The sequence below is a fragment of the Streptomyces sp. NPDC088553 genome (genome assembly GCF_044752965.1).
Classification (GTDB): Bacteria; Actinomycetota; Actinomycetes; order Streptomycetales; family Streptomycetaceae; genus Streptomyces.
Genome location: NZ_JBIVMG010000015.1, coordinates 110300 through 166885, shown reverse-complemented (window position 1 = coordinate 166885; position 56586 = coordinate 110300). Strand labels below are relative to the sequence as shown.

At 71.9% G+C, this 56586-nt stretch carries 49 protein-coding genes and 1 tRNA gene (2 of these 50 only partly in view); 28 read left to right on the top strand and 22 right to left on the bottom strand.

Going from position 1 to position 56586, the window contains the following annotated elements; genetic code table 11:
• The 5 genes from ACIP8Z_RS35890 to mscL form a co-directional block, all read left to right on the top strand.
• On the top strand, positions 1 to 347 hold the end of the coding sequence (locus tag ACIP8Z_RS35890) for an MFS transporter (RefSeq protein WP_319319312.1). The gene continues 925 nt to the left of window position 1, outside the view; the window shows 347 of its 1272 coding nt (coding positions 926-1272); the start codon falls outside the window, past its left edge; the stop codon is at positions 345 to 347.
• 68 nt (positions 348 to 415) lie between these two features.
• Positions 416 to 757, top strand: a complete 342-nt coding sequence (locus tag ACIP8Z_RS35885) for an FmdB family zinc ribbon protein (RefSeq protein ID WP_383260273.1) — start codon at positions 416 to 418, stop codon at positions 755 to 757.
• 111 nt (positions 758 to 868) lie between these two features.
• A complete protein-coding gene (locus ACIP8Z_RS35880; protein WP_402090900.1) occupies positions 869 to 1714 on the top strand; it encodes an S-methyl-5'-thioadenosine phosphorylase in 846 nt (281 codons plus the stop codon).
• 124 nt (positions 1715 to 1838) lie between these two features.
• Positions 1839 to 2375 carry a hypothetical protein gene (locus tag ACIP8Z_RS35875; protein WP_402090898.1) on the top strand — a complete coding sequence of 179 codons (537 nt, stop codon included), beginning with the start codon at positions 1839 to 1841 and terminating at the stop codon, positions 2373 to 2375.
• A 114-nt stretch (positions 2376 to 2489) separates the two neighbouring features.
• Positions 2490 to 3014, top strand: coding sequence for a large conductance mechanosensitive channel protein MscL (mscL, locus tag ACIP8Z_RS35870; RefSeq protein ID WP_402090896.1), 525 nt, complete (start codon positions 2490 to 2492; stop codon positions 3012 to 3014).
• A gap of 19 nt (positions 3015 to 3033) precedes the next feature.
• On the opposite strand, the gene ACIP8Z_RS35865 is transcribed toward mscL, so the two are convergent.
• The 10 genes from ACIP8Z_RS35865 to ACIP8Z_RS35820 form a co-directional block, all read right to left on the bottom strand.
• Positions 3034 to 3255: a hypothetical protein gene (locus tag ACIP8Z_RS35865; RefSeq protein WP_383581436.1), complete on the bottom strand. Its 222-nt coding sequence runs from the start codon at positions 3253 to 3255 to the stop codon at positions 3034 to 3036.
• Positions 3256 to 3327: 72 nt separating this feature from the next.
• Entirely contained in the window at positions 3328 to 3714 is a 387-nt protein-coding gene (locus ACIP8Z_RS35860) for a hypothetical protein (RefSeq protein ID WP_402090894.1), read from the bottom strand.
• Complete coding sequence (locus ACIP8Z_RS35855; RefSeq protein WP_402090892.1) at positions 3711 to 4370, bottom strand: Rieske (2Fe-2S) protein; 660 nt, start codon at positions 4368 to 4370, stop codon at positions 3711 to 3713. The genes ACIP8Z_RS35860 and ACIP8Z_RS35855 overlap by 4 nt, the downstream gene beginning before the upstream one ends.
• Entirely contained in the window at positions 4367 to 4966 is a 600-nt protein-coding gene (locus ACIP8Z_RS35850) for a 4Fe-4S dicluster domain-containing protein (protein ID WP_383855966.1), read from the bottom strand. The genes ACIP8Z_RS35855 and ACIP8Z_RS35850 overlap by 4 nt, the downstream gene beginning before the upstream one ends.
• Positions 4967 to 4973: 7 nt before the next feature.
• Complete coding sequence (locus ACIP8Z_RS35845; RefSeq protein WP_402090890.1) at positions 4974 to 7286, bottom strand: molybdopterin oxidoreductase family protein; 2313 nt, start codon at positions 7284 to 7286, stop codon at positions 4974 to 4976.
• On the bottom strand, positions 7283 to 8302 hold the full coding sequence (locus ACIP8Z_RS35840; RefSeq protein WP_402090919.1) for an MFS transporter: 1020 nt from the start codon (positions 8300 to 8302) through the stop codon (positions 7283 to 7285). The genes ACIP8Z_RS35845 and ACIP8Z_RS35840 overlap by 4 nt, the downstream gene beginning before the upstream one ends.
• A gap of 211 nt (positions 8303 to 8513) precedes the next feature.
• A complete protein-coding gene (pflA, locus tag ACIP8Z_RS35835) occupies positions 8514 to 9311 on the bottom strand; it encodes a pyruvate formate-lyase-activating protein (RefSeq protein ID WP_402090889.1) in 798 nt (265 codons plus the stop codon).
• A gap of 94 nt (positions 9312 to 9405) precedes the next feature.
• Entirely contained in the window at positions 9406 to 11685 is a 2280-nt protein-coding gene (gene pflB / locus ACIP8Z_RS35830; protein ID WP_402090887.1) for a formate C-acetyltransferase, read from the bottom strand.
• Between the two features lie 157 nt (positions 11686 to 11842).
• Positions 11843 to 13264 (bottom strand): MFS transporter, encoded by a 1422-nt coding sequence (locus ACIP8Z_RS35825; protein WP_402090885.1) that lies wholly within the window; start codon positions 13262 to 13264, stop codon positions 11843 to 11845.
• Between the two features lie 130 nt (positions 13265 to 13394).
• Positions 13395 to 16247 (bottom strand): FAD-dependent oxidoreductase, encoded by a 2853-nt coding sequence (locus tag ACIP8Z_RS35820; RefSeq protein WP_402090883.1) that lies wholly within the window; start codon positions 16245 to 16247, stop codon positions 13395 to 13397.
• 337 nt (positions 16248 to 16584) lie between these two features.
• Between ACIP8Z_RS35820 and ACIP8Z_RS35815 the strand changes: the two genes are divergently transcribed.
• The 5 genes from ACIP8Z_RS35815 (at position 16585) to ACIP8Z_RS35795 (ending at position 21209) form a co-directional block, all read left to right on the top strand.
• Positions 16585 to 17313, top strand: a complete 729-nt coding sequence (locus ACIP8Z_RS35815) for a sirohydrochlorin chelatase (protein ID WP_402090882.1) — start codon at positions 16585 to 16587, stop codon at positions 17311 to 17313.
• 12 nt (positions 17314 to 17325) lie between these two features.
• On the top strand, positions 17326 to 18567 hold the full coding sequence (locus ACIP8Z_RS35810; protein WP_402090880.1) for a low temperature requirement protein A: 1242 nt from the start codon (positions 17326 to 17328) through the stop codon (positions 18565 to 18567).
• A gap of 28 nt (positions 18568 to 18595) precedes the next feature.
• On the top strand, positions 18596 to 19123 hold the full coding sequence (locus tag ACIP8Z_RS35805) for an SDR family oxidoreductase (protein ID WP_402090878.1): 528 nt from the start codon (positions 18596 to 18598) through the stop codon (positions 19121 to 19123).
• Positions 19124 to 19149: 26 nt separating this feature from the next.
• Positions 19150 to 20256 carry a P1 family peptidase gene (locus tag ACIP8Z_RS35800; RefSeq protein ID WP_402090876.1) on the top strand — a complete coding sequence of 369 codons (1107 nt, stop codon included), beginning with the start codon at positions 19150 to 19152 and terminating at the stop codon, positions 20254 to 20256.
• A 110-nt stretch (positions 20257 to 20366) separates the two neighbouring features.
• Positions 20367 to 21209 (top strand): DUF6227 family protein, encoded by an 843-nt coding sequence (locus ACIP8Z_RS35795; RefSeq protein ID WP_402090874.1) that lies wholly within the window; start codon positions 20367 to 20369, stop codon positions 21207 to 21209.
• Positions 21210 to 21313: 104 nt separating this feature from the next.
• Here ACIP8Z_RS35795 and ACIP8Z_RS35790 read toward each other — a convergent pair whose 3' ends face one another.
• On the bottom strand, positions 21314 to 22381 hold the full coding sequence (locus ACIP8Z_RS35790) for a glycosyltransferase (protein WP_402090872.1): 1068 nt from the start codon (positions 22379 to 22381) through the stop codon (positions 21314 to 21316).
• Between the two features lie 314 nt (positions 22382 to 22695).
• Between ACIP8Z_RS35790 and ACIP8Z_RS35785 the strand changes: the two genes are divergently transcribed.
• Positions 22696 to 23745 carry a hypothetical protein gene (locus tag ACIP8Z_RS35785; RefSeq protein ID WP_402090870.1) on the top strand — a complete coding sequence of 350 codons (1050 nt, stop codon included), beginning with the start codon at positions 22696 to 22698 and terminating at the stop codon, positions 23743 to 23745.
• Between the two features lie 144 nt (positions 23746 to 23889).
• Here ACIP8Z_RS35785 and ACIP8Z_RS35780 read toward each other — a convergent pair whose 3' ends face one another.
• A complete protein-coding gene (locus ACIP8Z_RS35780; RefSeq protein WP_402090868.1) occupies positions 23890 to 25422 on the bottom strand; it encodes an MFS transporter in 1533 nt (510 codons plus the stop codon).
• 61 nt (positions 25423 to 25483) lie between these two features.
• Here ACIP8Z_RS35780 and ACIP8Z_RS35775 point away from each other — a divergent pair, with 61 nt between their 5' ends.
• Positions 25484 to 26443 (top strand): helix-turn-helix transcriptional regulator, encoded by a 960-nt coding sequence (locus ACIP8Z_RS35775; RefSeq protein ID WP_402090866.1) that lies wholly within the window; start codon positions 25484 to 25486, stop codon positions 26441 to 26443.
• 165 nt (positions 26444 to 26608) lie between these two features.
• On the opposite strand, the gene ACIP8Z_RS35770 is transcribed toward ACIP8Z_RS35775, so the two are convergent.
• Positions 26609 to 27610, bottom strand: coding sequence for an RNA polymerase sigma factor RpoD/SigA (locus tag ACIP8Z_RS35770; protein WP_209495283.1), 1002 nt, complete (start codon positions 27608 to 27610; stop codon positions 26609 to 26611).
• A gap of 384 nt (positions 27611 to 27994) precedes the next feature.
• On the opposite strand from ACIP8Z_RS35770, the gene ACIP8Z_RS35765 reads away from it, so the two are divergent.
• Positions 27995 to 29041, top strand: a complete 1047-nt coding sequence (locus tag ACIP8Z_RS35765; protein ID WP_402090864.1) for a questin oxidase family protein — start codon at positions 27995 to 27997, stop codon at positions 29039 to 29041.
• A gap of 58 nt (positions 29042 to 29099) precedes the next feature.
• Here the strand turns inward: ACIP8Z_RS35765 and ACIP8Z_RS35760 are convergent, their stop codons facing one another.
• On the bottom strand, positions 29100 to 29906 hold the full coding sequence (locus ACIP8Z_RS35760) for a dioxygenase (protein ID WP_402090862.1): 807 nt from the start codon (positions 29904 to 29906) through the stop codon (positions 29100 to 29102).
• Between the two features lie 125 nt (positions 29907 to 30031).
• On the opposite strand from ACIP8Z_RS35760, the gene ACIP8Z_RS35755 reads away from it, so the two are divergent.
• Positions 30032 to 30520 (top strand): MarR family winged helix-turn-helix transcriptional regulator, encoded by a 489-nt coding sequence (locus tag ACIP8Z_RS35755; protein WP_402090860.1) that lies wholly within the window; start codon positions 30032 to 30034, stop codon positions 30518 to 30520.
• 102 nt (positions 30521 to 30622) lie between these two features.
• Here the strand turns inward: ACIP8Z_RS35755 and ACIP8Z_RS35750 are convergent, their stop codons facing one another.
• Positions 30623 to 32152: an MFS transporter gene (locus ACIP8Z_RS35750; RefSeq protein WP_402090858.1), complete on the bottom strand. Its 1530-nt coding sequence runs from the start codon at positions 32150 to 32152 to the stop codon at positions 30623 to 30625.
• Between the two features lie 103 nt (positions 32153 to 32255).
• Entirely contained in the window at positions 32256 to 32921 is a 666-nt protein-coding gene (locus tag ACIP8Z_RS35745; protein ID WP_402090856.1) for a TetR/AcrR family transcriptional regulator, read from the bottom strand.
• 415 nt (positions 32922 to 33336) lie between these two features.
• Here ACIP8Z_RS35745 and ACIP8Z_RS35740 point away from each other — a divergent pair, with 415 nt between their 5' ends.
• Positions 33337 to 34608, top strand: coding sequence for a M6 family metalloprotease domain-containing protein (locus ACIP8Z_RS35740; RefSeq protein WP_402090854.1), 1272 nt, complete (start codon positions 33337 to 33339; stop codon positions 34606 to 34608).
• Positions 34609 to 34614: 6 nt separating this feature from the next.
• Here ACIP8Z_RS35740 and ACIP8Z_RS35735 read toward each other — a convergent pair whose 3' ends face one another.
• Complete coding sequence (locus tag ACIP8Z_RS35735) at positions 34615 to 36369, bottom strand: class I adenylate-forming enzyme family protein (RefSeq protein ID WP_402090852.1); 1755 nt, start codon at positions 36367 to 36369, stop codon at positions 34615 to 34617.
• A 278-nt stretch (positions 36370 to 36647) separates the two neighbouring features.
• Here ACIP8Z_RS35735 and ACIP8Z_RS35730 point away from each other — a divergent pair, with 278 nt between their 5' ends.
• The 8 genes from ACIP8Z_RS35730 to ACIP8Z_RS35695 all read left to right on the top strand — a co-directional run bounded on the left by ACIP8Z_RS35730 (position 36648) and on the right by ACIP8Z_RS35695 (position 44219).
• Positions 36648 to 37187 (top strand): hypothetical protein, encoded by a 540-nt coding sequence (locus ACIP8Z_RS35730; protein WP_402090850.1) that lies wholly within the window; start codon positions 36648 to 36650, stop codon positions 37185 to 37187.
• Between the two features lie 110 nt (positions 37188 to 37297).
• Positions 37298 to 38134 carry a DUF4097 family beta strand repeat-containing protein gene (locus tag ACIP8Z_RS35725; RefSeq protein WP_402090848.1) on the top strand — a complete coding sequence of 279 codons (837 nt, stop codon included), beginning with the start codon at positions 37298 to 37300 and terminating at the stop codon, positions 38132 to 38134.
• A 208-nt stretch (positions 38135 to 38342) separates the two neighbouring features.
• Positions 38343 to 38801: a hypothetical protein gene (locus ACIP8Z_RS35720; RefSeq protein ID WP_402090917.1), complete on the top strand. Its 459-nt coding sequence runs from the start codon at positions 38343 to 38345 to the stop codon at positions 38799 to 38801.
• Positions 38802 to 38982: 181 nt separating this feature from the next.
• On the top strand, positions 38983 to 41265 hold the full coding sequence (locus tag ACIP8Z_RS35715) for an MMPL family transporter (protein ID WP_402090846.1): 2283 nt from the start codon (positions 38983 to 38985) through the stop codon (positions 41263 to 41265).
• Between the two features lie 365 nt (positions 41266 to 41630).
• Positions 41631 to 42677 carry an ATP-binding cassette domain-containing protein gene (locus ACIP8Z_RS35710; protein WP_402090844.1) on the top strand — a complete coding sequence of 349 codons (1047 nt, stop codon included), beginning with the start codon at positions 41631 to 41633 and terminating at the stop codon, positions 42675 to 42677.
• Complete coding sequence (locus ACIP8Z_RS35705) at positions 42674 to 43498, top strand: ABC transporter permease (RefSeq protein WP_319319374.1); 825 nt, start codon at positions 42674 to 42676, stop codon at positions 43496 to 43498. The genes ACIP8Z_RS35710 and ACIP8Z_RS35705 overlap by 4 nt, the downstream gene beginning before the upstream one ends.
• A gap of 117 nt (positions 43499 to 43615) precedes the next feature.
• Positions 43616 to 43688 (top strand) — tRNA-Arg (locus tag ACIP8Z_RS35700).
• A 93-nt stretch (positions 43689 to 43781) separates the two neighbouring features.
• Positions 43782 to 44219: a hypothetical protein gene (locus tag ACIP8Z_RS35695; protein ID WP_402090842.1), complete on the top strand. Its 438-nt coding sequence runs from the start codon at positions 43782 to 43784 to the stop codon at positions 44217 to 44219.
• Between the two features lie 60 nt (positions 44220 to 44279).
• Here ACIP8Z_RS35695 and ACIP8Z_RS35690 read toward each other — a convergent pair whose 3' ends face one another.
• Together ACIP8Z_RS35690 and ACIP8Z_RS35685 are read right to left on the bottom strand one after the other, a co-directional pair.
• Positions 44280 to 46190 carry an MFS transporter gene (locus ACIP8Z_RS35690; RefSeq protein ID WP_402090840.1) on the bottom strand — a complete coding sequence of 637 codons (1911 nt, stop codon included), beginning with the start codon at positions 46188 to 46190 and terminating at the stop codon, positions 44280 to 44282.
• A gap of 429 nt (positions 46191 to 46619) precedes the next feature.
• Positions 46620 to 48977 (bottom strand): D-alanyl-D-alanine carboxypeptidase family protein, encoded by a 2358-nt coding sequence (locus ACIP8Z_RS35685; protein WP_402090838.1) that lies wholly within the window; start codon positions 48975 to 48977, stop codon positions 46620 to 46622.
• Positions 48978 to 49172: 195 nt separating this feature from the next.
• On the opposite strand from ACIP8Z_RS35685, the gene ACIP8Z_RS35680 reads away from it, so the two are divergent.
• The 3 genes from ACIP8Z_RS35680 (at position 49173) to ACIP8Z_RS35670 (ending at position 51358) form a co-directional block, all read left to right on the top strand.
• Positions 49173 to 49871 carry a GPP34 family phosphoprotein gene (locus ACIP8Z_RS35680; protein ID WP_030315572.1) on the top strand — a complete coding sequence of 233 codons (699 nt, stop codon included), beginning with the start codon at positions 49173 to 49175 and terminating at the stop codon, positions 49869 to 49871.
• Positions 49872 to 50092: 221 nt separating this feature from the next.
• Positions 50093 to 50953, top strand: a complete 861-nt coding sequence (locus tag ACIP8Z_RS35675; RefSeq protein WP_229315753.1) for a helix-turn-helix transcriptional regulator — start codon at positions 50093 to 50095, stop codon at positions 50951 to 50953.
• 204 nt (positions 50954 to 51157) lie between these two features.
• Positions 51158 to 51358: a DUF397 domain-containing protein gene (locus ACIP8Z_RS35670; RefSeq protein ID WP_015034281.1), complete on the top strand. Its 201-nt coding sequence runs from the start codon at positions 51158 to 51160 to the stop codon at positions 51356 to 51358.
• A gap of 124 nt (positions 51359 to 51482) precedes the next feature.
• Here the strand turns inward: ACIP8Z_RS35670 and ACIP8Z_RS35665 are convergent, their stop codons facing one another.
• Positions 51483 to 52337 (bottom strand): hypothetical protein, encoded by an 855-nt coding sequence (locus tag ACIP8Z_RS35665; protein WP_402090836.1) that lies wholly within the window; start codon positions 52335 to 52337, stop codon positions 51483 to 51485.
• 82 nt (positions 52338 to 52419) lie between these two features.
• Between ACIP8Z_RS35665 and ACIP8Z_RS35660 the strand changes: the two genes are divergently transcribed.
• Positions 52420 to 53202 carry an SDR family oxidoreductase gene (locus tag ACIP8Z_RS35660; RefSeq protein WP_402090834.1) on the top strand — a complete coding sequence of 261 codons (783 nt, stop codon included), beginning with the start codon at positions 52420 to 52422 and terminating at the stop codon, positions 53200 to 53202.
• A gap of 185 nt (positions 53203 to 53387) precedes the next feature.
• Entirely contained in the window at positions 53388 to 54932 is a 1545-nt protein-coding gene (locus tag ACIP8Z_RS35655) for a sodium:solute symporter family protein (protein ID WP_402090832.1), read from the top strand.
• Between the two features lie 19 nt (positions 54933 to 54951).
• On the opposite strand, the gene ACIP8Z_RS35650 is transcribed toward ACIP8Z_RS35655, so the two are convergent.
• Positions 54952 to 56070: an ADP-ribosylglycohydrolase family protein gene (locus ACIP8Z_RS35650; RefSeq protein ID WP_402090830.1), complete on the bottom strand. Its 1119-nt coding sequence runs from the start codon at positions 56068 to 56070 to the stop codon at positions 54952 to 54954.
• 272 nt (positions 56071 to 56342) lie between these two features.
• Positions 56343 to 56586, bottom strand: partial view of a bifunctional FO biosynthesis protein CofGH gene (locus ACIP8Z_RS35645; RefSeq protein WP_402090828.1) — the final stretch only. The gene runs 2342 nt beyond the window's last position; only the last 244 of its 2586 coding nucleotides appear in the window; the start codon falls outside the window, past its right edge — the gene reads right to left on this strand; the stop codon is at positions 56343 to 56345.

Here is a 56586-nt window from a genome sequence, read left to right as displayed (position 1 = left end):
ACTCGGTGCTGCTCCTCGGCGCCCTCGGCCTGGTCGTGGGTCTGTGCATCGCCCCGGCCCTGATCACCGGCTACACCATCGTCGAGACCCTGATCCCGGCGTCCGCCCGTACCGAGGCCTTCACCTGGCTCACCGGCGCCGTCGCGCTCGGCCAGGCCGCGGCCGTCACGGTCGCCGGCCGCCTCGCCGACGCCCACGGCGCGAGCACCGGATTCCTGGTGCCGATGGTGGGCACGGCGCTCGCCCTGGCCACGCTCCTCGCCCTGCGGTCGCGCCTCACGCCGCGCGAGACGAGCCGCGTCGCGGCGCGTGGTATCGGTCACCGCGTGCCGGTGGCGGTGGACTGAACCCGCGGAATACGTCAGTATGGATTGTCGTTAGCACTCGATGAGTGTGAGTGCCAGGAGGAAGACAAGTGCCGACCTACCAGTACCAGTGCACCGAGTGCGGCGAAGGCCTCGAGGCGGTGCAGAAGTTCACCGATGACGCGCTGACCGAGTGCCCCCAGTGCAAGGGCCGCCTGAAGAAGGTGTTCTCGGCCGTCGGCATCGTCTTCAAGGGATCCGGCTTCTACCGGAACGACAGCCGCGGCTCGTCGTCCAGCAGCTCGCCGGCCGCTTCGAAGTCCTCGACCCCGTCGTCGTCCTCGTCCACGTCGTCCTCGACGTCGGACGCGAAGCCGGCCGCGTCGACCTCTTCGTCGTCCGCCTCCGCCTCCTCGACGTCCTCGTCGAGCACCGGAAGCTCGGCCGCCTGACCCCCGCACGCGCCTGATCCCAGGACGCGGTCCGTACGTTCCTCACCGAGGGCCCCGTCGTTCGCGACGGGGCCCTCGGCGTTCCTCCGCGCCCCGCATAGGGTGATCGCCATGGCGAACCAAGGCGCGTACGCGGACATCGGCGTGATCGGCGGCTCCGGCTTCTACTCCTTCCTGGAGGACGTCACGGAGGTGTCCGTCGACACCCCGTACGGCAGTCCCAGCGACTCCCTCTTCCTCGGCGAGATCGCCGGCCGGCAGGTCGCCTTCCTCCCCCGCCACGGCCGGAGCCACAGCGTCCCGCCGCACCGCATCAACTACCGCGCCAACCTCTGGGCCCTGCGCTCCGTGGGCGTCCGGCAGATCCTCGGGCCCTGCGCGGTCGGCGGACTGCGCGAGGAGTACGGGCCGGGCACCCTCGTCGTCCCGGACCAGCTCGTCGACCGTACGAAGGCCCGCGCGCAGACCTACTTCGACGGGGAGCGGCGGGCCGACGGGGCCGTGCCGCGCGTCGTCCATGTGACCTTCGCCGACCCGTACTGCCCGGACGGGCGGCGGGTCGCCGTCAAGGCCGCCCGGGGGCGGGGCTGGGACCCCGTCGACGGCGGCACGATGGTCGTGATCGAGGGGCCCCGCTTCTCCACCCGGGCCGAGTCCCGGTGGCACGCGGCGGCCGGCTGGTCGGTCGTCGGCATGACCGGCCACCCCGAGGCCGTCCTCGCCCGTGAGCTGGGCCTCTGCTACACCTCTCTGGCGCTCGTCACCGACCTGGACGCGGGCGCCGAGACCGGCGAGGGCGTCTCCCACACCGAGGTGCTGCGGGTGTTCGGCGAGAACGTGGGACGGCTGCGGGAGGTGCTGTTCGACGCGGTGGGCGCGCTGCCCGCGGCCTTGGACCGGGACTGCCTGTGCACCCACGCGCACGACGGCTGGGACCTGGGGATCGAGCTGCCGTGAACCCCCCGGGAGGGTGAGGGAGTTGTCCACAGGCGGCGGGTGATCCCCAGGCCGGAGCGGGGAATCGGCGCGGGCCGGAGAGTGGGAGCCGATCCCATTCCCGACCAGGACGGCGGCACCCACGATGACCCACCCCTTCCCCTCCCCTGTTCCGGCACCGTGCGTGGTGCCGCCCTTCGAGCCCCTGCGGGTACGGGGCGCCAGGCTCCGGCTCCGCCGGGCGCTGCGCCGGGGGCGCTGGGCCCCCGCCGTGCTCCTGACCCTCGTGGCGGCGGCCCTCGCCGTCGCGGGCGGCGGCCCGCCGCCGGGCGCCGCGGCGGCGCCCCCACCGGGCGACCGGATCGCCCCCACCGCGGCCCGCGCACGGCCGTCCGTCGCCGTCCGTCTGGTGTCCGCTCCGGTACGGATCGCCGACGCCGCGACCGTACGACTGCTGCGCCCCGGTGACCGGGTCGACGTGATCGCCGCGCCCCACTCGCCGCTCGGCGGGGAGGATGAGGCCCGGGTCGTCGCTACGGGCGCCCGAGTGGCCGAAGTTCCGCACCCGGGTGAGACTCGTTCGGACGGAGGGGCGCTCGTCGTCCTGTCCGTGCCGCGGTCGACGGCCGCCGCGCTGGCAGGAGCCGGTGTCACGTCCCAACTGGCGGTGATCCTGTGCTGATTCGCACTGACACCCAGTCAAGTCACCGGTCCGTGTGTACGGACTGGACGGCTCTGTTCCGTTCGCGGCCTAATGGCACCGCACACAGCAGCACAAGCGACGAAAGGCACCTTGGTGGCCGAGAACAAGGAAAGTTTGCTGGCGGGCTTCAAAGCCTTCCTGATGCGTGGCAACGTGATCGACCTGGCCGTGGCCGTCGTCATCGGTGCCGCGTTCACCAACATCGTGAACTCGGTGGTCAAGGGCCTCATCAACCCGGTCGTCGGCGCATTCGGCACGAAGAACCTGGAGAGCTACTCGTCCTGCATCAAGGACTCGTGCGTGGTCGTCGACGGCGAGGTGCAGGGCATCCAGCTCCAGTGGGGCCTGGTCCTCAGCGCGGTCCTCAGCTTCCTGATCACCGCGGCCGTCGTCTACTTCCTGATGGTCCTGCCGATGGCGAAGATCCTCGCGAAGCGCGCGGCGCACGACAAGGCCAAGGAGGGCGTCGCGGAGACCATGGAGATCAGCGAGCTGGAGGTCCTCAAGGAGATCCGCGACCACCTGGTCTCCCAGCGCGGCCCCTCCACGGGAACGGGAACGGGGACGGGCGCGGGTACGGGGTCCGGCGGCGGTTCGGGGACGCACCCCACCCCCTGACCGGCACCTCGTGCCGGTGTCAGAGGTGGTGCGGCGGCTTCTCGTCGAGGAAGCGCGCGAGGTCGGCGGCGCTGTCGCCGCCGGCCGGAGGCCGCTCGCCCCATCCACGGTCCGTGTCGTCCGCGGACTGCTGGTCCAGCGGATCGTCGAAGACGAGTGCCGGCTTCGGACTGTTCTCGGGGCTGGGACGTACGCCGGGCCGCTTCGCGTCTCGCGGTCCGTGGGCGGGGGCGGTGCTCATACCTCAAGGGTACGCCCGTCACCCCGCCCCGAACCTCTCTGATCTGCGTATCTCCGGTATCTCTGACGCCCCTCAGCGGTCCCTCGGGTCGAGCAGCCAGAGGCCGAGCACCACGAGGAACGACAGACAGAGGAAGCCCGCGCCCCACCAGGCGGTGCCGGTGTCGCCGGCCATCCACTCGTCGACGACGATCGTCAGCCCCCAGAGCTGGCCGATGACCACCGTGAGCGCCAGCGTGAGGCGGGCCGTCAGCTTCGAGGAGCGCTCCGGCTCCTGCTCCGTACCGGCCCCCGGCCCCGGCCCGGTGTGGGTGGTCCGCGGGTCGCCGTATCCGCTGGTGGGGCGGATCTGCGGATACCGCTCGTGCACGGGCCGGTTCAGCCGGGGCTGCGCGCTGCCCGGGGTGTACGCCGGAGGTCGGGGGGCCTCCGGGTCGCGGGGGAAGGCGTCCTCGGTCATGTGCGCTCACTCCTCTCCGGCGCCGCGCCCCGCGCGGACGCGCCGGGGCAGCCCAGACGGTCGGCGAGGTCGGGACGGTCGTCGCCGAGCTGGCGGCAGAGGCCCTCGCGGGCGCTCTCGCCCGAGCGGGCCGTGCCGATCGCCCAGACGCTGCCGTCGGCCTCCTCCACGAGCAGCACCTTCGGCAGTCCCCGGGGCGGCGGGCCGGCCGTGACCTCTCCCGTGCGGGCGTCGAAGATGCCTTCGTGGCAGGGGCAGTACAGCTCGCCCTCGCTGCCGCGTTCCTTGCGCCAGAGCACGGCGCAGGCGAGGTGGGTGCAGACGGCGGAGTAGCCGGCGAGGGTGCCGTCCTCCAGGCGGACGGCGACCGCGCGGTCCTCGGAGCCCGGGTAGCGGAAGGCGAGGGACTCGCCGGGCAGGATCACGTCCGCGATCTTCTTCACCTCGGGTGGCCCGTCGCTGTCCCCGTGCCGGTGCAGGATGCCGGAGGCGACGGCGACACCGCCGACGGCGAGGCCGCCGGAGACGGTGGCGACGATCCGCAGATAGTCGCGGCGGGTGGTGAGCGAGTCGGCGGCGATTCGGTCGTGGAGCGCTTCCTGGGCCGCGTCGGAGCGGGAGTCCGGTGTCGGCGGCTGGGGATCGGTGACGCTCAACGGACATCCTTTCCATTGATCTCGACGACGGGAAGGCCGCCGGGGACCGGCCACTGGACCTTGTCGGCGGGGACGACCATCGCCACGCCGGTGGAGACGGTCGTGGAGCCGAAGGTGAAGGAGTCGGCGACCTGGACGCCGGGGCGTTCGGCCTGGAGCTCTTCGAGCGTTCCGTAGAAGAGGGCGCCGGTGGGGCAGACGGTGGCGCACATCGGGGCGAGGCCGTAGGCGGTGCGGTCGTAGCAGAGGTTGCACTTCATCTGGAGCTTCGCCTGGAGGTCGATCTTGGGGACGCCGAACGGGCAGGCGTTGACGCAGTTGGCGCAGCCGATGCAGCGGGTGGTGTCGGCCTGCTGCACGACGCCGTCGGCGGTGACGAGGATCGCGTCGGCGGGGCAGACCTCGGCGCAGGGGGCGACGGGGTCCTCGCAGTGCATGCAGACGGTGGGGAGGGAGGCGACGGAGTGGCCCTCGTCGGGGTAGTCGAGGTGGATCATCGACTTGCCCCGGTGCGAGTCGCACTCGCGGCAGGCGGAGACGCAGGCCTGGCAGCCGATGCAGCGGCCCGGGTCGATGAAGATCGTGCGGCCCATCATGTGCGGGTCAGCTCCTCTCCGCGGTGCCGCGGCCCTGGGGGGAGGTGGGGGGCAGCGGGTCGGTGCGCGAGACCTGGGTCTCCGGGTAGGCCTGGTGGCCCGGTGCGGTGGGTGGGGCGGGGACTTCGTCGATCCGCTCGGCGGCCTCGATGCGGGCGGCGCAGACCTTGTACTCCGGGATCTTGGAGCGGGGGTCGAGGGCGTCGATGGTGAGGGCGTTGGCCGCGGTGGGGACCGGCCAGTGGTACGGGACGAAGACGGTGTCGGGGCGGATGGCCTCGGTGACCAGGGCGGGGAAGACCTCGCTGCCGCGACGGGTGACGACCCGGACGGGGTCGCCGTTGCGGAAGCCGTGGGAGGGGTGGACCTCGACCCAGGGGCGCGGGGTCTGTTCGACGAGGGCGCCCAGGCGGCGGGTCTGGTTGCCGGAGAGGAAGTGGGCGACGGTGCGGCCGGTGGTCAGCGAGAGGGGGAACTCCTCGCTGTACGGGTCCATGGGCGGGTGCCATTCGACGACCTGCATATGGATCTTGCCGTCGGGGTGGTAGGTGCGGCCGTTCTCGAAGAGGCGGGGGGTGCCGGGGTGGTCGGTGCTGGGGCACGGCCAGGCGATGCCGCCGGTCTCCTCCAGGCGCTCGTAGGTGATGCCGTAGTAGTCGTTGACGGTTCCGGCGGAGGCGACGCGGAGTTCCTCGAAGACGGAGCGGGAGTCGGGGAACGCGAACTTGTCGCCGGCGCCTAGCCGGCGGGCGAGTTCACAGATGACCCAGGTGTCGGTGCGGACGCCGGCCGGGGGCTCCTGGGCCTTGTTGTGCTTGACGACCCGGGCCTCGGCGTTGGCCATCACGCCCTCGTCCTCGGCCCACACGGTGACGGGGAAGACCACGTGCGCGTTGGCCGCGGTCTCGGAGAGGAAGAAGTCGAACTGGGCGTGGAACTCGAGGGTGTCGTAGCCGTCCTTGACGGTGGCGTAGTGGGGCAGCGAGACGAAGGGGTTGTTGCAGATGCCGACGAGTCCGCGGATCTCCTTGCGCTGCATCTGCCAGACCATCTCCATCATGGAGGTGCCGGCGGGCGGGAGTTCGGCCTCGTCGATGCCCCAGATCTCGCAGATCTGGCGGCGGTGCTCGGGGTTGGTGATGGAGCGGCCGCCGGGGAGGAGGTCGGACTTCTGGCCGTGCTCGCGGCCGCCCTGGCCGTTGCCCTGGCCGGTGATGGTGCCGTAGCCGGCACCGGGCCTGCCGATGTGTCCGGCGGCGACGCACAGGTTGATGATGCTGAGGCAGTTCTCGACGCCCTGGGAGTGGTGCTCGACGCCGCGGGCGTGCCAGGCCATGGCCCGGTCCGCGCCGGCGAACATGCGGGCGACCTGGACGATCTGCTCCTCGGGGACGCCGCAGATCTCGGCCGACCGGGCCGGCGGGTACGCGGCGACGGTCGCCTTGACCTCCTCCCAGCCGGTGGCGTGGGCGGCGAGGTAGGCCTCGTCGGCGAGGCCCTCGGCGACGACGACATGGAGGACGGCGTTGAAGAACGCGGAGTCGGTGCCCGGCTTGAGGGCGACGTGGAGGTCGGCGGTGCGGGCGATCGCGGTCTCGCGCGGGTCGACGACGATGAGGGTGGCGCCCCGGTCGCGGGCTCCCCACAGGTACTGGGTCATGACGGGGAAGCACTCGCCGACGTTGGACCCGGCGATGAGGAGGCAGTCGGTGAGGAGGATGTCGGAGAAGGGGTTGCCGGCCCGGTCGATGCCGAAGGCGAGCTTGTTGGCCCCGGCGGCGGAGACCATGCAGAGGCGTCCGTTGTAGTCGACGTGCCGTGACCTGAGCGCGACCCGGGCGAACTTGCCGACGAGGTAGGTCTTCTCGGAGTAGAGGCTGGCGCCGCCGAGGAGGCCGAACGCGTCGTTGCCGTACTCGCCCTGGATCCGGCGGATCTCGGCGACGGTGTGGTCGAGGGCCTCGTCCCAGCTGACCTCGCGGAACTCCTCGTCGCGGTTGCGGCGCATGAGGGGCGCGGTGAGCCGGTCGGGGTGGTTGACCTGCTGGTAGGCGTTGATGCCCTTGGGGCAGAGCCGCATCCGGTTGATGTCGTGGTTGCGGGGTTCGACGCCGAAGACCTTGCCGCCGCGGTCGACGCGGAGGTACATGCCGCACTGGACGCCGCAGAAGCAGCAGTGGGTGGGGACGAGGGTCTCGCCGTTCTGGTCGGCGTGCCAGCGGTCGGCGGGGATGCCTCCGGCGTCGCGGAAGTTGCGGGTGCCTGGCGGGGCGAGGGAGGGGTCGAGCGGCAGCGCCCCGTTCGGGTCGGTCGCGGTCACTTGAACCCCTTCTTCACGTGGTCGAGGTAGGCGTTGCCGCGCAGGACGCGCTTGCAGCGGGGGCAGTACTCGGCCCACTCTTCGAAGCCGAGGTCGAGGTCGCGCATGGTGCCCCTGAGGTTCTCCACGTACGGGGCGGTGTCGATGGGCTCGTGGCAGCGGCGGCAGGTGAGCACCTCTTCGTCCTTGCGGCGGGAGGTGTACTTGAAGAGCTGCATGCCGACGGCGGCGGGCCGCTGCACGATGTGGAAGAACTTCCCGAAGGGGATGTAGATGAGGGTGAAGACGACCGACACCATGTGGAGGATCGCGAGGAACTCGTAGCCGCCGCCGTGCAGGAAGATCGACGAGAAGGTGAGCAGCAGCCCGGTCACGGAGATGACGATGAGGGCGATCAGCGGCACCAGGTCGTAGGCGAAGCGCTGGCCGGTGATGGCCCCGCGGTCCTTCATGCGGCGCCAGAGGAAGTAGGCGGCGCCGGCGATGACGAGGACGGCGGCGATGTCGAGGCCGTGGAACATCAGCCAGCCGACGAAGCTGAGGGCGTCGAAGCCGATGATCTTGAGGCCCCAGATCCGCATCTCGTAGCCGGGACCCGAGCCGGTGGAGGAGGTGAAGGTGAACCAGCCCCAGGTGAGGGGGAAGGTGATCGCGGCGGCCAGCAGACAGCCCCAGAAGATGAGCTGGTGGGCGGCCCAGCGGGCGTGCGAGCGGGCGCCGAGGAACTTCTGGAAGCCGAGGTAGGTGGCGATCATCCTCGGCAGCGCGGTGGGCGCGGTGCGGAAGTTCGCGACGGAGAAGAAGGAGCCCCAGCCCTTGTGGAAGAGGCGGCGGGCGCCGGGGGCGGAGATCCAGACGGTGTAGCGGTAGGCGACGCCGAACGCGAGGAAGACCGTGGCGACGGCGTAGGGCAGCAGGGCCGAGTCGAAGTCGCGGAGCAGACGGCTGCCGAAGACGATCGCGAGGATCAGCAGGACGGAGACGACGGTGCCCGCGAGGGTGGCGCGGCGGCGCACGGCGGCCGGGGTCTGCGGAGGGAGGCCGGCGGCCGGATCTCCCGGGGCGGGGCCGTCCGGGGCGGGGCCGTCCGGGGCGGGGGCGCCCGGGGTGGGGTCGCCCGGCGGAGGTGTCGACTCGGCTGTCTGAGGTGGCTCGGTCACGCGGCCACGGTAAGGCCGTACGTGAATATTTGCCCTGTTTTGCGGGGCTGTGGGGTGAGGACGTCGCTCAGACGGCGTTCAGGCCGTGGGCGCGGAAGACCTCACGGACCTCGGCGACCTGACCGGGCGTCGGGGAGGGCGTGTCGTGCAGGGTGAACGGCATGGCGAGTGCCTGCCACTTCGCTTCGCCGAGCTTGTGGAAGGGAAGGATGTCCACGCGGGAGACGTTGCCGAGACCCCCGGCGAAGGCGGCGACTCCCTCCACATCGGCCGGGGCGTCGGTGAGGCCCGGGACGAGGACGTAGCGGACGTGGACCTCCTGGCCGAGGTCGGCGAGACGCCGTGCGAAGTCGAGGGTCGGCGCGAGCGGCCGACCGGTGACCTTCTTGTACGTGGCGGGGTCCCAGGACTTGATGTCGAGCAGGACCAGGTCGGTGTCGCGCAGCAGGGCGTCGGTGGCGCGGACGCCCAGGAAGCCCGAGGTGTCGAGGGCCGTGTGCAGGCCGAGCTCGTGCTTCATCCGGTGCAGCAGCTCGCCGGTGAAGACGGGCTGGAGGAGCGGCTCGCCGCCCGAGACGGTGGCGCCGCCCCCGGCGGCGGAGATGAAGCGGACGTACCTGGCAGCCTCGGCGATCACGTCGTCGGCGGAGGTCCTCCTGCCGTTGCGCATCTTCCAGGTGTCGGGGTTGTGGCAGTAGAGGCAGGTGAGGGGGCAGCCGGAGAGGAAGGTGACGAAGCGGGTGCCGGGGCCGTCGACTCCGATGGACAGGTCCCAGGAGTGGAGCGAGCCCTCGGACGGGCGCCGGGTCGCGGCGGCGGCCGGGGTGGCCGCCGGGGCCGCGGGTGCGAGGGCGAGGCGGGTCATGGCAGGGCCTCCTTCGGAGGGGCCTTCGGATGGTGTCGGTGCGACCCGGGGCCGGGGGTGAGGGCCACCGGCCCCGGGTGCGAGGAGGGGCTGCCTACAGCGAGCCGTGGAAGGTGCGGTTCAGGACGTCGAGCTGCTGCTCGCGGGTGAGCCGGACGAAGTTGACCGCGTATCCGGAGACCCGGATGGTCAGCTGCGGGTAGTTCTCCGGGTGCTCCATGGCGTCCATGAGCGTGTCGCGGTCGAGGACGTTCACGTTCATGTGGAAGCCGTCGACGGCCATGTAGCCGTCGAGGACGCCCGCGAGGTTCGTGATCCGCTCCTCGGGGGTGCGGCCCAGGCCGTCGGGGGTGACCGTGTTGGTCAGCGAGATGCCGTCCTCGGCGTCCTCGTACGGGAGCTTGGAGACCGACAGGGCCGAGGCCACGTAGCCGTGGGTGTCGCGGCCGTTCATCGGGTTGGCGCCCGGGGCGAAGGGCTCGCCGGCGCGGCGCCCGTCGGGGGTGTTGCCGGTCTTCTTGCCGTAGACGACGTTGGAGGTGATGGTCAGGACGGACTGGGTGTGTTCGGCGTTGCGGTAGGTGGGGTGCTTGCGCACCTTCCTCATGAACTCCTCGACCAGCCAGACCGCGATCTCGTCGGCCCGGTCGTCGTTGTTGCCGTAGGCCGGGTAGTCGCCCTCGACGGTGTAGTCGGTGGCCAGGCCGGACGCGTCGCGGTGCACGGTGACCTTCGCGTACTTGATGGCGGCCAGCGAGTCGACGGCCACCGAGAGACCGGCGATGCCGAAGGCCATGGTGCGGCGCACGTCGCGGTCGTGGAGCGCCATCTCGACGCGCTCGTAGGCGTACTTGTCGTGCATGAAGTGGATGACGTTCAGCGCGTGGACGTAGACGTTCGCGAGCCACTCCATCTGCGCGTCGAACCTGGCCATGACCTCGTCGTGGTCGAGGACGTCGGCGGTGATGGCGCCGGTGTCGGGGCCGACCTGGACGCCCGACTTCTCGTCGCGGCCGCCGTTGATCGCGTACAGGAGGGTCTTGGCGAGGTTCACGCGGGCGCCGAAGAACTGCATCTGCTTGCCGACGGGCATCGCGGAGACGCAGCAGGCGATGGCGGTGTCGTCGCCGAAGCGGGGGCGCATCAGCTCGTCCGACTCGTACTGGACGGAGGAGGTGTCGATGGAGACCTTCGCGCAGAACTCCTTGAAGCCCCGCGGGAGCCGCGGCGACCAGAAGACGGTCATGTTCGGCTCGGGGGCCGGGCCGAGGTTGTAGAGGGTCTGGAGGTAGCGGAAGGAGGTCCGGGTGACCAGCGGACGGCCGTCCTCGCCCATGCCGGCGATCGACTCGGTGACCCAGGTCGGGTCGCCGGAGAAGCCCTGGTCGTACTCCGGGGTGCGCAGGAAGCGGACGATGCGGAGCTTGATGATGAAGTCGTCGACGAGCTCCTGGGCCTGCTCCTCGGTGAGGACACCGGCCTCGATGTCCCGCTGGAGGTAGACGTCGAGGAAGGTGGAGGTGCGGCCGAGGGACATCGCGGCGCCGTTCTGCTCCTTCACGGCGGCGAGGTAGGCGAAGTACAGCCACTGGATGGCGTCGCGGCCGGTGACGGCGGGGCCGGAGATGTCGTGGCCGTAGGAGGCGGCCATCGCCTTGAGCTCGCCCAGGGCGCGGATCTGCTCGGCGAGTTCCTCGCGGAGCCGGATGGTCTCCTCGATCGAACGGTGCCCGGCGGGGAGCGAGTTGAGCTCCTCCTTCTCCTCCTGCTTCACCTCGACGAGGCGGTCGACGCCGTAGAGGGCGACACGGCGGTAGTCGCCGATGATCCGACCACGGCCGTAGGCGTCGGGGAGTCCGGTGACGACGCCGGCCCTGCGGGCGGCGCGGATCTCGGGGGTGTACGCGTCGAAGACGCCGGCGTTGTGGGTCTTGCGGTACTCGGTGAAGACCTTCTCGAGCTCCGGGGAGACGGGGTAGCCGTAGGTCTCCAGCGCGCCGGCGACCATGCGCCAGCCGCCGTACGGCATGATCGCGCGCTTCAGCGGGGCGTCGGTCTGGAGGCCGACGATCAGGTCCTTGTCGCGGTCGATGTAACCGGGGGCGTGGGCGGTGATGGTGGACGGCACGTCGTACGAGACGTCGTGGACGCCCTTGGCACGCTCCTCGGGGAACCGGTCCGTGATGGCCTTCCACACGGCGGTGGTCCGCTCGGTGGGTCCGGCCAGGAAGGAGCCGTCGCCCTCGTACGGCGTGTAGTTCTGCTGGATGAAATCGCGGACGTCGACGGCGTCGCGCCACAGTCCGCCCTTGAAGCCCTTCCAGGCCCGCTCGTTCACCGTTGCTTCAGCAGGGGTCGCAGTCACTGCCCGCACCGCCTTCTTCGATTCATTCGATCGCGTTTCTGCCTACCCCCATTGCACCCCTTTTGATCGATCATTCCGGTCGGCGATGGTCACCTCCGGGCGGCCTTAGGTCCCGTTCCGGGTACGCAAAAAGACCCCGCCGCGCGGGGTCTTTTTCCGGAGTCGCTCAGCTGGGGGCCTCGGCGCTCCTGCGGGCGTAGAACCACCAGGTCACGACCACGCAGCTGAGGTAGAAGGCGACGAATCCCCACATCGCGCTGGTCACGGCCACCGAGCCGAACAGGGCCGGGATGAAGAAGAAGCCGTAGGCCGCGATGGCCGAAGTGAATCCGGTGACGGCGCCGGACTCCATTTCCGCCTGCTTCAGCGCCCTGGTGTATTCCGGGGTGCCTTCCGTGAGTCCCTTGAGGTGGGTGCCGCGGAAGATGACCGGGATCTGGCGGAAGGTGGAGCCGTTGCCGATTCCGGAGAAGAAGAACGCGGCGAGGAAGCAGAAGAAGAAGCCGTAGAACGAGCCGCCGTCACTGCCCGAGGGCAGGAAGTTGATCACGCCGATGATCGAGACGGCCATGCCCACGAAGGACAGGATGGTGACCCGGGCGCCGCCCCACTTGTCGGCGATCCAGCCGCCGCCCCAGCGGGCGAGCGCGCCCACGGCGGGGCCCATCCAGGCGTAGGTGGCGATCGAGTAGTCCGGGAACGTGGTCTTGATCAGCATCGGCAGGGCGGCGGCGAAGCCGATGAAGGAGCCGAAGGTGCCGACGTACAGCCAGGTCATCAGCCAGTTGTGCTTGCGCTTGAAGATGATCTTCTGCTGCTTGAAGGGGGTCGAGGCGACCTTCAGGTCGTTCTGCCCGAACCAGGCGACGGCCGCCAGGACCAGGAGGACCGGGACCCAGAGGAACGCGGCGTTCTGCAGGTACACCGGGGTGCCGTCGGCCTTGTGCTGGGCCGAGCCGATGGCGATGGTCGACCAGGTGATCACGATCGGGGTCAGCAGCTGCACGACGGAGACGCCGAGGTTGCCGAGACCGCCGTTGATGCCGGTCGCACTGCCCTTCCTCGCCTTGGGGAAGAAGAAGCCGATGTTGGCGAGGGAGGAGGCGAAGTTCGCGCCGCCGATGCCGCAGAGCGCGGCGATGGCGACCATCACGGCGTACGGGGTCGTCGGGTCCTGGATGGCGATGCCGAGCCAGATCAGCGGCACGATCAGCACGACCGTCGACAGCGCGGTGAAGCGGCGCTGGCCGACCATCGGGCCGAGGAAGGTGTAGAAGATCCGGGCGGTACCGCCGGTCAGACCGGGGACGGCCGTCAGCCAGAACAGCTGGGAGGTCGAGAAGCCGAAGCCGACGTCCTTCAGGTTGGTCGCGGTGACCGACCACACCTGCCAGACGACGAACGCCACGAGCAGCGCCGGCACGGCGATCCACAGGTTGCGGGTGGCGACCTTCCGGCCGATCGACTTCCAGAAGAGCTCGTTCTCCGGCTCCCAGTCGGTGATCGGCCTGCCGGGGCGGTACTGCTCCGTGTCGTACGAGGCGGGGGGCCCGCCCGTCCTTCTGCTGTCCTGGACTACGGAACTCATGGCGCTTCCCTGACTTCCCTGTTCGGGGCTTGCCTTCGAGGCTTTCCTTGCTCTTCCAGGCTGCGCCGCGACACAGGGGGTTCGTGAGTGCCGATGGTCGCCGGACGGGCGGGCGTAGGTCCCCCGTCGGTCAGGCCGTAGGAACCGGCAGGACGGGGAGCGTCACGTCCGGGTCGTCGAGACAGGCACCGGTCCGCAGGTCGAACTCCTGCTTGTGCAGGGGCGACGCCACCACCGGAACCCCGTCCCGGCTGCCCATGATCCCGTTCGCGATGACGTCGGCGCCCGAGAACGGGTCCCGGTTGCCCACCGCGTACACCGCGCCGCCCCCGCCCCGGAACAGCGCCGCCTCGGTACCGTCCGCGAGGACCGCGGCCCGCCCCCGGCCCGGCTCAAGGAACTCCACCCCGGCCACGTGCGGTTCGAAGCGGGCCAGCGCCGCCGGGTCGTCGAGGACGGCCTGCCACTCGTCGCGGTACGCGGCCACGTGCCGCTCCATCTGCGCCTCCAGCTCCGCACAGATCCCCAGCGAGTCCTCGATCAGGACCTCCCTGAGGCGTTCGGTCCCGCCGCCGAGCCGCTCCAGCCACGCCGAGGTGCGTTCGAGACGCTCCCCGGTCCGTACGTAGTACATGAGGAACCGGTCGGTCAGCGCGAACAGCTCGGCGGCCGAGAGGTCGGAGGCGAGCAGATCGGCGTGGCGGGGGTTCGTGCCGCCGTTGCCGCAGACGTACAGGTTCCAACCGCCGGCGGTGGCGATGACGCCGATGTCCTTGCCCCGGGCCTCCGCGCACTCGCGCAGACAACCCGAGACCCCGCCCTTGATCTTGTGCGGGGCGCGCAGGCCCCGGTAGCGGAGCTCCAGATCGATGGCGAGCCGCACCGAGTCGCCCTGCCCGAAGCGGCAGAACCGCGACCCGACACAGGACTTGACCGTGCGCAGGGACTTTCCGTACGCCTGCCCCGACTCGAAACCGGCCGCGATCAGCCGGCGCCAGATGCCGGGGAGCTCCTCCTTCCGCGCTCCGAAGAGGTCGATCCGCTGGCCGCCGGTGATCTTGCTGTAGAGGCCGTGGTCGCGGGCCACCTCGCCGATGACGATGAGCTGCTCGGCGGTGATCTCGCCGCCCGGCACGCGCGGCACGACCGAATAGGTGCCGTCCTTCTGGAGGTTGGCGAGGAAGAGGTCGTTGGAGTCCTGCAGTGCGGCCTGCTCGCCGTCGAGGACGTGACGCAGACCGAGTTCGGGGGCGAGGGTGCCGAGGACGTTGGCGACGACGGGCTTGCAGACGGTACAGCCGACGTCGGCGCTCCCGCCCGCGCCCGCGTTCCCGTTTCCGCCCCCGACCACGCCCGCGTCCGCGCCCACGCCCTCGTCCGCACCCGCACCCGCGCCGCCGGAGCCGTATCGCTCCATCAGTTCGGTGTACGAGCGGATGTGCTCGGTGCGGATCAGTTCGTAGATCTCCGGGCGGGTGAGCTCGGGGAAGTGCTCGCACAGCCCGCGGGACTTCTCCACGCCCGCCGCGTCGAGGACCGCCTGGAGCGTGTGCACACAACCGCCGCAGCCCGTACCGGCCTTGGTGCGGCGCTTGACGCCGCCGATGTCGGCCAGGCCGTGCGCGGCGATCGCTCCGGCCACCGCGCCCTTGGTCACGTTGTGGCAGGAGCAGACGACGGCGTCGTCGGGGAGCGTGTCCGCGCCGGGCGGCTCCGCCCCGGCCGCGCCGGCCGGGAGGAGGAACGCCGCGGGCGGGCCGGGAAGCCGGCGGCCCGCGTGCGGCTTCAGGGAGCCGTACGCCTTGGCGTCGCCGACCAGGATGCCGCCGAGGAGCTGCCCCTCGGGGCCGAGCAGCAGCTTCTTGTAGACGCCCTCGCGCCCGTCCGAGAACACGATCTCGGTGGCCCGCGGCCCGCCGTCCCGCCCGTCCGCGAACGGGTCGCCGAAGGAGGCCACGTCCGCGCCGAGCAGCTTCAGTCTGGTGGACGTGTCGGCGCCCGTGAACACCGTCGCACCGGAGCCCGCGAGCTGGTCGGCGACCACCTCCGCCATCTGGTAGCCGGGCGCGACCAGGCCGTACACCCGCCCGTCGGAGGTCTGCGCGCACTCGCCGATCGCGTACACGTACGGGTCGGTCGTCCGGCAGTGCTCGTCCACCGCCACTCCCCCGCGGTCCCCGACCGCGAGCCCCGCCTCGCGGGCGAGCCGGTCGCGCGGCCGCACCCCGGCGGAGAAGACGACAACGTCGGCGGGGAGCCGCTCACCGTTCGACAGCCTCAGCAGACAGGCCTTCCCGTCGGCGTCCGTCTCGACCTCGGCGGCGCCGACCCCGGTGTGCACGGCCACGCCCATGGACTCGATCGTCGCGCGCAGGGCCGTCGCGCCGCCGTCGTCGACCTGGAGCGGCATGAGCCGGGGCGCGAACTCGACGACGTGCGTGGCGAGTCCGAGGGTACGGAGCGCCCCCGCGGCCTCCAGGCCGAGGAGTCCGCCGCCGATGACGACCCCCGTCCTGGCCCGCTCGGCGTACCGGGTGAGGGCGTCGACGTCGTACAGCGTGCGGTACGTGAAGCAGCCGGGCGCGTCGGCGCCGGGGATCGGCGGTACGAAGGGGTACGAGCCGGTTGCCAGGACCAGCGCGTCGTACGGGACGACCGCGCCGGAGGTGGTGGTGACCGTGCGGGCGGCCGGGTCGAGGTGCTCGGCCGGGTCGCCGAGCCGCAGGTCGATGCCGTGTGCGGAGAGGAACTCGGGTGTGGTGAGACCGAGTTGGTCGGGCTCGGCGCCGGTGAAGACGGAGGACAGGTGCACCCGGTCGTAGGCGGGCACGTCCTCCTCGGCGAGCACGGTGACCCGCCGGCCGGGGCCGCCGGGCACGGCCGGGTCGGCGAGCGCGCCGCGCTCGGCCAGCGCCTCCAGGAGCCGGTGGCCGACCATGCCGTGGCCGATGAGCACGAGGTTCTGCGTCCGCTGGGCGGCCATGACGGTCTCCGTGGGGTGGGGGTCGGGTGCGCGGGACTGGTTCGCGTACGGGTGGCCGGTTCAGGTACAGGCGTTCAGGTACGGGTGACCCCGCTCGCGTACGGATGGCTTCTCCTCCGACCGTAGGGGCGCCGGGCGGGCGTGGCGGGGCCGTGAAGGGCCCGAGGATCCGGGACTTGCGACCCCTCCGCCGGGGCCGAACGGCGCGGCCGCGGGGCGGCGGCGCGGGCTTAACGTGAGTCGGGTGGGGCCGCGACGACGCACGACACCGTCGCGCGGCCCCCGACGGGGCCGGGACACTCCCTGACCGCACGACCGGGGGCGGGTGGAGGTACGGATGACGACACGCGACCTGGTCCTCGCCGTGCACGGGAGCACCGTTCCCGAGGCCGGCGCGACGATCGCCCGCCTCGCCGGCTCCGTAGGTGGACTGACCGCCGCGCCTGTCGCCGTCGGACACCTCGACCACCAGACGCCCTCCCTGCCGTACGTCCTCGCGGACCGGCCCGGTGCGGTCGTCGTGCCGCTGCTCCTCGGCGACGGCTACCACCGCACCGTCGACATCCCGGCCGTCGCCCGCCCCTTCGACTGCGCGGTCACGCGCGGGCTGAGCGGCGAGCACGCGGTGGCCCTCGCCCTGTACGACCGGCTGCGGGCCGCCGAGCGGGCGGCCGGTGGTCCGGCGGACGCGGTCGTCGTCGCCGGCGCGGGCTCGTCCCGGCCCGGCGGCGACGGCGGCACCCTCGCGGCGGTCCGGCAGCTGGGCCTGCTCCTGCCGGTACCGGTGACGGCCGCGTACTGCTCGGCGAGCACCCCGGGCCCGGCCGAGGCGGTCGCGCTGCTGCGCGCCCGCGGCTTCCGCCGGGTCGCGGTGGCCGCCCACCTCCTCGCCCCGGGCCGCTTCACGCGCGCGCTGGCCTCGGTCCCGGACACCTGGGCGGTCGCGGACCCGATCGCCGACCACGCGCGCGTGGCGCGGCTCGTGGCGAGGAGGTACGCGTCGGCGGGGGCGGGGGCTGAGGTTCCGATGCGCGTGGCATGCCTGCGGGAGTGCCTTCCGCTCTGATGTGCTGGGGCCATGACACAACCGTTCCTCCCCCTCACCGCGCGCTCCCGCGAGGAGTCGCACCGGGCGGCCACGCCCCTTGAGTTGTTCTTCGACCTGTGTTTCGTCGTCGCCGTCGCGCAGGCGGGCGCGGAGTTCGTGCACGCGGTCGCCGAGGGCCACGCGGGCGAGGGGATCATCAACTACGCGATGATCTTCTTCGCGATCTGGTGGGCGTGGATGAACTTCACGTGGTTCGCCTCGGCCTACGACAACGACGACGTCCTGTACCGAGTCGTCACCCTGCTCCAGATCGCGGGCGTGCTCATCCTCGCGGCCGGGGTCTCGCGGGCCTTCGAGGACCACGACTTCCTCGTGGTCTACATCGGGTACGCCGTCATGCGGCTCGCGCTCGCCTCGCAGTGGCTGCGGGCCGCGCACCACGCCACCGATCCCGCCGAGCGGACGATGTGCCGACGGTACGCGGGCGGGGTCGCCGTCGTGCAGATCGGCTGGATCGCGCTGCTCCTGGTCCCGGAGTCGGCCCGCCCGTGGGTGTTCCTCGTCATGGCGCTGGCCGAGATGGCCGTACCCCTGTTCGCCGAGAGGGACGCGCCCAGCACGTGGCATCCGCACCACATCGCCGAGCGGTACGGCCTGTTCACCATCATCGTGCTCGGTGAGACCGTCGCCGCGGCGACGGTGGCCGTGAAGACCGGCATCGCCGAGAACGACGCCCTGGGCGAGGTGCTGCCGATCGCCGCGGGCGGGCTGCTGCTCGTCTTCGCCGCCTGGTGGATCTACTTCGTCGTGCCCGCGCACAACCGGCTGACCTCCAGCCGGGAGGCCTTCCGGTGGGGATACGGCCACTACGTGATCTTCGCGGCGGCGGCGGCCGTCGGCGCGGGCCTGGAGATCGCCGTGGAAGAGGCCGTGGGCAAGGCCCACATCTCCACGCTCGCCGCCTCGTCCGCGGTGACGATCCCGTCCGCCGTGTTCCTGCTGTCCGTGTGGCTCCTCCACGCCCGCTACTTCAAGGTCGGCATCGCGCAGCAACTCGTCCTGCCCGTCGCGTCGCTCGCGATCCTGATGTGCTCGTTCGCGGGCCGCTGGGCGGTCCTGGCCGCGGGCGTGGTCGCGGCGGTGACGGTCGCGGTCGGCGTGACCCTGACGGCGAGGAACCCGGCGACACGACCGGGCACGGGTACGGGCCCCGGTACCGGGGCCGGCACGGGCACAGGCACGGGCGCAGGCACAGGCACAGCGACCGGCTGACCGCCGTGCCGTGCGCGACAATCCGGCCATGATCTTCCGCGTCCTCGGTCCGTTCACCGTGCCCGGCGCCGCCGGCGAGCCGATACCCGTCGCCGGCGGCCCCAAGGTCCGCGCCCTGCTCGCCCTGCTCCTCCTCGACGCGGGCCGGACGGTGTCCGTGGACCGGCTCGTCGACGGGCTGTACGGCGAGGAGCCGCCGGCCGGGGCGGCGGGCGCCCTCCAGGCCCAGGTCTCCCGGTTGCGCCGGGTCCTGCCGCCGGGGGCGGCGGTGGAGATGGAGACCTTCACCCGCACGCTCGCCAACGTCGTCGGGGAGCGCCGGATCACCGTCAACACCGTCGCCCCCGGTCCGACGCAGACCGCCGAACTCACCGCCGCCATGGCGGCGATGCCCCAGCTGGAGGGGATGCTGATCGGCGGTCAGGCGCTGCCGTGGGTGGGGCAGCCCGAGGACATCGCCGACCCGGTCGCGTTCCTCGCCTCGGAGGACGGCCGCTGGATCACCGGGACCGTGATCGACGCCTCGGGCGGTACGTACCTCGGCCCCAAGCGCTGAACCGGTCCCCGTGGTAGGCAGGGGACATGACACAGCCCGAACAGCACGGGACGATGGACTCGATCACCGATGTGCGCGGTCTGCGCGTGGGGCACGCGCGCGTGGCGGGCGACGGGGCGCTGAGCGGGACGACCGTGGTGCTCGCGCCGGCCGGCGGGGCCGTCGCCGCCGTGGACGTACGGGGCGGCGGGCCGGGTACGCGGGAGACGGACGCGCTCGACCCGCGCAACGTCGTCCAGCGGATCGACGCCGTGGTCCTGACCGGCGGCAGCGCGTACGGCCTGGACTCCGCGGCCGGGGTGATGGCCTGGCTGGAGGAGCGGCACCGCGGGGTGCGGGTGGGGCCCGATCCCTCCCACGTCGTGCCGGTCGTGCCCGCCGCGTGCGTCTTCGACCTCGGCAGGGGCGGCGACTTCACGGCCAGGCCCGGCCCGGCGACGGGGCGGGCGGCGGTGGAGGCGGCCGAGGCGAGCGGGGACCACGCGCGCGTGGAGACGGGCGCGGTCGGCGCGGGCACGGGCGCCGTGGTCGGCGGCCTCCGGGGCGGGGTGGGCACGGCGAGCACCGTCCTGGAGTCCGGGATCACGGTCGGCGCGCTCGTGGTGGTGAACGCGGTGGGTTCGGCCGTCGACCCGGCCACGGGTGCCCTGTACGGGAGTTACGGGGACCAGGGGACGCCCGGCAGTCCCGGGGGCGCGTTCCCCGGCGGCCCGCCCTCCTTCCCCGATCCGGCGGTGCACCAGGCCGCACTGCGGCGTCTCGCCGAGGCGCGGGAAGCCTCCGCCCCGCCTCCGCTGAACACCACGCTCGCCGTCGTCGCGACGGACGCCGTGCTGACCCGCGCGCAGGCGCAGAAGGTCGCCGGAACGGCGCACGACGGCATCGCGCGCGCCCTGCGCCCGGTGCACCTCATGAACGACGGCGACACCGTCTTCACCCTCGCTACCGGGGCGCGCGAACTGCCCCAGGGACCCGGTCCGCTGGCCCTGAACGAGATCCTGGCGGCCGGCGCGGACCTGGTGACGCGGGCGATCGTCCGGGCGGTGCTCGCCGCCCCCGGCGGCCTGCGCGGACCGGGCGGGGACTTCCCCTCGTACAGTGAGCTCTACGGCGGCCCGCACGGGACGAACTGACCGCGAGCAGAGCCGTACTCCCGGTAACTGCAAGGGAGTTGGGCGGGAACAGCCCCGAGAGGGCGGGAACTTCCCTCCGGCGCCCTTCGTTTTCCGGAACCCCGGACGCGATGTCGGACCCAGGGACTACGTTAAGCAAGCACCAAGTGACATGCGGCGACGGCCTGGAGACCCTCTTGAACGATCCGCAGGATCCTCACGATCCGTACGAGACGACCGAGACGCACCTTGAGCGCCTCCTCGGCCGGGCGCTCAACTCCTTCGACCTGCCCGACTCGACCGTCGAGCGCCTCGGCACGGCGCTCGCGCACTCCAGCGCGCTGCACTCCTCGCACCACAGCGCGTCCCTGCACCGCGCCACCTACCGCCATACGTATCTGCTGAGCGACGGCTCGGCCCTCAGCCTCTGGGAGCTCACGCACAACGCCGGCCGGGACGGCGCCGAGCAGCACGAGCTGTACGCCGAGGAGTCGGAGGCCCGGCTCGCCGCCTCCCGCCTCCCCACCGGCCCCCTGCCGGGCTGGACCGCCGAGCACTCCGACGGCCGCGCCCTCGACGAGGACGACGACCTGGAGCTGCTGGGCGCGCTGCTCGCCCGCCCGATACCCGCCCAGCCCCGGATGTACGTGCCGGACAACTCCGCCGACCACGCGCGCCGCGTCCTGCGGCGCGCGGAGAACGCGGACCGGCCGGGCCCGGCGACGGCCCGCCGGCTCCGGCTGGCCTTCGCCCACCACATCACCCAGGCCTTCGGCCGCCACTGCCCGGTGGAGGGAGGCCGGGACGCCGGCTTCACCCTCTACGAGCACCAGTTCCTGCTGCTCGACGGCAGCGAGGCCAGTCTCTGGGAGGTCGAGCACACGGCGACACCGGACGGACGCCACATGTGCGAGGTGTACGAGGACGAGCGCACGGCCCGCGACGCAATGGAGTCCCGCTCCCGGGTCCGCTGACGTCCCGCGACCGCTGTCCCCGCGGCTGTCCCCGCGACCGCCCCGGCGTGGCCGTCCCCCGGCTGCCCCCGCGCCCGTCCTCGCCCCCGGACGACTCCGGGTGCTCAGACCAGCGCGGGGGCGTCCGCCGTCTCCGTCAGACGCCGGACGGCGAACGCCCGGTTGGCGCGTGTCTGTTCGCGGTACGCCTCCGGCAGGTCCGGCAGGCCGAGCAGCCGGTCGCAGGCGGCCAGGGAGGCGGCGTGGTCGCCGACCCAGTACGCGGTGATCGAGTACTCGAAGAGCAGCCCCCACCGGTACACCCAGGGCTGCGTGAACAACAGGTCGTCGGGCTGCTTCCGGTCCAGGACGGCGGAGACCAGGGCGTGGGCCGCCCGGTAGCGGCGCATCCTCCGCAGCCGCGCCACCAGCTCGTAGCAGGCTTCGAGGCGGTCCGGCCGGGACTCCCAGGCGCGGGAGAGCGCGTCCATCGCGGTCGGCCAGTCGCCGGACTCGGCGCGGAGGACGCCGGACTGGAGCAGGGAGTAGTAGACCTCCTCTCCCCAGCCGCCCATGGCCGCGCGCCGCTCGTAGAGGTCGGCGGCCTCCTCGGCGCGGCCGAGGTCGCGGAAGGTCTGCGCGAGATAGAAGACGGTGCGCGGATTCGACGGGTCGCGCTCCAGCTCGGCGCCCAGGAGGCGGGCGTCGCGCTCGAACTTGTCGTGGCGTGAGCCGCCGTCGGCGTGGTCCTCGATGACGAGCGCGTCGAGGTTCTCCTGGACGCGGTCGCCCTCGGCCGTCAGGTACTCATGGGTGACACCCTCGTACCGCCACGGCAGATCAGCCCTGACCAGGCGTTTGATGCGGTACTCCAGTGCTCCCTCGTGCCGGAGCATGTACCCGTCGGCGGTGAGCGCGGGCAGCGGGCCGTCCTGCCGGAGGACGTGGTCGGCGTCGAGGAGCAGGAGATAGTCGGCGCGGCCGCGGGCGTGCGCGATGTTCAGGCTGCGGTTGTGGCCGAAGTTCACCCACGGCTCCTCGCGCAGCTCGCCGGGGATGCCGGCGAGGGCGGTCCGGATCAGCTCCTGGGTCCCGTCCGTGGAGCCCGTGTCCGAGATGACCCAGGTGTCCACGAGACCGCGGACGGAGGCGAGGCAGCGCTCGATGACCGCGGCCTCGTTCTTGACGATCATGCACAAGCAGATGGACGGCGGCACGGCAACACCACTTCCGGTGGGAGCGGGGAGAGGGGTCGGCGGAGCGATCGGGGGGTGACCCTACGTACGCCGCCCGCGCGAGCCGCGGCGGCGCGCCGACGGGCCGTTCGAAGTTCGCCGTCGCGTACGCATCCATTCGACTGTCCGCGCTAGGCCATGGCGTTGAGAGTGGCGCGAGACCGTCAAGACTTCGCGGATGCGATCCGATAAACCGACTAACGGAAGTGATAGTTCCGCTTCCTCGGACCTCACTCGCACCGGCTCGGATCCGGTGGAGGAAGGAGCACTGCATGCGTCCTGATGCCAGGACCAGGTCCCCCCTCGGCCCGCTCCCCCGACGACGCCCCTGGCGCGCCGGCGGGGCCATCGCCTCGGTCGCACTCGTTCTCACCGGCCTCGCCTCACCGGCGATGGCCACCACATGGCCCGAATCCCCCGAACTCGGCGGCTCGGGCATGGCGATGACGAACGCGTCGATGAACGGCCACTGCGAGGATCGGCCCCCGCACCACGAGGACGGCCCGCCGCCGTGGGAGCACGACGGCCCGCGCCACGCCGAAGCGGCCGGCGGCTCTCCCTCGACCGGTTCCCTCCAGGCGTTCCTGGACGAGCAGATCCAGCCCCTGGTCGAGGGCGGGCCGGCCGCTGCTCTGCGCGCGGCCCCGATCGGTGGCGGCGACGACTGCAACGTGGGCCCGACAGGACCGACCGGACCGACCGGACCGCCCGGCCCGCAGGGGCCGAAGGGCGACACCGGCGCGACCGGAGCCACCGGAGCCACCGGAGCCACCGGACCCCAGGGACCGGCAGGCGCTGACGGAGCCGACGGCGCCACCGGACCCCAGGGACCCGCGGGCGCCGACGGAGCCGACGGCGCCACCGGACCCCAGGGACCCGAAGGACCGCAGGGGCCCGAAGGACCGCAGGGCCCCGTCGGGCCGTGCATCGACGTCGACGGCTACAACCCCGCCAACAGCCGCGAGGTCAAGGCCGTTCTCAGCGACGAGGTGACGTACGTCGGCATCCGGGACCTCATTCCCACGGTCACGCCGTTCATCTGGTACGACCTCACCGACCCCACGGACCACCCCGGCTACCCGGCCAACGCGTGCGCCGTCTCCGTCGCCTCCCAGTCGAGCAACGTCTCCGTCCAGGTCCTCACGGAGAACGGAGAGGTGTGGGAGACCCGCTGCGCGATCGTGGCCGGTACGCCGGACTCGCTCGACTGCGTCGGTACCCCCACGGACAACCTCGGCCCGTGGACCGAGCTGACGACGCCGACCCCCGGCGACCCGCCTCTCAACAGCAGCAACAGGTTCCTCAGCAGGTTCAAGAAGTGACCTGACCGGGTCGAGGGGCGGTGCGCTCGCCGACACCGCACCGCCCCTCGCGCCCGTGTCCGGACATGACGAAGGGCCCTGGTCCCGGGACGATTCCCGGGACCAGGGCCCTTCCGCAGCCGACTCAGCGTGTCGGCGGCCGGCTCAGTGCGTCAGCGCCGGCTCCTTCTCGATCACGGCGTCGCCGTCGTCGCCACCCTCCAGGTGCTGCTTCGGCTTCGCAGGAAGCGCGAACATCACCAGGAAGATCACGGCGAGAACGCCCGCCACCCAGCCCATCGCGTTCTGGAAGGCGTCGGCGAACGCCAGGCCCGCCTCCGTCGGGGACTTCGGCGCGGGCTTGCCGTCGATCACGCCGAAGAAGAGCACCGAGACCAGACCGAGCCCGAGCGCGTTGCCCATCTGCCCGGTCGTGTTGATGAGGCCCGAGGCCGAACCCGCGTGCTCCTTCGGCACCTCGGACAGGACCGCGTCGGTCAGCGGCGCCACGATCAGACCCATGCCCAGGCCCATGACCACCAGCGGCGGAATCATCTGCCAGGACTCGATCTCCGTCCCGTACCGGCCCGCCTCGAAGAGGTAGAGCAGCACGCCCGCGATCATCGTCAGCGCGCCCGCCTGGAGCACCTTCCGGCCGAAGCGCGGCACCAGCTTCTGCACCGAGAGACCGGCCGCGGTCGACACCGCGATGGAGAACGGCACACCGGTCAGGCCAGCCCGCAGCGGGCTCCAGCCGAGGCCGATCTGCATGTACAGCGTCCAGACCAGGAAGAAGATGCCCATCACGACACCGAAGGTCAGCTGCACCGCGATACCCGCCGCGAAGCTCTTCACCTTGAACAGCGACAGCTCGACGAGCGGCGAGCCGTCCTTCTTCGTCTTGTACTTCTCGTACGCCACGAGGGCGCCGAAGACGACCAGGCTGCCGGCCATCATCAGGTGGCCCCACAGCGGCCAGCCCAGCTCACGCCCGCGCGTCAGGGGGTAGATCAGCATCAGCAGCGCGGCCGTCACCAGGAGCACGCCGACCATGTCGAGGCGGAGGGCCTTCGGGGCCTTCGACTCGGTGATGAACCTGCGGCCCAGGAGCAGGCCCGCGATGCCGACCGGCAGGTTGATGAGGAAGATCGGGCGCCACTCCAGGCCCGCGATGTTCCACTGCGTGAGCAGCGCGCCGAGCAGCGGGCCGGAGACCGCGCCCAGACCGATGATCGCGCCGAACATGCCGAAGACCTTGCCGCGCTCGTGCGCCGGGAAGGTGACGTGGATGATCGACAGCACCTGCGGCACCATCATCGCGGCCGCCGCGCCCTGGAGCAGGCGCGAGCCGACCAGCATCTCCTGGTTGGCCGCGAAGCCGCAGAGGGCGGAGGCGAGCGTGAAGCCCGCCGTGCCGAGGAGGAAGAGCCGCTTGCGCCCGTAGATGTCACCGAGCCGGCCGCCCGTGATCAGACCGGCGGCGAACGCGAGCGCGTACCCCGCGGTGATCCACTGGATGGCCCCGAAGGAGGCACCGAGGTCCCGCTCGATGCTGGGGATCGCGATGTTGACGATGGTGGCGTCGACCAGGTCCATGAAGGCGGCCGTCATGACGATGGCCAGGGCTATCCAGCGTCGTTTGTCGGACGTGTCGGTGGGGGCCGCGTCCGTGACGGCGTCGGCTTCGTGTGCGCTCATACGGAGAAGATAAAGGCCATCTAGGTCAAATGATGTCCTAGATGGCCTCATCCTGAGACGTATGACGGACACCCCGGTACGACTCCTGAATCTGCTCTCGCTCCTTCAGACCCCGCGCGAGTGGCCCGGAAGCGAACTCGCCGAACGGCTCTCGGTCTCCCCGCGCACCATCCGCCGGGACATCGACCGGCTCCGTGACCTCGGCTATCCCGTCGAGGCGACGCTCGGCGCGGTCGGCGGCTACCGGCTCGTCGCCGGTACGGCCATGCCGCCGCTGCTCCTCGACGACGAGGAGGCCGTCGCCATCGCGGTCGGGCTGCGCGCGGGGGCGGGGCACGCGATCGAGGGCGTCGAGGAGGCGTCGGTACGGGCCCTGGCGAAGCTGGAGCAGGTCCTGCCGGCGCGGCTGCGGCACCGGGTCTCGACCCTCCAGAACGCGACGCTCCCGCTGACGCGGGGGGACGGCGCGACGGTCACCCCCGCCACGCTGACCGCGCTGGCGGGCGCGGTCACCGGCCGCGAGAAGCTCCGCTTCGGGTACCGGGCTGGCGACGGGGCCGAGTCGAAGCGCCTGGTCGAGCCCTACCGGCTGGTCTCCACCGGGCGCCGCTGGTACCTGGTGGCGTACGACCTGGGGCGGGAGGACTGGCGGACGTTCCGGGTGGACCGGGTGAGCGACCCGCTCGCCACGGGGGCCCGCTTCACACCGCGGGAGCTGCCGGCGGGCGACGCGGCACAGCTCCTGGTCCGCTCCATGTCGCGGGCGCAGCCGGAGCTCGACCTGGACGTCACCTTCGAGGCGCCGGCCGACTTCGTCACGGCGCGGCTCCCGTCCCACCTGGTCCCGACGGCGACGGGCCCGACGACCTGCCGCCTCCGCACCCGCTCGGCGGACTCGGTCGAATGGCTGGCCATCCGCCTGGCCCTGGTGGACGCCCCCTTCACGATCCAGAGCCCACCGTCACTGCTGACATACGTGGAGGACCTGGCGGCACGCCTGACGGCGTCGACGGCGGGGTGAGAGCGGGGGCGCGGGTGCGTGAACGGCCGCCTCCCGTGCTCGCTGACGCCGACGGCGGGCGGGCCCACAGGGAGGCCCGCAGCCGACGTCATGCACGTACGGGCCGAGGCCCGGGGGCTCGCCCCAGGTCTCCGGTCCGTACCGTGTGCCCGGGCCGCGGCCGCCCTAGGCCACCGCGTCGAAGCCCGTGTCGTGCGCCATCTTCTTCAGTTCGAGCAGCGCGTGCTTCTCGATCTGCCGGATCCGCTCGCGCGTCAGGCCGTGCTGTTTGCCGACCTCCGTCAGCGTCCGCTCGCGCCCGTCCTCGATCCCGTACCGCATGCGGATGATCGAGGCCGTCCGGTGGTCCAGCTTGTCGATGAGGTCGTCGAGCTCCTCGCTGCGCAGCAGCGTGAGCACCGACTGCTCGGGCGAGATCGCCGACGTGTCCTCCAGGAGGTCGCCGAACTGCGTCTCGCCCTCGTCGTCGACCGACATGTTCAGCGAGACCGGGTCACGCGCCCAGTCGAGCACGTCGACGACCCGCTCGGGCTTCGTGTCCAGCTCGGCCGCGATCTCCGCCGGCTCCGGCTCGCGGCCGTGCTCCCGGTTGAACTCGCGCTGCACGCGGCGGATCCGGCCGAGCTCCTCCACCAGGTGGACGGGGAGCCGGATCGTGCGGGACTGGTCGGCGATGGACCGGGTTATGGCCTGACGGATCCACCACGTGGCGTACGTGGAGAACTTGAAGCCCTTCGCGTAGTCGAACTTCTCGACCGCGCGCACCAGGCCCGCGTTCCCTTCCTGGATCAGGTCGAGCAGCGGCAGCCCGCTGCGCGGGTAGCGCCGGGCGACGGCCACCACGAGCCGCAGGTTGGACTTGATGAAGAGGTCCTTGGCACGCTCGCCCGCCTCGTAGAGCGCTTCGAGCTCCTCGCGGGACGCGCCGCCGGCCTCGGTCTCCACCTCGCCGTCGAGTATCTGCCGGGCGTAGACGCCCGCCTCGATCGTCTGGGAGAGCTCGACCTCCTTGGCGGCGTCGAGCAGGGGCGTACGCGCGATCTCGTCGAGGTACATGCCGACCAGGTCGCGGTCGGCGATCTCCCCGCCCACGGCGCGAACGCTGCTTGCCCGTGCGGCCCCGCTCTTGGCGGAGGTCTGACGACGGGCGACGGCACGGGTTGCCATGCGTGCTCCCTTGCTGAGTAGGTCGCGACACCTTTTCGGGTGCCCTGCATCCGACGGAAACAACGACTGGAATCAGGACAGAATTCCCACCCGGCACATGGATTTTCGCGATCATGCAGTATCCTGCGCGGCCGCCGCCCTTGCGGGCACGCTTCCGGCACCCACGGAGGTGCAGGTCAGACCGGGCACGGGGGGTGGTCCGACGTCGCTCACGGGGTCCCCGACCACGCCGTCGGTGAGACCGCGATCACATGCGGCGTCATCCCTCAAGACGCGTGGACGGGCCATCGGGTTGCGCGCCGGGAGTCGGAGCCCCGCTCGGCCTCCCGGACTAGGTCCCGAGCCCGTTACGGCCCGCCCCTCCCCCGCCCTAGCGTCGCCCCCATGAGCGACGCATCCGGCACCGACGCATCCGGCACCCTCGACGAAGCCCTCGAACGCCTCCACTCCACGGGCCCCGAGCGCAACGGCTGGCTCACCAACCACGCTCCCATGGCCGTCGAGGCCCTGGTCCGCAACGGCCAGGCCCCGACCGTGCACCGCTGGCTGGATCACTACGCGCACAAGCTGGAGGAGCTGCCGCCCCCGTCCCGGCCGGTGACGGCCGGAGGCTGGCGCGAGGCGCTCGGCGACCCGGTCCGGATCACCGACTGGACCCGTTTCTTCGGCCGCGAGCTCGACGCGCACCCCTGGCGGGAGGTCCTCGCCACGTGGTGGCCCCGGCTGCTGCCGGGGATCTCGGCCTCGGCGACGCATCCCGTGATCCGTACAGGTCACGCCGTACGGACCCTCCTGGAGTCCGAGGAGGCGTCCGGGGGCGGGGGAACGACCGCACCCCGCCTCGCCGAGCTCGCCCACGCCCTCGGCTACTGGGCGGCCCGCAACAAGCCGCTGCCCCCGCTCGCCGCGCTGGCCGTGGCGCCGACGGCGGCCGCCGCGCTCGACGCCGTACCGCCGGTTCCGGTGCAGGAGGGCGGGATCCGTGACCGGCTCCCGCAGCTGACGGCGTTCCCGGTCTGGGGCGCGGCCCCGGACCCCGACACCGCGAAGGCCCTGCTCACCGAGCTGGTGACGGCGGCCACGCACCGGTACGCGTCCCACGGCCACGGCGAGCCGATCATGCTGGTCCACACGGCGACCGCGCCCAACGCGGTCCTGCGCGCCCTGCCCGCGCTCCCCCGCGAGCTGTGGGCGCCGAGCCTGGCGGCGGCCTGGACGGCGGCGGCCGCGGTGACCGCCGCGTACACACCACCGGAGCCCGCCGCGTACACGCCCACCCGCCTCACCGCGGAGGAGGTCTTCGAGCGGGCGGCGGCGCACGGCGACGACCACACGATCAAGTTCACCGACACGGCGCTCGACGTCGGCGACCCGCTCGCCCTGGCCGCCGCGACCCGCTCCATCGAACTGAATCCACCGCTGCTCCAGTGAGCTCGCGCACGGTGGGATCCGGCCCGGACGACGGACCGGACGGCGGGGACCCCGCCGGCTACCCGAACTGCACCGACCGCTTGGCGAGTCCCATCCAGAAGCCGTCGATGACCGACCGCTCCGCGTCGAGGTCGCCCGCCGCGTCCGCCGCGCCCATCGTGACGAAGAGGGGAGCGAAGTGCTCCGTACGCGGGTGGGCGAGGCGCCCGGCCGGCGACTTGTGCTCGAAGTCGAGGAGCGCGTCGACGTCCTGCGCGGCGAGGGCCTCGTGCCCCCAGGCGTCGAACTCGGCCGACCAGCCCGGCACGCCGCCGCCGGTGTGGCGGAGGGCGGCCAGGTTGTGGGTGAAGAAGCCGCTGCCCACGATCAGGACGCCCTCGTCGCGGAGCGGCGCGAGCCTGCGCCCGATGTCCATGAGGCGGCGCGGGTCGAGGGTGGGCATGGAGATCTGGAGTACGGGGATGTCGGCGCCCGGGAACATCTCGACGAGCGGCACGTACGCGCCGTGGTCGAGGCCCCGGTCGGGGATGTCCTGCACGGGGTGGCCGGGCGCGCGGAGCAGCTTGCGGACGGCCTCGGCGAGCCGGGGCGCGCCGGGGGCCGCGTACTGGACGCGGTAGTAGTGCTCGGGGAAGCCCCAGAAGTCGTAGACGAGCGGGACGGTCTCGGTGGCGCCGAGGGCCAGCGGGGCCTCCTCCCAGTGGGCGGAGACCATGAGGATGGCCTTGGGGCGCGGAAGGTCCGCGGACCAGGCGGCGAGCTCGCCGGGCCAGACGGGGTCGTCGGCGAGGGGCGGGGCGCCGTGGGACAGGTACAGGGCGGGCATACGCGTGCGCGTGGCCTCTGTTTCCAGCGTGGCGTCCATGGCGACCACCTCCGGGTTTCTCGATCGCGACAGGTTCTTGAAACTTCAAGTGTCCTGCCGTACACCGTAGACCTATGTAGTTCAACTTTCAAGAATGAGTCGTACGATTGGGCACCATGGGAGACATGACCGAACCCCGCTGGCTCACCGACGAGGAGCAGCACGTCTGGCGCGCGTACCTGCACGCCACCACGCTCCTCGAGGACCACCTCGACCGCCAGCTGCAGCGTGACGCCGGGATGCCGCACATCTACTACGGGCTCCTCGTCCAGCTCTCCCAGGCCCCGCGCCGCCGGCTGCGGATGACCGAGCTGGCCAGGAGCGCCAAGATCACCCGCTCCCGCCTCTCCCACGCCATCGCCCGGCTGGAGAAGAACGGCTGGGTACGACGCGAGAACTGCCCCTCCGACAAGCGGGGCCAGTTCGCCCGGCTCACGGACGAGGGCATGGAGGTCCTCCGGCAGAACGCCCCCGGCCATGTGGCGGCGGTCCGCCAGGCCCTCTTCGATCGCCTCTCCCCCGATCAGGTGACACAGCTCGGCGCGATCATGCGCGTCATGGCCGAGGGCCTCGAACCCACGGACGCGGACGCGGACCTGCCCTGGCTCCGCTGACCAGCGGCGGAACCAGGGCAGGAATCACACGGCGTACGGGATCGGGCGGACCCGGCCCCGCACGGCGTACGGGATCGGGCGGACCCGGTCGGGATGACGGGATCAGTGCGCGATGACCGGCACCTTGATCTCGTCCTCCGCGCCCTCCCCGGAGCCGGCGACGACCCCGGTGTCCGGCTTCCCGGTGTTGATCAGGGTGAAGGCGATCACGGCCGAGGCGGCCAGGATGCCGACGGCCCACCAGATGGCCGCGGTGTAGCCCTCGACCATGCCCTGGAGCTGGAGCAGCTTCTGCGCGGCCGGAGTGGTCGCGCCCGCCGCGTTGTCCGTGAGGTACGCGGTGGTCGCCGAGGCGGCGATCGTGTTCAGCAGGGCCGTACCGATGGCGCCGCCGACCTGCTGCGAGGTGTTGACCATCGCGGAGGCCACACCGGCGTCCCGCGGGTCCACGCCGTGCGTGGCGAGCGACATGGCCGGCATGAACGCCGTGCCCATGCCGAGGCCGAGCAGCAGCTGCGCGGGCAGGATCAGGCCGGCGTACGAGGTGCCGATCTCCAGCTGGGTGAGCAGCAGCATGCCGACACCGGCGGTCAGGAAGCCCGGGGCCATGAGCAGCCGCGGCGGAACGCGGGTCATCAGCCGCGTACCGATCTGCGTCGAGCCGATGATCATGCCCGCGATCATCGGGAGGAACGCGAAGCCCGTCATGACCGGCGAGTAGCCCTTCACGACCTGCAGGTAGTAGGTCAGGAAGAGGAACAGGCCGAACATCGCGATGACCGCGAGACCCAGCGACAGGTAGACACCGCCGCGGTTGCGGTCGGTCAGGACGCGCAGCGGCAGCAGCGGGGACTTCACCTTCGCCTCGGTGAGCACGAAGGCGGCGAGCAGCACGGCGGAGCTGACGAACATGCCGATCGTGCCGGCGTCGCTCCAGCCCTCGGACTCGGCGCGGGTGAAGCCGTAGACGAGCGCGACCAGACCCAGGGTGGACAGGATCACGCCGGGGATGTCGAGCGTGGAGCGGTTGCGGCTGCCCGCGGGCTCCCGGATGACGAGGTACGCGCCGACGGCGGCGACGATCGCGAACGGGATGTTGACGAAGAAGGTCCAGCGCCAGTTCAGGTACTCGGTGAGGAAACCGCCGAGGATCAGGCCCACGGCGCCGCCACCACCGGCGATCGCGCCGTAGATGCCGAAGGCCTTCGCGCGCTCCTTGGCGTCGGTGAAGGTCACGGCGAGCAGCGAGAGCGCGGCGGGCGCGAGGAGCGCGCCGAAGGCGCCCTGGAGCGCGCGGGCACCGAGCATCATGGCCTCGCCGGTCGCGGCACCGCCGAGGGCGGAGGCGAGGGCGAAGCCGATCAGGCCGACGACGAAGGTGCGCTTACGGCCCCACAGGTCGGCGATGCGGCCGCCGAAGAGGAGCAGACCGCCGAAGGCGAGGGCATAGGCGGTGATGACCCATTGCCGGTTGCCGTCCGAGATTCCCAGGTCCTGCTGGGCGGAGGGCAGCGCGATGTTCACGATTGTCGCGTCGAGCACGACCATCAGCTGGGCGAGCGCGATGAAGACGAGTGCCTTCCACCGGCCCGGGTCGGGGTGGGTCACGGAGTTTTCGGGGACTTTCGGCATGGGGGTAGCCACCTCTTGGCGCGTACTGGTGAAAAAGGACGTAAAGGTAAGTCGGGTCACATGGGCCGGGGTCCCCGGAGGAGGACGCTCACGGCGAGGACGCTCACGACGAGCAGGTGTCGCGTCTCAGGTCCTCCAGGGTCGCGGCCTTCCCGGGCAGCTCGGAGCGCGCGGGCGCCTCCAGGCCGTCGAGGAACAGCAGCAGATGACGTCGGACGAACTGGTCGAAGGCCCCGCAGCCCGATCCGGGCAGCGGTCGGGTCAGCTGGGAGAGCGCCACCATCAGGTCCCCGACGCCCACGTCGGTGCGCAGCCGGCCGGCCCGCTGCGCCCGCTCCACGAGGCCCTGGACGGCTTCCTCCAGGCGGTCGCGCTCGGCGATCAGGTCGGGGTGGTCCTTGTCGAAGGCGCCGTCGAGCATCGGGCACAGGGCGCCGACGCGCTCGTCGGCGGCGCCGAGGGTGAACCGGCGGAGGGCGGCGAACGTGTCGCTCTCCTCCTCGGCGGCCCTTTCGGCGACCTCGGTGACGCGGGCCATGAGCGAGAGGACGACCTCGTGGACGAGGTCGGTGCGCTCGGGGAAGTTCCGGTAGAGCGTGGCGTTCCCGACGCCGGCCCGGCGCGCGATCTCGTCGTAGGGCACCTGGGAGCCGAACTCGACGAACATCTCGCGGGCCGCCGTCACGATCCGCTCGCGGTTGCGCAGGGCGTCCGCGCGGGCGCGGGGTGCGCGCCGGGCGGGCGCGGAGTCGGCGACGGTGCTGGTCACGCCACGACCTCCTCTGAGGGCTTCTCTGGAATGTCCGGGGATCCGGGGAGGGAGTCCCCACTTCGCTGAACACAGTCATAAACGGGGACCCAGTCCCCGGTTATTTCCCCGAAGGGATGTGACCTGAGTCACATCCCTCGTCGCGGGCCGGAACACCCGCGCCGGACCCGCGCCGGACTCCCGCCCACCCCCCGCTCGACCGTCGCCCGACCCCCGCTCGACCCCTGCTCGCCCCCCGGTCGATCACCACCGGACGCCAGGTCGGCGACGGCTCGGCCCCCGCCCCCGCGGTCCACCGATCGGGCCACCCGGCGCGCGCACCGGAACCACTCGTCACAGAGTGATCGCACGGCGCGGCCCCGCAGGTACCGGAAGGGGTCGTGCCGTGACCTGCCCCCACCGGAGAGGCGCCCGTATGCAGCACCCCCGACGACGGATACGCAGACCCGTCGCCATGGCCGCGACCACGGCGCTCTCCCTCACGCTGCTCGCCTCCGCGAGCACCACCCTCCCCGGGCCCGCCCCGGCCTCGGCGGGCCCCGTGGCAGCCGCGCCCGGCGGCGCCCAGCTGGGGCCCTGCCGTATCGCCACCGCACTGGGCGTGCAGATGTCGGAGGGGCTCCCCACGGCCCCCGGGTACGTGCGCTCCACGGGCCGGGTCAGGGCCCTGAACCTGATGATCGACTTTCCCGACGCCCCCGGCGACGGCACCGCGATGGGCCGCTTCCGCGAGTTCTTCCCGCAGACCGCCGAGTGGTTCCGCGTCAGCTCGTACGGGCGGCTGCACTACCAGGCCGAGGTCCCGATACCCGACTGGCTGCGCATGCCGAAGGCCTTCTCCGCGTACGGGATCGAGCGCGGCTCACCGTACGAACCGGGCTACCGCTCCCTCGTCGAGGACATCGTCAAGGCGGCCGACCCGAAGGTGGACTTCAGCGCGTTCGACCTGGTCAACATCCTGGTCACGCCGAACGCCGGGCCCTCCGCCCTCGACACCGTCCTGTCCGTGACCTTCTCCGGAAACGACGACGCCCCCTACGCGGACGGCGTGCCCCTGGCCAACACGTCCTTCGTCTACAGCCGTCAGGACGACGGCTCCGGCAGCTTCGGGGAGACCGGCTACCGGGTGCTGCCCCACGAGAACGGCCACGTCTTCGGCCTGCCCGACCTGTACACCTCGGACGGCGGCGGGACCGTCGGGCACTGGGACATCATGTCCGAGGACTGGGGCGCCAACAACGACCTGCTCGGCTGGCACAAGTGGAAGCTGGGCTGGCTCGACAACGACCAGATCGGCTGCGCGTCCGGCACCGGCACCGGCGACTACACGCTCACCCCGCTGGCGGTCGCCGGCGGCCCCAAACTCGCGTTCGTCCCGCTCTCCGACACCTCGGGGTACGCCGTCGAGGTCCGCAGCAAGGAGGGCAACGACGAGGCGGTCTGCGAGCACGGCGTCCTCGTCTACCGGGTGGAGTCCGACGTCGACACCGGCCACGGCCCGGTGACCGTCTCCGACAGCGAGCACGCGAGCGGCGGCTGCACGCGGCGCGCGAACGTCCACGCGGAGCTGTCGGACGCGCCGTACCGCCCCGGAGAAACGTTCACGGACCGGGCCAACGGCATACGGATCAGCGTGCTCGACGAGGACGAGAGCGGTACGTACCGGGTGCGGATCACCCGGAGCTGAGTCACCTCACGCGCCGCCGGCCGGGCCGCCCTGCCGGCCGACCCGCAGGCTGCCGCGCAACTCCCTCTTGAGGAGCTTCCCCGTCGGGTTCCGGGGCAGTTCCTCCTCGCGTACGAGGACATGGGCGGGCACCTTGAAGGCGGCGAGGCGCGCGCCCACGTGCGTGCGCAGCTCGTCGACGCCGACGGCGGCGCCGGGCCGCAGCCGGACGACGGCCGCGACCTCCTCGCCCAGGAGCGGGTGCGGCACGCCGAGGACGGCGGCGTCGACGACGTCCGGGTGCTGCTGCAGCACGTCCTCGACCTCGACGCAGTACACGTTCTCGCCACCCCGGACGACCATGTCGGTGAGCCGGTCGACGATGGTCACCCGCCCGTCCGCGTCCACGCGCGCGAGGTCCCCGGTCCGGAACCAGCCGTCCTCGGAGAAGGCGGCGCGGGTCGCCTCCTCGTCGCCCCAGTAGCCGCGGACGAGGGACTGCCCGCGCAGCCACAGCTCGCCGACGCCCTCGGCGTCGGGCCGGTCGATCCGCACCTCGGTGACGGGCGAGGGCCGGCCGACGCTGCCGGGGTGGGCGCGGTACTCGGCACCCACGTTGGACAGGACCCCGCCGCTGGTCTCGGTGAGCCCGTAGCCGTTGCGGGGTTCGAGCCGCTCCCCGTACCCGGCGGTGATCCCGTCGACGATGCCGGGCGGGGCGGCGGCGCCGCCGGTGCTGAGCAGGGTGAGGCTGTCGAGCGGGTCGCCGGTGGCGCGGGCGAGGCCGAGCAGCTGCAGGGCGGTGGTGGGGACGCCCGCGTAGTGGGTGACGCGGTGCTCCCGGATCAGTTCGAGGGCCCGGCCGGCGTCCCACTTCCGCATCATGACCAGGGTGCCGCCGGCCGCCATCACCCCGTAGAAGGAGGTGAACGCGGCCACGTGGAAGAACGGGAACGTGGTCAGCGACACGGGCAAGGGCCCCGTCCCGGGCACGTCCCCGCGCGCGAGGGCCGCGGCGGCGGCGAAGTACCGCGGGTTCATGGCGGCCCCGGCCTGCGCGAGGTGGGTGGCGACGGCGCCCTTGGGGCGCCCGGTGGTGCCGGAGGTGTAGATGATGGTGGCATCGTGCTCGGGCAGGACGTCGACGAGGGGCGGCCCGAGGTGCGGATCGGCGTCGGGGACGTACGGGACGAAGCCGGCGGCCGCTCCGGGAGCACCCTCCGCGCCCGCCGGATTCTCCCCGTCCGCCGGGCCCGCCGGGTCCGCCGCGTTCTCCCCGTCCGCCGGGTCCGCCGCGTTCTCCCCGTCCGCCGCGTTCTCCCCGTGGAAGACGATCCCGGGCACGTGGTTCCGGGCGGCCCACTCCCGTACCCGCCCGACCCGCTCCCCGTCGACGAGCAGCACCGCGGGAGAGCAGTCGTCGAGGGCGTACGTGAACTCGTCCTCGGTCCACCAGGCGTTGAGCGGTACGGCGACGAGCCCGGCGAGCTGGGCGGCCCAGAACGCGACCTGCCACTCGGGGTGGTTCCGCATGGCGACCACAGCCCGGTCCCCCGGTCGCAGCCCGTACTCCCCGACGAGCCGCCGCGCGAGCCCGCAGGCCGCGTCGAAGAACTCGCGGTAGGTCGTCCGCCCGTCCTCGGACACGAGGAACACCCGGTCGCCGTAGCCCCAGACGACCTCGACGAACTCCCGCAGCGTGCGGGGCCCGGAGGCGTACACCCCGCCCTCGACGGCGAAGGGAGCCCCGTCCGCAGTGAGCCGCTCGTCTCCACCTGTCACCGCCACCGCACAACCCCCTGAGCATCCGCCCGCCGTCCCAGCGCGGCGACGCTATGCGCACCCCCGAACCGGGTCAAGCCCGGCGGCCCGCCACGAAGCGCCGGGCCGGGAGCGGTGCGGCGGAGGGGGCGAGAGCCGCGAGGGCGGCAAGGGCGGCGAGGGCGGCGAGAACCGGTGGCGGCCATCGTGGCGCCAACCCGGCAACACTCTGGCACATCGTGGCGCACCATGGCGCCAGATAACTTGCAATGGCGCCACGATGGTGCCACTATTGCGTCATGGACCTCACCCCGTACGTGGACAATCTCCGCCACGAGCTCGGCGTGGCCGCCCAGGCGGGCGGCGACGAAGCCCGCGCCCTGGCGGACCGACTCACCGGACAGCTCGAATCGGCCGCCCGGCTGACCCTGCTCAACGCCCTGTCCGACGCGATGGACGAGATCACCCGCGACCTCGCGCCCGGCTCGGTCGATCTGCGGCTGCGCGGCCTGAACCCCGAGTTCGTGGTGACCCCGTCGCCGACCGCCGACCTCTTCGAGGAGACCGAGACCGCGCTGCCGGCCTCGCCGCCCCCGGTCACGACCCCCGTGGAGGGCGAGGACGGCGCCACCTCCCGCATCAACTTCCGCCCGCCGGCCCAGCTCAAGGTCCGGGTCGAGGAGGCCGCGAACCGCGAGGGTCTCTCCGTCAACGCCTGGCTCGTCCGGGCCGTGGCCGCGGCCCTCGAACCGGGCACCACGGCGGGCCGCACCACCCGCAAGGGGACGACGGGCGCGGGCCCCTCCGTCGGGCAGGGCTTCACCGGCTGGGTCCGCTAGCCGCCCGCCGCACGGGGCCCGCGCGCCGCACCGGGCCCGCACACCTCACTGCCGCACCGAGGCACGTCACCCCAGCACTTACCTCTCCTCAGTCAAAGGACGGCACAGCCATGCCTACGTTCGAAACCCCCGCGCCCCTCTCCGCCACCATCGAGATCGAGATCGGGCGGGCCCGGATCGTCGCGGGCAAGCGCACCGACACCGTCGTCGAGGTGACGCCGAGCGACCCCGGCGACAAGCTCGACGTGCAGGCCGCCGCCGAGACCAACGTGACCTGCACGGGTGGAAAGCTGCTGGTCAAGGGCCCCAAGAAGCGTTCGCTCTTCGGCAAGATCGGCGCGGTCGACGTGACCGTCGAACTGCCCGCGGGATCGGATCTGACCTGCAAGACGGGCCTCGGCGAGCTGATCGGCGAGGGCCTGTTCGGGAACTGCCGCCTCACCACCGCCGCCGGAGACATCCAGCTGGACGAGGCCGCGGCCGTACGGCTGAAGACCTCGCACGGCGACATCCTCGTCGACAGCACGACCGGCGAGACCGAGATCCAGGGCTCCGGCCGGGTGCGGATCGGCCGGATCGACGGATCGGCGACGATCCGGAACCTCAACGGCGAGACCACGGTCGGCGAGATCACCGGCGAGCTGCAGGTGAACTCGTCCAACGGGCCCATCGGCGTGGGCCGTACGGAGTCCTCGGTCACCGCCAGGACCGCCAGCGGCGCCATCCGCCTCGGCGAGGTCGTCCGAGGCCGGATCACGCTCGACTCCGCCGCCGGGGGCCTCGAAGTCGGCATCGCCGAGGGGACCGCGGCCTGGCTCGACGTACGGTCCACGGCCGGCCGCGTACGCAACGAACTCGGCGCGGCGGAAGGACCGGGCCAGTCCGAGGAGACGGTCGAGGTCCGCGGCCGCACGAGCGTCGGCGACATCGTCATCCGCCGCGCGTAGACGCCCGGGAGAACGACCGGGACCACGACCGGAGCGACAAACCGAGGGGGGGGACGGAAGCCCGATGGAACGCGGACCACAGACCAGCACCACCGGCGCTCCCGACACCACCGGCGCCATCGCCGGCACCACTGGCACCGCCGGCGCTCCCGGCGCTCTCGGCGCTCCCGGCGCTCCCGGCGCCCTGGCCTCCTTCGTTCGCTTCGTGATGTTCGGCGGTGGAGTCGGCCTCGCGTCCAGCGCGGCCGTCACCCTGCTCGCCGTCCTCCTGCCGTTCGCCCTCGCCAACGCGCTGGTCACCGTCGTCTCGACGATCCTCGCGACCGAGCTGCACGCCCGCTTCACCTTCGCGTCGGGGCTCCGGCCCTCCGCCCGGCGCGGCCCGCTGCGCTGCGGCCTCCGCCACCACCTGCAGTCCGCCGGAACGGCCGCCGCCGCCTTCGCCGTGACCACCCTCGCGATGCTCGTCCTGCACGCGATCGAGAGCACGCCCGGTCTCGCCGTCGAGCAGACCGTCTACCTCTCCGCCTCGGGCCTCGCCGGCATCGGCCGCTTCCTGGCACTGCGCCTGTACGTCTTCGCCACGGCCCGCAAGCGGCCCGTGCCGGTCACCCTCGACCTCCACCGGCCCCCGACGCGCCGCGAGTCGCTCACCACCGCCTCCTGACCCGACCGGAAGCGGCGGCGACCCCGCCCCGCGCGCCTCTCGCGCCCCGCCCCGCGCGCCTCTCGCGTTTCGCCCGCGCACCCACCCCGCTCCACCCCGCGCCGCCATGGCGCCATGTCGTGCTGCCCCACCGACCTCCGTACCCCCGCCCGACCGCCAACCACCCGACGGGAGCCCCACCGTGGCTACGTTCCTCTCCAAACTGGGCCGCCTCGCCTTTCGCCGCAAAGGGGTGACGCTGCTGCTCTGGCTGCTGGCCTTCGTCGGCACGGGCGTCGCCGCCTCCTCCGCGCCGACGCCGCCCGCCGACACGTTCTCGATGCCGGGCACCGAGTCGCAGGAGGCCTTCGACCTGCTGACCGAGAAGTTCCCCGACGCGAGCGTCGACGGCGCCACCGCCCGGGTCGTCGTCCGCGCCCCCGCGGGCACGAAGATCACGACACCCTCGACGCGCACCGAGGTCGAGCGTCTCGTCGCCGGGCTGGGGGCGTCCTCCCCACAGGTGGTGGGCGTCGCCGACCCGTACAAGACCCCCGCCGTCAGCATCAGCGAGGACGGGACGACCGCCTACACGGTGGTGACCTACAAGGTCCCGGCGGCGGAGGTCGACGACACGGCGCACGACGCCCTCGACGCGGCCACCGAGCAGGCCCGCGAGGCGGGTCTCACCGTCGAGGCCGGCGGCGACGCCGTGAAGATCGAGCAGGCCATGGGCGGCACCGGCGAGCAGATCGGCATCCTGGTCTCCGCGTTCGTCCTCGTCCTGACCTTCGGCTCGATGATCGCGGCCGGAATGCCGCTGATCACCGCACTGATCGGCGTCGGCATCGGCATCTCGGGCATCACCGCACTCGGCTCCACCTTCGGGCTCTCCGGCACCACGGGGACCCTCGCGATGATGATCGGCCTCGCGGTGGGCATCGACTACGCGCTGTTCATCGTGTCCCGTTTCCGCGCCGAACGGGCCGAGGGACGTACCCCCGAGGAGGCCGCGGGACGGGCCGTCGGCACCGCCGGCTCGGCCGTCGTCTTCGCCGGTCTCACCGTCATCGTCGCCCTCGCCGGGCTCGCCGTCGTGAACATCCCGATGCTCACCAAGATGGGCCTCGCCGCGGCCGGCACCGTCGCCGTCGCCGTGCTCGTCGCGATCACGCTGGTCCCCGCCCTCCTCGGCCTCGCGCCGGTCAAGGTGATGGCCCGCAAGGGCCGTCTGCGGTACGCCGTGAAGCCGCTGTCGGACCGTCAGCGGCGCAGGGCCGCCAAGCACGAGGCCCCGCTCGCCCGGAAGACGAAGCCCAACCTGGGCACCCGCTGGGCCCGTTACGTCCTGCGCCACCCCGTGGTCGTCCTGCTCGTCGGCGTGATCGGCCTCGGCACCATCGCCGTACCCGCCGCGAGCCTGGAGCTCGGTCTGCCGGGCGAGGGCCAGATGTCGACCCAGACGACCCAGCGCAAGGCGTACGACCTGCTCTCGGAGTCCTTCGGGCCCGGCTTCAACGGCCCCTTGACCGTCACGGTGCAGACCACGTCCGCCGACAGCACCAAGGCCGCGGGCGCAGGCGCCAAGGCCGCCGGCGACGAGATCGGCAAGGCCCTCGCGAAGACGCCCGGCGTGGCCTCCGTCTCGCCGGCCACCTCCAACACGGCGGGCGACACCGCGATCCTCACCGTCGTTCCCACCACCGGCCCGACCGAGAAGAGGACCGAGGAGCTGGTCCACGCACTCCGCGACACCGCCGACGGCCTGGAGCGGAGCACCGCGTCACGCATCCTCGTCACCGGCCAGACGGCCATGTTCATCGACTTCTCGCAGACCCTCGACGACGCGCTCCTGCCCTATCTGGCCCTGGTCGTGGGGCTCGCCTTCCTCCTCCTGATGGTGGTCTTCCGCTCCGTCCTGGTCCCGCTGAAGGCGGCCCTCGGATTCCTGCTCTCGGTGGCGGCGGCGCTCGGCGCGGTCGTGGCGGTCTTCCAGTGGGGCTGGCTGGCCGACGTCTTCGGCATCGACGCACCGGGCCCGATCATGAGCACGATGCCGATCTTCATGATCGGCGTGGTCTTCGGCCTCGCGATGGACTACGAGGTGTTCCTGGTCAGCCGGATGCGTGAGTCGTACGCCCACGGTGCCCGCCCGGGCGAGGCGGTCGTCGACGGCTTCCGGTACGGCGGCCGGGTGGTCGGCGCGGCCGCGGTCATCATGATGAGCGTGTTCTCCGGCTTCATCGTGGAGGACAACGACTTCGTGAAGATGATCGGCTTCGCCCTGGCGATCGCGGTCCTCTTCGACGCCTTCGTGGTCCGGATGGCGATCGTGCCGGCGCTCTTCGCCCTGCTCGGCAGGTCCGCCTGGTGGCTGCCGACGTGGCTGGACCGGATCCTGCCCCGGGTGGACGTGGAGGGCGAGAAGCTCGCCGCGACGCGGCCGGCGCCCCGCTCGCCGCGGGAGAGCACCCCGGTCGGCTGAGCGCCTCGTAGATCCGCCCCGTAGATCCGCCCCCGTAGACCCGACAACTGGCGCCCCATGGCACCGGCCCGCACAGGCCGGCGCCATGGGGCGCCTTTTCGCCGCCACGAACCGGGCCCGACAAAAACGCAGGTCAGAGCAGTGCGGCGCCACGTGGCGACACAGGAACGCAGATGTGGCGCCACAATGACTCGACATGGCGCCATGCCTGTGCCACGATGATGGCGCAAGCACGGCACGGAATGGCGCCAAACAAACGCCACTCCGGCCGGGCGAGACATCGAGCCCCACCGCCCAGCCCAGCTCGGCCCCCGCCTCATCCGCCCCGCCCCGCCCCGCCCCCAGAAGAGAAAGGCCCGCAGACCATGAGCACCACGAACCACCCCACGCACACGGCCACCGCAGCGGCCACCGCGCCCACCGGCACGCGTCCCACGGCGATCTCCGCGACCGGCCTGCGCAAGTCGTACGGCGACAAGGTGGTGCTCGACGGCATCGACCTGCGGATCCCCGAGGGCACCATCTTCGCCCTGCTCGGCCCCAACGGCGCCGGCAAGACGACGACGGTCGAGATCCTCTCCACCCTGATCACCGCCGACGGGGGCGAGGCCCGGATCGCGGGCCACGACGTGAAGGCCGACGCCGGCTCCGTACGCACCCTGATCGGCGTCACCGGCCAGTTCGCCGCCGTCGACGGGCTGCTGACCGCCGAGGAGAACCTGCTCCTCATGGCCGACCTCTACCACCTGAGCCGCAGCGAGGGCCGCCGCCGCACCGCCGAGCTCCTGGAGCGGTTCGACCTGACCGAGGCGGCCCGCAAGAACGTCGCCACCTTCTCCGGCGGCATGCGCCGCAAGCTGGACCTGGCGATGACGCTGGTCGGCCGGCCGCGGATCATCTTCCTCGACGAGCCGACCACCGGCCTCGACCCGCGCAGCCGCCGCGACATGTGGGAGCTGATCCGGGACCTGGTCACGGAGCAGGGCGTGACGATCTTCCTCACCACGCAGTACCTGGAGGAGGCCGACCACCTCGCCGACCGCATCGCGGTCCTCGACCACGGCAAGCTCGTCGCCGAAGGCACGGCGGAGGAGCTGAAGCGGCTGATCCCCGGCGGCCACGTACGCGTCCAGTTCGCCGACGAGACCCACCTCGCCACGGCCGCCGCCGTCTTCGGCATCGCGACCCGGGACGACGAGGCGCTCGCGCTGCAGATCCCCAGCGACGGCTCGGTCACCAACCTCCGCGCCATCCTCGACGCCCTGGACAGCTCCGGGGTCCGGGCGGAGTCGCTCACCGTGCACACCCCCGACCTCGACGACGTCTTCCTCACCCTCACCGGCAAGCAGAACGCCCCCACCGTCCCCGGCCCGTCCACCGCCACCACCACTCAGAAGGAGTCGAACCGATGAGCACCGCGACCCTCGCCCCGGCCACGCCGGCCACGCCCACCCGCTCGTACGCCCTGCGCGACTCCCTGACGATGCTGCGCCGCAACATCAAGCACATGCAGCGCTACCCGTCGATGACGATCTCGATCCTCGTCATGCCGCTCCTGATGCTGCTGCTCTTCGTGTACGTCTTCGGCGGCGCGCTCGGCGCCGGCATCGGGGCGGGCGGCGACCGCGGCGACTACATCAACTACCTGGTGCCCGGCATCATCCTGATGGCCGCGACCTCGGGCGCCGTGGCGACCGCCGTGTCGGTCTGCACCGACATGACCGAAGGCATCGTCAACCGGTTCCGCACGATGTCGATCTCCCGCGGCTCCATCCTCACGGGCCACGTCATGGGCAGCGTCCTCCAGGTCGCCGCAGTCCTGGTCCTGGTCACCGGCGTCTCCCTGGCCATCGGCTTCAGGCCCGACGCCTCGGTCGTCGAGTGGGCGGCCGCCGCGGGCCTGCTCCTCTTCCTCGCCTTCGGCATGGCCTGGCTGTCCGCCGCGATGGGCATGGGCGCCAAGACCGTCGAGTCCGCCAGCAACGCCCCGCTGCCGCTGACCTTCCTGCCCTTCCTCGGCAGCGCGGTCGTCCCCCCGGAGTCCATGCCGACGGCCCTGCGCTGGTTCGCCGAGTACCAGCCCTTCACCCCGATCAACGAGACCCTGCGCGGCCTCCTGCTCGGCACGGACATCGGCAACGCCGGCTGGATCGCCCTGGCCTGGTGCACCGCCCTCGCCGCCCTCGGCTACTTCTGGTCCCGCGCGGTCTTCAACCGCGAGGTCACCCGCTGACCCCACCGGCCGACCACAAGGAGGAGGGCGGCCCCCGGAACGATCCCGGGGCCGCCCTCCACAACACCCCATCACCTCAGCACACCCCCACGCCCGTCCGCTACGCTGTCTCCGTCCGCCTTCGTAGCTCAGGGGATAGAGCACCGCTCTCCTAAAGCGGGTGTCGCAGGTTCGAATCCTGCCGGGGGCACAGACGAGAAGACCATCCGGTGACGTCGCCGGGTGGTCTTCGTCGTGTCAGCCGCGCGAGTCCGTGTTCCGTAGTCGATCGAAGGTGGGCGTCATGGGCTTGTTGCCGTTCGTCGATGAGCATGTCGTCGTCGTGGATGCCGGGGTCGAGGAGTTGTGGCCGCGGTTGCTGGTGAAGGTCGGGCGGTCGCTTTCCACGGGGAGTGGGGCGCGGTACGCGCGGGTCGTGGGGGCCGTTCCGCGGGAGAGTGGCGGGGGCCGGCCGCTGGAGGTGGGGTCGGAGTTTCCCGGGTTCCGGGTCGCCCGGCTCGTGCCGGGGCGGGAGCTGGCGCTCGAAGGGCGGCACCGGTTCTCCTCGTACAGCCTTGTCTTCCGGGTCGAGGAGCTGGCCGGCGGGCGCTGTCGGCTGCGGGCCGAGACCCGTGCCGTCTTTCCCGGAGCCGCGGGGCGGGTCTACCGGGCGCTCGTCATCGGGAGCGGTGGGCACGCCTTCGCCATGCGGCGGATGCTGATGGGGTACCGGCAGGCGTGACAGCCGGTTCCGGCTCGGTGGGGCCGGTCCGGTGCCGGCACCCGTGACGTCGTCTTCCGCTCAGCGGAGTTCTTCCGGGCACGGTGTGCCCCGGGACAGCTTGTACGGGGCCGCCAGGCGGTAGACGCCGGCCTTCGGGGCGACCAGTTGCGTCCATTCGTCGCCCTCCGCGTCCGCCTCCGTCTTGAAGAGGCAGCCCTCCTCGTTGGAGAAGACCTTCGGGATCTCGGTGTCCGACTCCTCGCGGGCCAGCTTCGACGCCTCCGTCTCCTGCGGGGGTTCGATCTTGCCGCCGTGCTCGTCCACCAGGGCCAGCCACGGCGAGTACGGGACGCGGATCAGGACCCGGCCGGGGGTCTCGACGCGGATCACGACCTCGTTCTCCTCCGCGCTCTGCACCACCGCCGGCGGGTTCGCGAGGGGCGTCGGGTCCGCGACCTCGTACAGGCGCCAGTTCTCGTCCGACCACACCTGCTTCAGGTACGGCAGCCCCTCGCCGACCAGCTCCGCCTCCTGCGCCGCGCCCGAGTCGGGCGCGCCCGTCGGAAGCACCACGTAGTGGACGGCCCAGCGGTGGAGCCACTCCTCGTAGTTCACGGAGTTCAGCGTGTCGTCGTAGAAGAGCGGGTTGCGCTCCATGTCCGCCTGGCGGTTCCAGCCCCGCGCCAGGTTGATGTACGGGCTCAGCGCCGAGGACTCGCGGTGGCTCGACGCCGGTACGACCTCCACCCGCGCCTTGCGCGCGTCCCGCACCTGGAGCTGGTTGACCAGCGGCGCGAGCTCGCGCGCCCAGGAGGCGTCCGGGGCCGTACGGATCACGTCGTCGACGCCCTTGAAGCCGATCCAGAAGTTCAGGCCGACGAAGGCCAGCACCAGCGCGTACCAGCGGCGTGAGCGCGGCGCCGTGTACGGCAGCGCCGCCAGCAGCACGACGCCCGCGAAGAGCATCGGGAGCCGCGAGATGTTCGAGCCGATCTGCGAGTCGATCAGCCAGGTCAGCAGCGTGCCGATCGTGTACACCGCCGCGGCGGTGCGGACCGTCCGCCAGTCCTTCGGGACGAGCAGGAAGGTCAGCACTCCGAACAGCAGCGGCAGCGCCGTCGAGCCGAACGCCATCGGCTGCGTGCCCGAGAAGGGGAACAGCCACGAGGACAGGGCCACGACCGCCACCGGGGCCAGACCGAGCGCGTACGCCCCCGGCCGCCGGCGGTTCAGGAACAGCGCCGCCGCCGCGACCCCCAGGAACAGACCCGCGACCGGGCTGCACGCCGTCGCCAGACCCGCGAGCGGCGCCGCCACCGCGGCCTTCGCCCAGCGCTTGCGGCGCCAGCGGTGCGGCCAGCAGAACACCGCCGCGACCGCGCCGACCGCGAACATCATGCCGAGGCCGAAGGTCACCCGCCCCGACAGGGCGTTGCAGAGGAACGCGAACACGCCCGCGATCGAGCACGCGAGCGGATTGCGGACCGCCCTCACCCGCACCAGGATCAGCGCGGTCAGCCCCGCCGACAGCGTCCCCGCGACCATCATCGTGCTGCGCACGCCGAGCACCGACATCAGGTACGGCGACACGACGCTGTACGAGACCGGGTGCATCCCGCCGTACCAGGCCAGGTTGTACGCCGAGTCGGGGTGCCTGCCGACGAACTCGGCCCACGCGTCCTGCGCCGCCAGGTCGCCGCCGCTGTTCGCGAAGAAGAAGAACCACAGGATGTGGGTGACAGCCGCGAGACCGGTGGCCGCCAGGACCGTATAGCGGCGCTTCCGCCGCGGGGCCGGGGCCGGGGCGGTGGACGCCGGGGCTGGCCGCTGTGCCGGAAGCACTATTCGCGGAAGCGAATCACGAGACGCTTCAGCGTCGGATTCCGCTTGGGGATCGGTACCGGAGTGGGCGTCGGTACGGCCGTCGGCATGGCCGGGGTCAGGGGCTGAGTCCGCGCGGTCGGCGCGTGTCGGCTCGGCGGTGGTCACTGCGGCCCTTTCCCGTGCTGCGCGTCTCGCTTCTCTCGCGTGTGTCACGCGTCGTACTCGTCCCCGGGAAAACGCTAACAGCTGGGCCCCCCGGAGAACCCGGGGAGCCCGGCCGAGAGAGTGGCCGCCCGGGCCGCGCACGGGCCGACGGACCCGGCGCGTGCCCGACGGGGCCGCGCACGTGGCCGACGGGGCCGCGCACGGGCCGACGGACCCGGTGAGTGGCCACCGGGCTCGGGCAGTGGCCACCGGGCCGGGTCCGGTGGCCACCCGGCCAGTGGCCACCGGACCCGGCCAGTGGCCGCCGAGACCGGGCGCGTGGCCACCGAGGCCGGGCGCGTGGCCGGCCGGCCGGGCCGGGCGAGGCGATCAGCCGCCCGCCCGGGCTGGGCCGGTCCCGCCCCCGCCCCGGCGGCTCGGCCGACGGCCTCAGCTCACGCGCGTCAGCTTCTTGTCGAAGCCGGGCTCCGCCAGGTCCTGCTGGAGCGCGACCGGGGAGCTGACCTTGCCCGCTCCCGTGCCGATCGACACCTGGCCGACGACGTCGCCCGCCTTGCCGGTGTGCGGGACGGCCTTGCCGCCGTCCGTCAGCACCAGCTTCACCTGCAGGCCCGGCCAGCCGATCGCCTTGAGCTCCTTCGTCGCCACGACCGGCGTCCGGCCGCCGAGGCCGTCGTCGATGTAGCCGAGGACCTGGCCCTTGCGGACCACGGTCGCCGAGGTGACGTCCTTCTGGGCCTGCTGGATCAGCTTGTAGCTGTTGTCGATGGCGAGCTGGAGCTTCTCGCCGAGCTGCTCCGCGTCCTTCGCGCCCATCACGATGCCGAGGATGCGCCGGTTCTGGCCGTCGACGACGGTGTTCGCCGCCCAGAGCAGATTGCCGCCCGCCGGGGTCGACGAGCCCGTCTTGATGCCGCTCACACCCGGCTTGAGCAGGATGTTGTTGTTGTTCTCGATGCGGCCGGGGATGCCTTCCACCGTCACGTTCGGCATGTTCACGATCTCGCGGAACACGTCGTACTGCATGACCGCCTTCGCCAGCTTCAGCTGGTCCTGCGGGGTCGACATGGTGCTGTCGAGCAGACCCGACGGGTCGGTGTACGTGGACTGGGTCATGCCCAGGTCCTTCGCGGCGGCGTTCATCTTCTCGACGAACGCGGCCTCCGAACCGGCGTCCCAGCGCGCGAGCAGCCGGGCCACGTTGTTCGCCGAGGGGATCATGAGGAGCTGCAGGAGCTCCTTCTCCGAGTACGTCTGGCCCTTCTGGACCGCCGCCGTCGACTCGTGCTCCGCCTTGCCCTGATCGGCGGCCTTCTGGTCGATCTCGATCTCGGGGCCCTTCTGGCTCCCCTTGAGCGGGTGGTCACGGAGGATCACGTACGCCGTCATCGTCTTCGTGACGCTCGCGATCGGGGCCGGCTTCTGCGCCCCGTACGTCCCCATGGATCCGACGCCCTCGACCTCGACGGCGCCCTGCCCCTCGGTGGGGAACGGCAGCTTCAGCTCGCCGCCGCCGAAGGCGAAGGTCGGCGCGGCCGACAGCGTCAGCGCGGGCGCGGGCAACGGGCGGACCATCTGCACGATCGCAAAGACGATCAGGACGAGCAGGACCAGCGGGGTCCAGATCCGCACCCGGCGCACGGTCGTCCGCAGCGGGGTCGGCGGCGGGGGCGGGGTGTTCGTCAGCTCGGCGAGCAGGTCGAGCGGGGGCAGCGGCGGGAGCGGCTGCTGCCGCGTCCGCTCCGCCTCGGCGAACGCGGGCGCGGGCGCGGCCGGGGCCGCGGGTGCCGACGCGGACGGCGCCTTCGGCTGTACGGGGGCGGAGGCGGCGGGCGCGGGCGCCTTGGGGGCCGCCGCGGCCGCCTGGGCCTTCTGCTCGGCCGGGATGTCCGCCCGCAGCGGCAGGAAGGTACTGGTGCGCTCGCTGTCGGCGTCCCTGGCGCCGGCTCCCGCGCCGGCGCCGGAGCCGGTCAGGGAGGACGGGAGCTTCAGCGCGGTCGTGGGCTGGTCCACGGGCAGCCGGACGGCCTTGAACATGGTCGTCGGCTGGTCGACCGGCTCGTCTTCGACGTCATTGCCGGAGTCGTCGTCTGAGTCGGCGTCGGCGTCGGCGTCGGCGTCGGCGTCGGCAACGTCGGCGGGAGCGTCAGCGGACTCCTCCGCCGCCGGCTTCCGCGTCGCGAACCAGGACTCCTCGGCGGACTCCTCGGAGGACTCCGTGGTCGCCTTCGCCTCGACAAGCTCCTCGTCGGGCTCCTCGTCGGACACGCCGTCCGTCTCGTCGTCCGACTCGTCCTCGTCCGACGACTCGTCCTCGGGCTCGGTGTCAGCCTCCGCGGACTCGTCCGACCCCGTCTCGTCCTCGTCGGACTCCTCGGACGCCTCGGACGCCTCGGGGGCGTCCTCCGACTCCGACTCCGGCTCGTCCGCCGTCGCCACCCAGGCCGCCACCGCGGCCTTCAGGCGGTCGCTCTCGGCCTCCGGAGCCTTCTCCGGCTCCGACGGCTCCGACGGCTCCGACGGCTCGGACCGCTCCGACGGCTCCGTCCGCTCCGGCGTGGCCGACGGTGCGTCGTCCTCCGGAGCCCGCGGCGCCAGCGTCTTGAAGACGGCCGTCGGCTGGTCCACCTGAACCGCCGAGGACGAGGACGAGGCAACCGAAGCCGCCGACGAGGCGTCCGATTCATGGAGCACGGAAAGCCGGGGATCCCTGCCGCCGCCGCCCGAGGCCGTCGTCTCCTGAGACGACCCCTGCTGCTCCGCCTTGTCGGGGGACTCGCCCGCCACCGTGCCTCCTCCATGCGTCGTGCGTACGTACGGACCATGTACCGGTCCGTGTACCAGTGTCCTGTGTGAACCCCTTGGCCCCCGTGCTAGACGAGAACGACATACCTACTGGTTCCCGGATGAACCACCCAGGCACTCTCGACAGATGAATGTGAGAGGGGTCACCCTGTCATTCATCCACGCGGGGAGGCATGGATGGGCAGGAGCCGCAGAACCATTCCGGAGGAGCTTCTGCTGCTCGCTCTGGACCCGACCACGGGTACCACAGCGCAGCCGCAGTCGCTCGACCTCGGCCTGGCCGGTGCACAGCTAGTGGAGCTGGCGCTGGCAGGCCGGATAGCCCCTGACGGGGATCGTATCGCCGTGGTGATGCCACGGCCGACCGGAGATCCGACCTTGGACTCCGCACTGGAGCTGCTGCGCAGGCGTGGCAGTCCGGTTCGGGCCGTCCACTGGATCGGCGGACCCCGACTGGGGCTCCGTCAGACGTATCTCTCGCATCTGGAGCGATGCGGCATGGTGCATGCCGTGGAGGGCCAGATGTGCGGGGTGTTGCCGACGACTCGCTACCAGGCGACGGACACGGCGATCAGTCGGGAGATCCGTTCCCGGCTGGACAGTGCGATCCGCACCGGCGTACCGCCGGACCCGCGGACCGCGGCGCTTGCCGCGCTGGCCCACGCGGTCGGTCTCGGGAAGCACCTCTACCCCGGTAACGAAGGACGGTCGTCGCGGTCCCGGCTGCGCGATCTGATCCGGCACGACCCGATGGGCGGACTCGTGGCGCACGCCGTGATGGACGTCCAGAACGGCGCGGCGGCACAGCCGCGTCGGAGCGCCGCGGGTGTCCCGGCGCAGCCTCGCGGCAGCATGGCCCGCGCGGCGGCGCACTAGGCACCCCACGCACAGCGCACCACAGAACCAACCCGGGAGCCGCACAAGTGTGCGGGGCGGTCTGGACGGCCGCCCCGCACACGCGCGTCCCGGGGGCGTTTCCGGCGTCCGGCCGGGCATACGTTGTGGTCATTTTCCAGCGCACACCTGGCCTTTGGTGGCAGTCTGCCAAGCGGTAGATACTCACAGCTACGCAGCAGACAGCCGGAGGTGCAGTTTCCGTGGCGTCCAACGTCAACCCCACCGTCAGGCGACGCCGATTGGGCCAGGAGCTGCGCAAGCTCCGGGAAGCGAAGAACATGACGGCCGAGCAGGTCGCCGAGCGTCTTCTCGTTTCCCAGTCCAAGATCAGCCGGCTGGAGAACGGCCGTCGCTCCATCAGCCAGCGCGATGTGCGCGACCTGTGCGGTGTGTACGAGGTCGAGGACGAGCGCATGGTCGACTCGCTCATGCAGATGGCCAAGGACTCGCGCCAGCAGGGCTGGTGGCACGCCTTCGGCGACATCCCGTACAGCGTCTACATCGGTCTGGAGACCGACGCGGAGAGCCTGCGGATGTACGAGCCGCAGATCATCCCCGGGCTGCTCCAGACGCACGCGTACGCGGAGGCCGTCATCACCGGCGCGCTGCCGGAATCGACGCCCGCGGACATCGACAAGCGGGTCACGGTCCGCACCCGCCGCCAGGAGCGCATCCGGGACGAGGAGCGTCCGCTGCGCCTGTGGGCCGTCATCGACGAGGGCGCGCTGCACCGGATCGTCGGGAGCAGGCAGCTGATGGTGGAGCAGCTGGAGCACCTCATCGAGCAGTCGCACCTGCCGCACGTCACCGTGCAGGTGATCCCGTTCGAGATGGGCGCGCACCCCGGGATCAGCGGGCAGTACTCGATCCTGGAGTTCCCGGACACGTCCGACTCCAGCGTCGTCTACATCGAGGGCGTGACGAGCGATCTGTATCTGGAGAAGGCGCAGGACGTCGGCAAGTACAGCGTCATGTACGAGCACCTGAGGGCGCAGGCCCTGAACGTGGAGCAGACCCGCGACTTCATCTCGGAGATGGTGAAGAAGCACGCCAGGGGCTGAGCCGGAAAGCGCCGCCGCGCGGGCCCGAAAAACAGCGAGGCAGGCACGGTACACGGCGTACTCGCTCCCACGGAAGCCCAGTTGGAATATGCCACTCGGACGTGTGAACGCCGGTCCCGCCGGACGGGACCGGCGAGTAGCGTCGATCACGCCGGCAAGAACGTTGGCGCGACACATCCACTGGCAGAACCGGAGCTGAGCAGCATGGCGATTATTCAGGGTGGCACCGACACCTGGACGAAGTCCTCGTACTCCGGAGGGAACGGGGCCTGCGTCGAAGTGAAGTCCCCCCTCGTGACCGCGATCGCGGTGCGCGACTCCAAGGCCCCCGAGGGTCCCTCCCTCTCTTTCGGACCGGGATCGTGGAACGCCTTCGTCGGCGAGGTGAGCAACGGGGCCCTCTGAGCCCCGCCGCTCAAGCCGTCACCACCAGCAGTACGAGAACCACCAGCACCACCAGCGGTACGAAAGAGCCCTCTCGACCGGTCCGCCGTCCTGGCCGAGAGGGCTCGGCCTTTGCCCGGACCGATCAGCGCAGTCGATCCACGTACAGGTCCGTCCCCGGCACCGTCGGGATGAAGGGCGCCACCAGTTCCACCCGGCCGCCCGCGCCCGCGTCCGCACCCCCGCCCTCCCCCAGTGACTCCAGGTCGGCGAAGTGCTCCGTCCAGCACTCCCTCGGGTCCCGTTCCAGGAACCACAGCAGGGTCAGCCGGGTGTCGACCCCCTCGACCTGCTTCACGTACGTCATGCGGTCGCCGGGCAGCGGGGTCGGGCGGAAGACCGTGACCATCGCCGCCGGTGAGCCGGCGAGCCGGCGGGGCAGTTCCCTGGTCCGCAGGCGTTCGAGGAGGGCCGCTCGCTCCTGGGGACCCTCCGTGTCGACGACCTGGAGGATCAGTCCCGCGTAGGGGTGGTCGAGGGCGTGGAAGTCGCGCGGGCCGGCCGCCCCGTCGCGGTAGACGGTCGCCTCGTGGTCCTGGAACGCGGTGAAGACGTGGGTCCGTTCCTGGTGGACGCGGGCGTCGCGGTTGAGCCGCTTGTTGATGCCGACGGTCCACTTCATGTGGTCGTCGTAGCGACCCTCCGTGATCCAGTACGTGGAGAGGTAGCAGCCCGCGGTGACGGGCCGGGCGACGGCGGACTTCTCCGGGACGCGCAGTTCCTGCAGTTCGCGGGTGGCGACCCAGCGGCGGCCCGCGTACATCCAGGGCATGGCCATGGCACCGGCGTAGTAGTGGTCGTCCTCGTACCAGCGGTTGTACGCGTACTCGTGGCCCGGGTGCGGCTCGACCATGGTGATCAGCGCGTGGCCGGGCCGCACCCCGTACGGGCCGACGGACGCCAGCTCCGCGTACGTCTCGCTGCGTGTCTCCTCGCTCATCCTCGTTCCCCTTCCCTTGTCGGCGACTCGGGCCTACTCTGACGGACCGTCAGATCGATGAACAGGCCCAGGGAGGACCCGGATGCTGCTCCAGGGGAAGACGGTCGTCGTGTCGGGTGTCGGCGCCGGACTCGGCCATCGCATCGCCGAGACGGTCGTACGGGACGGGGGCAACGCGGTCCTCGGCGCCCGCACCGAGGCCAACCTCGCCAAGTCCGCCGCCGAGATCGACCCGGAGGGGCGCCGTACCGCCCACCGGGCCACCGACATCACCGACGAGGCCCAGTGCGAGGCCCTCGCCGCCCTCGCGACCGAGCGTTTCGGCGGGATCGACGCGGTGGTCCACGTCGCCGCCTGGGACTCCTACTTCGGCGGCCTGGAGGACGCCGACTTCGCGACCTGGCAGGGCGTCCTGGACGTCAACCTGCTCGGCACCCTGCGGATGACCCGGGCCTGCCTGCCGGCGCTCAAGGAGCGCGGGGGTTCGGTGGTCCTGATCGGCACGCAGTCGGCGGTGGCCGCGCCCACTCAGGTCCGGCAGGCGGCGTACGCGGCCTCGAAGGGGGCGCTGACCTCGGCGATGTACTCTCTCGCGCACGAGCTCGGGCCGCACCGCATCCGGGTCAACACCGTGCTGCCCGGCTGGATGTGGGGCCCGCCGGTGCAGGCCTTCGTCCAGTTCACCGCGCACACCGAGAAGGTGCCGGAGGCGGAGGTGCTCGCCCGACTCACCGAGCGGATGGCGCTGCCGGAGCTCGCGACGGACGGGGACGTGGCGGAGGCCGCGGCCTTCCTCGCCTCGGACCGGGCGCGGGCGATCACGGGTCAGTCCCTCCTGGTCAACGCCGGGGAGCTGATGCGCTGATACCCGCAGGAACCTTCTGATTCCCCGCCGATTCCACGCGGGAAAAGTTCATGGACGTGAACAAGAGTCAGTAAACAGAACGATTTTACTGTCCCTTGACCCTCCATTGCATTGTCCCTGCCTTGTGACTCGCCACACCATGAACGGCGTTCACAAGGCGGACCAGAACCCCTGGAGGGGGCTCCATGAACAGTCTCGACTGGGCCGTGCTCATCGGCTATTTCGGCGTGATGGTCGCGATCGGTGTCTGGTCCCACAAGCGGGTGGACACCGTCTCCGACTTCTTCACGGCCGGCGGCCGGATGCCCTGGTGGCTCTCCGGCATCTCCCACCACATGTCGGGCTACAGCGCCGTGATGTTCACCGGGTACGCGGGCATCGCCTTCACCTACGGCGTCACGTCCTACGTCACCTGGTCCTTCCCCATCGCGATCGGCATCGCCATCGGCGCGAGCCTCTTCGCGCCCCGGCTCAACCGGCTCCGCTCCCGCCTCAAGGTGGCCTCCCCGCTCGAATACCTCAAGGACCGCTACAACCTCCCCACCCAGCAGGCCCTCGCCTGGTCCGGCGTCCTGCTGAAGATCGTCGACGTCGGCGCCAAGTGGGCCGCCATCGCCACCCTGCTCTCCGTCTTCACCGGCATCTCCCTCAACCAGGGCATCCTCATCACCGGTGTCGTCACCGGCGTCTACTGCACCGTCGGCGGGCTCTGGGCCGACGCCCTCACCGAACTCGGCCAGTTCGTCATCCAGCTCCTCGCCGGCGTCGCCATGCTCGTCGCCGTCCTCGGCAAGCTCGGCGGCTTCAGCGCGCTGTGGACCGTCTGGGACCGGCCCGAGCTCCAGGGCCACACCGCGCCGACGGCCGGCCCGTACACGCTGACCTTCCTCCTCGCGTACCTCTTCATCAAGACCTTCGAGTACAGCGGTGGCATGTGGAACCAGGCACAGCGCTACATGGCCACCCCCAACGCCCGCGAGGCCACCCGCTCCGGCCGGCTCTCCGCGGTGCTCTGGTTCATCTGGCCGCTGGTCCTCTTCTTCCCCATGTGGGTCGCGCCGCTGCTCGTCGACCCGAAGAAGCCCGATGCCTCCGACTCGTACGCCCTGATGACCGAACAGCTGCTGCCGCACGGCCTCCTCGGCCTCGTCGTCGTCGGCTTCTTCTCGCACACGATGGCCATGTGCTCCTCCGACGCCAACGCCATCGCCGCCGTCTTCACCCGTGACATCGCCCCCGCCGTCAGCAAGGCCGCCCGGGGCTGGAGCCAGAAGGCCGGGCTGCTCGCCGCGCGCTGGTCGACGATCGCCTTCCTCGCCCTGTCGATGGCCATCGCCACCCAGGTCAACTCCCCCACCTTCAAGGACATCATCACCGTCGTCATCAAGTGGGTCGCCGGACTCATGGGGCCGATCGCGATCCCCTTCATGCTCGGGCTGCTCCGCACCTTCCGGAAGTCCGGCCCGACCGCGGCGCTCGTCTCCTGGGCCGCCGGACTCTTCGTCTTCTGGCTCACCAACTACGGCCTCGACGGCATCGAGCTCCAGATCCAGATCGTCTCGCCGCTCGCCACGTCCCTCGTCCTGTACGTGCTCATCGGCTTCATCAGGCCCGAGGACACGCCGGAGCGGGACGCGCTGCTCGCCCGGATCGGCACGGACCCGGACGACGAGGGGGGCGCCGCGATCCCCGCGCAGGGCGGCGAGCGCGCCGACCAGCCCCTCGGGTGATCCCGGTGAGGCCCGCTGATCAGCCCCTCGGGTAGCGCGCCAGCCAGCCCGGCGACGACTCCGTCGGGCTGTGCAGGGCGGCCCCCTGCGTCATCTCCATCGAGAAGTCGTCCGCTAGCTCCAGGACCGTCGCACGGCCCTCCAGTTCGGCCAGCCAGGCCGGCGGGAGGGCCGTCTCGCCGTGCAGGGCGCCGAGCAGCGAGCCCGTGAGCGTCCCGGTGACCGCCGACGGCCCGTCGTGGTTCACCGCGAGCCGCAGCCCGTGCCGTACGTCCTCGCCGACCAGGGCGCAGTACACGGCCGCCGCCAGCTGCCCCTCCGCCCGGTCCTCGGCCGCGCCGAGGGCGGCCACCCGCTCCGGATCCGGAACCCCTTCCCGTACGGCTCCGAGGGCGCGGCCCAGCGCCTCGGTGACCGGCTCGTGGCCGGGGCGCGCCGCCAGCTGCCCGAGGGCCCGGTCGACGGCCGCCTCCACGGAGCCGCCGCGCGCGAGGCCGTGGACGACGACCGCGAAGGCGCCGGCGGCGAGGCCCGCGGCCGGGGCGCCGTGGGTCTGGGCGGCACACTCCACGGCGAGCTGGCAGACGAGCTGCGGCTCCCAGCCGACGAGCAGCCCGAAGGGGGCGGAGCGGACGACGGCGCCGGAGTCGGCGGCCTCCGGGTTCTTGGGCTTGTCGAGGGTGCCGAGGATCTCGTCGCCGAGACCGGTGAGGCAGGCGCGGGACGGGTTGCGGCGGGCGTAGAGCCATTCCTCGCGGGCGAGCCAGCCGTTGTCCTTGCGGCGCTCGTCGGGACCCCAGTCGCGCTGGGTGGCGGCCCAGCGCAGATGCGCCCGGTGGACGTCGGTGGGCGGGTGCCAGGCGCCGGTGTCGCGGCGTACCTGGGCGCGGATCAGGCCGTCGACGGTGAAGAGCCCCATCTGGGTGGCGGCGGTGACGGCGCCGCGGCGGCCGAACGCGGCCGCGGGCTCGCCGAGTCCGTCAGGTCCGTGGGCGTCCCTGATCTCCGCGAGGGTGAGCCCGTCGACGCCCGCGCCCAGGGCGTCACCGAGGGCTCCGCCGAGCAGACAGCCCCGTACGCGGGCGCGGAAGTCCTGCTGTTCGGCGCGGCCCCACACGGCCGCGGCTGTCGTGGCCACGACGTGCCCTCCCCCCGTAGACCGGTCTGAGCAGCACTGTAATGGACCGGGTACGTCCGTTCGGGGGCCGGAACGTTATGTGATCTGAAGCCCTTCAGTCCACTTTTGACCGCAGTTCACCCGGGGCTCGGGCATGACGTGAACGATCCGCGCCATGAACCCCCTGACACGAGTCACGCCCTCCTCCACCGCGGCCACGGAACGGCGCCCCTTGCCGGGCCTGGGCAAGGACCTGCTGGTCGGCTGACCCCGCTGCTCCTGGCCAGTCCTGGCTACTCCTGCGGAAGGACCGGCAGCAGCTCCGGGAGGTGTCCGTCCGACGCCCTCGCCGTGCGCTGTCGTTCCTCCGGTACCTCGCCGTAGAGCGTTGTCCGGGGCTTAGCCGGGCGGCCTGCTGCTTCGGCGATGGCTTCGAGGTCGCGAATGGAGCGGTAGGAGCCGTAACTCGATCCGGCCATGCGCGAGATGGTCTCCTCCATGAGGGTTCCGCCGAGGTCGTTGGCTCCGGAGCGGAGC

Excerpts from the sequence above, each read along its gene's own strand:
- ACIP8Z_RS35795 (WP_402090874.1), top strand. The coding sequence starts at position 20,367 with ATGTCGGACCCAGGGACTACGTTAAGCAAGCACCAAGTGACATGCGGC.
- ACIP8Z_RS35670 (WP_015034281.1), top strand. The coding sequence starts at position 51,158 with ATGGCGATTATTCAGGGTGGCACCGACACCTGGACGAAGTCCTCGTAC.
- ACIP8Z_RS35810 (WP_402090880.1), top strand. The coding sequence starts at position 17,326 with ATGACACAACCGTTCCTCCCCCTCACCGCGCGCTCCCGCGAGGAGTCG.
- ACIP8Z_RS35765 (WP_402090864.1), top strand. The coding sequence starts at position 27,995 with ATGAGCGACGCATCCGGCACCGACGCATCCGGCACCCTCGACGAAGCC.
- ACIP8Z_RS35790 (WP_402090872.1), bottom strand. The coding sequence starts at position 22,381 with ATGATCGTCAAGAACGAGGCCGCGGTCATCGAGCGCTGCCTCGCCTCC.
- ACIP8Z_RS35710 (WP_402090844.1), top strand. The coding sequence starts at position 41,631 with ATGAGCACCACGAACCACCCCACGCACACGGCCACCGCAGCGGCCACC.
- ACIP8Z_RS35875 (WP_402090898.1), top strand. The coding sequence starts at position 1,839 with ATGACCCACCCCTTCCCCTCCCCTGTTCCGGCACCGTGCGTGGTGCCG.
- ACIP8Z_RS35720 (WP_402090917.1), top strand. The coding sequence starts at position 38,343 with ATGTTCGGCGGTGGAGTCGGCCTCGCGTCCAGCGCGGCCGTCACCCTG.
- ACIP8Z_RS35740 (WP_402090854.1), top strand. The coding sequence starts at position 33,337 with ATGCAGCACCCCCGACGACGGATACGCAGACCCGTCGCCATGGCCGCG.
- ACIP8Z_RS35730 (WP_402090850.1), top strand. The coding sequence starts at position 36,648 with ATGGACCTCACCCCGTACGTGGACAATCTCCGCCACGAGCTCGGCGTG.
- ACIP8Z_RS35725 (WP_402090848.1), top strand. The coding sequence starts at position 37,298 with ATGCCTACGTTCGAAACCCCCGCGCCCCTCTCCGCCACCATCGAGATC.
- ACIP8Z_RS35775 (WP_402090866.1), top strand. The coding sequence starts at position 25,484 with ATGACGGACACCCCGGTACGACTCCTGAATCTGCTCTCGCTCCTTCAG.
- ACIP8Z_RS35850 (WP_383855966.1), bottom strand. The coding sequence starts at position 4,966 with ATGATGGGCCGCACGATCTTCATCGACCCGGGCCGCTGCATCGGCTGC.
- ACIP8Z_RS35880 (WP_402090900.1), top strand. The coding sequence starts at position 869 with ATGGCGAACCAAGGCGCGTACGCGGACATCGGCGTGATCGGCGGCTCC.
- ACIP8Z_RS35755 (WP_402090860.1), top strand. The coding sequence starts at position 30,032 with ATGACCGAACCCCGCTGGCTCACCGACGAGGAGCAGCACGTCTGGCGC.
- ACIP8Z_RS35815 (WP_402090882.1), top strand. The coding sequence starts at position 16,585 with ATGACGACACGCGACCTGGTCCTCGCCGTGCACGGGAGCACCGTTCCC.
- ACIP8Z_RS35865 (WP_383581436.1), bottom strand. The coding sequence starts at position 3,255 with ATGAGCACCGCCCCCGCCCACGGACCGCGAGACGCGAAGCGGCCCGGC.
- ACIP8Z_RS35780 (WP_402090868.1), bottom strand. The coding sequence starts at position 25,422 with ATGAGCGCACACGAAGCCGACGCCGTCACGGACGCGGCCCCCACCGAC.
- ACIP8Z_RS35805 (WP_402090878.1), top strand. The coding sequence starts at position 18,596 with ATGATCTTCCGCGTCCTCGGTCCGTTCACCGTGCCCGGCGCCGCCGGC.
- ACIP8Z_RS35660 (WP_402090834.1), top strand. The coding sequence starts at position 52,420 with ATGCTGCTCCAGGGGAAGACGGTCGTCGTGTCGGGTGTCGGCGCCGGA.
- ACIP8Z_RS35785 (WP_402090870.1), top strand. The coding sequence starts at position 22,696 with ATGCGTCCTGATGCCAGGACCAGGTCCCCCCTCGGCCCGCTCCCCCGA.
- ACIP8Z_RS35800 (WP_402090876.1), top strand. The coding sequence starts at position 19,150 with ATGACACAGCCCGAACAGCACGGGACGATGGACTCGATCACCGATGTG.
- ACIP8Z_RS35695 (WP_402090842.1), top strand. The coding sequence starts at position 43,782 with ATGGGCTTGTTGCCGTTCGTCGATGAGCATGTCGTCGTCGTGGATGCC.
- ACIP8Z_RS35705 (WP_319319374.1), top strand. The coding sequence starts at position 42,674 with ATGAGCACCGCGACCCTCGCCCCGGCCACGCCGGCCACGCCCACCCGC.
- ACIP8Z_RS35655 (WP_402090832.1), top strand. The coding sequence starts at position 53,388 with ATGAACAGTCTCGACTGGGCCGTGCTCATCGGCTATTTCGGCGTGATG.
- ACIP8Z_RS35750 (WP_402090858.1), bottom strand. The coding sequence starts at position 32,152 with ATGCCGAAAGTCCCCGAAAACTCCGTGACCCACCCCGACCCGGGCCGG.
- ACIP8Z_RS35665 (WP_402090836.1), bottom strand. The coding sequence starts at position 52,337 with ATGAGCGAGGAGACACGCAGCGAGACGTACGCGGAGCTGGCGTCCGTC.
- ACIP8Z_RS35860 (WP_402090894.1), bottom strand. The coding sequence starts at position 3,714 with ATGACCGAGGACGCCTTCCCCCGCGACCCGGAGGCCCCCCGACCTCCG.
- pflA (WP_402090889.1), bottom strand. The coding sequence starts at position 9,311 with ATGACCCGCCTCGCCCTCGCACCCGCGGCCCCGGCGGCCACCCCGGCC.
- ACIP8Z_RS35680 (WP_030315572.1), top strand. The coding sequence starts at position 49,173 with ATGGGCAGGAGCCGCAGAACCATTCCGGAGGAGCTTCTGCTGCTCGCT.
- ACIP8Z_RS35820 (WP_402090883.1), bottom strand. The coding sequence starts at position 16,247 with ATGGCCGCCCAGCGGACGCAGAACCTCGTGCTCATCGGCCACGGCATG.
- ACIP8Z_RS35770 (WP_209495283.1), bottom strand. The coding sequence starts at position 27,610 with ATGGCAACCCGTGCCGTCGCCCGTCGTCAGACCTCCGCCAAGAGCGGG.
- ACIP8Z_RS35825 (WP_402090885.1), bottom strand. The coding sequence starts at position 13,264 with ATGAGTTCCGTAGTCCAGGACAGCAGAAGGACGGGCGGGCCCCCCGCC.
- ACIP8Z_RS35760 (WP_402090862.1), bottom strand. The coding sequence starts at position 29,906 with ATGGACGCCACGCTGGAAACAGAGGCCACGCGCACGCGTATGCCCGCC.